The organism is Streptomyces sp. NPDC037290 (assembly GCF_055603245.1).
Map to the genome: position 1 here is coordinate 1 of NZ_JBVJVZ010000024.1, position 56,999 is coordinate 56,999.

Sequence of the window (56,999 nt, forward strand, 5' to 3'; positions counted from 1 at the left end):
GCCTTCGAGGTACGCGCCGTCCTCGCCGCGACCCTCTCCCCCACCTGGGGCATCTACAGCGGCTACGAACTGTGCGAGAACACCCCGCTCAGGGAAGGCAGCGAGGAGTACCTCGACTCGGAGAAGTACCAGCTCCGAGCCCGCGACTGGGAGACCGCCGAACGCGAGGGCCGCACCATCACCCCCCTCATCACCCGGCTCAACGAGCTCCGGCGGGAGCACCCCGCGCTGCAGCGCCTGCGCAACCTCCGCTTCCACCGGACCGACAACGAGTCGGTGATCGCCTACAGCAAGAGCACGGGACCGGACACGGTCATCGTGGTCGTCAATCTCGACCCCCACCACACCCAGGAGGCCACGGTCTCGTTGGACATGCCGCAGCTCGGCCTGGACTGGCACGCCGCCCTGTCCGTGCACGACGAACTGACGGGTGAGGCGTACCACTGGGGCAGGACCAACTTCGTGCGCCTGACGCCCGGCAGCGCGCCGGCGCACGTGCTCCACGTCAGGCGGGCGACGCCCCAGAACGGAGGGCCCTCAGCGTCATGACCGTCAACGAACCCGTACTGGACACTTTCGAGGACACTCCCGCGGGGGACCGGGATCCGGAGTGGTTCAAGCGCGCCGTCTTCTACGAGGTCCTGGTCCGCTCCTTTCAGGACAGCAACGGCGACGGCGTCGGCGACCTGAAGGGCCTGACCGCCAAGCTCGACTATCTGCAGTGGCTCGGCGTGGACTGTCTGTGGCTGCCGCCGTTCTTCAAGTCGCCGCTCAGGGACGGCGGTTACGACGTCTCCGACTACACCGCCGTCCTCCCGGAGTTCGGTGACCTCGCCGACTTCGTGGAGTTCGTCGACGCCGCCCACCAGCGCGGCATGCGCGTGATCATCGACTTCGTCATGAACCACACCAGCGACCAGCACCCGTGGTTCCAGGAGTCCCGCAAGAACCCCGACGGCCCGTACGGGGACTACTACATGTGGGCCGACGACGACAAGCAGTACGAGGACGCCCGGATCATCTTCGTCGACACCGAGGCCTCCAACTGGACCTTCGACCCCGTGCGCGGCCAGTACTTCTTCCACCGCTTCTTCTCGCACCAGCCGGACCTCAACTACGAGAACCCGGCCGTGCAGGAGGAGATCCTGGCGGCGCTGCGGTTCTGGCTCGACCTGGGTATCGACGGGTTCCGCCTGGACGCGGTGCCGTACCTGTACGCGGAGGAGGGCACCAACTGCGAGAACCTCCCGGCGACCCACGAGTTCCTGAAGCGGGTGCGCAAGGAGATCGACGCGATGTACCCGGACACCGTGCTGCTGGCCGAGGCCAACCAGTGGCCGGAGGACGTCGTCGACTACTTCGGCGACTACGGCTCCGGCGGCGACGAGTGCCACATGGCGTTCCACTTCCCGGTCATGCCGCGCATCTTCATGGCCGTACGGCGGGAATCCCGCTACCCGGTCTCGGAAATCCTGGCCAAGACCCCGGCCATTCCCTCCCACTGCCAGTGGGGCATCTTCCTGCGCAACCACGACGAGCTGACCCTCGAGATGGTCACCGACGAAGAGCGCGACTACATGTGGGCCGAGTACGCGAAGGACCCGCGGATGCGCGCCAACATCGGCATCCGCCGCCGCCTCGCGCCCCTGCTGGACAACGACCGCAACCAGATCGAGCTGTTCACCGCGCTGCTGCTGTCCCTGCCCGGCTCGCCGATCCTCTACTACGGCGACGAGATCGGCATGGGCGACAACATCTGGCTCGGCGACCGCGACGCCGTGCGCACCCCCATGCAGTGGACCCCCGACCGCAACGCCGGCTTCTCGACGTGTGATCCGGGGCGCCTGTTCCTGCCCACGATCATGGACCCGGTCTACGGCTACCAGGTCACCAACGTCGAGGCGTCGATGTCCTCGCCGTCGTCGTTGCTGCACTGGACCCGCCGCATGATCGAGATCCGCAAGCAGAATCCTGCCTTCGGACTGGGGTCCTACAACGAACTGCAGTCCTCCAACCCGGCCGTCCTCGCCTTCCTGCGCGAGTACGAGGACGACCTGGTGCTGTGCGTCCACAACTTCTCCCGCTTCGCACAGCCCACCGAACTCGACCTCAGGGCGTACGACGGGCGGCACCCGGTCGAGTTGATCGGCGGCGTGCGCTTCCCCGCCATCGGCGAGCTTCCCTACCTGCTGACCCTGCAGGGCCACGGCTTCTACTGGTTCCGGCTCACCCGAGTCGCATCCCGCATCGGCCGCCGTCGCTGACGACCGGCGCCGAGGAAAGGACGCGTCATGCCGAAGACCATCACCGCGGGACCCAGAAGCGCGGCCGGCCTGGAGGAGCCCCTGGTCTCGCTGGGCGGGCTGCTGCGCCAGTGGCTGCCCAGGCAACGCTGGTTCGCGGGCAAGGACCGGCCGGTCACCGATCTGTCGGTGCTGTCCGTGACCGAGCTGTTCCCGGGGTGTCTGCATCTGCTGGTGCACGCCTCGCACGCGCCCGTGCCCACCCCGGGCGGCACTCCCCCGCCCGGCGACTGCTACCAGCTGCTGCTCGGCCTGCGCGAGCACCTCGCCCCCCGGCTGGAACGGGCGTTCATCGGGCGGGCCGAGCAGGGCCCGTTCGCCGGGCTCGCGGTGTACGACGCGCTGCACGATCCGCGCTCGGCCCATCTGCTGCTGGAGCGGCTGCGGCAGCCCGGCGCGGCGGGCCCGCTGCGGTTCGAGGCGGACCCGCGGGCCGAGGTGCCCGGCGGTCTGCCGCCGCGCCTGCTGGAGGCCGAGCAGTCCAACTCGTCGATCGTGTACGGCGACGCGTACATCCTGAAGGTCTTCCGCCGGATCCAGCCGGGCGTCAACCCGGACCTGGAGGTGACGGCCGCGCTGGCCGCACAGGGCTGCACCCGGGTGCCCGCGCCGGTGGCCTGGTTCGGTACGACCGCTCCGCAGCCGGCCACGTTGGGCGTGCTGCAGCCGTTCCTGCCGGACGCGTCCGACGGCTGGACGCTGGCGCTGCGCGCGCTCGGCGCGGGCGACGAATTCACCGCCGAGGCTCATGAGCTGGGCCGGGCCATGGCCGAGGTGCACCTCGCGCTGGCCGAGGCGTTCGGTCCGGCCGGGCCGGGCGAGAACGGCCGTACGGCACGGGCGATGTGCGCGCGACTGGACGCGGCCGCGCACGCCGTACCGGGGCTGCGGCCCTTCGTGCCGGGGCTGCGGGCCGCCTTCGGAGCGCTCGCCACCTGCGACACGGGGCCGCCCGCCCAGCGCATCCACGGCGACATGCACCTCGGGCAGGTGCTGCGGGCCGGCCGTGACTGGTTCGTCATCGACTTCGAGGGCGAGCCGTCCCGGCCGCTCGCCGAGCGACGCGCCCCGCACTCCCCGGTACGGGATGTCGCGGGGATGCTGCGTTCCTTCGACTACGCGGCCCGGCAGCGCCGCCCCTGGCGACCCGAATGGGCGCGCCGCTGCCGGGAGGCGTTCTGCGCGGGCTACGCGGCCCGCGCGGGCTGGGATCCACGAAAGAAGCACGCGCTGCTGCGCGCGCACGAGACGGACAGGGCGGTGTACGAGGTGCTGTACGAGGCGAGACACCGGCCGGACTGGCTGCCGGTTCCGATGGCGGCGATCAAGCGGCTCGCCGTGTGGGGAGGCTGACGTCATGGCACTGCGTGACATCTCGCTCCCCGAAGCTTCCGGTCCCGGGACGGCCGCGGCCGTCCCTCCCCCCGACGTCGTCCGGGGGGACCCCCGTCTCGCCGCGCTCGACGCCACCGACCGGGCCCGGCTGCTCGGCGGCGCCCACCACGACCCGCACTCCCTGCTGGGCGCCCACCCGGCCCCGGGCGGCGTCCTGTTCCGAGCCCTGCGCCCGAACGCGCGCTCGGTGAGCGTGCTGGTCGACGGGACGCGCCACGCCCTGCGGTCGGAGGGCGGCGGTCTCTTCGCGGCCGTCCTGCCGTTCCCGGAGATCCCGTCGTACACGCTGCTGGTGGCGTACGACGACGTCGAGCAGGAGGTGCACGACCCGTACCGTTTCCTGCCGGCTCTGGGTGAGCTGGATCTGCACCTGATCCGGGAGGGCCGGCACGAGCAGCTGTGGCAGGCGCTCGGCGCCGAGCCGATGACCCACCAGGGCGTGGCGGGCACCCGCTTCACCGTGTGGGCGCCCAACGCCCAGGGGGTGCGGGTGGCCGGGGACTTCACGTACTGGGACGGCACGCAGTACCCGATGCGCTCGCTCGGCGCGTCCGGGGTGTGGGAGCTGTTCCTGCCCGGGATCGGCGAGGGCGACCGGTACAAGTTCGAGATCACCTCCCGGTACGGCCACCGCTTCCTGAAGGCCGACCCGATGGCGCGGCGCACGGAGGTGCCACCCGACACGGCGTCGGTCGTCGCGGTGTCACGGTACGAGTGGGGTGACGCGGAGTGGATGGCCCACCGGGGCGACACCCCTGTGCACCAGGCGCCGTTCTCGGTGTACGAGGTCCATCTGCCGTCCTGGCGACCCGGGTCGACGTACCGGCAGCTCGCGGACGAACTGCCCGCCTACGTCAAGGAGATGGGCTTCACGCACGTGGAGCTGATGCCGGTCGCCGGGCATCCGTTCAGCGGCTCCTGGGGCTACCAGGTCACGTCCTACTACGCGCCGACGCCCCGCCTCGGCTCTCCGGACGACTTCAAGTACCTGGTGGACGCGCTGCACCGGGCCGGCATCGGCGTGATCATGGACTGGGTGCCGGCGCACTTTCCCAAGGACGACTGGGCGCTGGCCCGGTTCGACGGGGATCCGCTCTACGAGCCCGGGAACGCGACGCGCGCCGAGCACCCGGACTGGGGGACGTACGAGTTCGACTACGGCCGGACCGAGGTGCGCAACTTCCTCGTCGCCAACGCCGTGTACTGGTGCCAGGAGTTCCACATCGACGGGCTGCGGGTGGACGCCGTCGCCTCGATGCTCTACCTGGACTACTCGCGGGACTCCGGGCAGTGGGAGCCGAACGTCTTCGGCGGGCGGGAGGACCTGGACGCGGTCGCCTTCCTGCAGGAGATGAACGCCACCGTCTACCGGCGCTGCCCGGGCGTGGTGACCATCGCCGAGGAGTCCACCGCGTGGGACGGGGTGACCCGGCCGACGGACAGCGGCGGGCTCGGCTTCGGGCTGAAGTGGAACATGGGCTGGATGCACGACTCGCTGCAGTACATCCAGAAGGAGCCGGTGCACCGCAAGTACCACCACAACGAGATGACCTTCTCGATGGTGTACGCGTACAGCGAGAACTACGTCCTGCCCATCTCCCACGACGAGGTCGTGCACGGCAAGCAGGCGCTGGTGTCGAAGATGCCGGGCGACTGGTGGCAGCGGCGCGCCAACCACCGCGCGTACCTCGGCTTCATGTGGGCCCACCCCGGCAAACAGCTGTTGTTCATGGGGCAGGAGTTCGCCCAGGGGGCGGAGTGGTCCGAGGCGCACGGCCCCGAGTGGTGGCTGCTCGGCGACGACTACCACTCGGCCGGCGACCACCGGGGCGTGCAGGATCTCGTGCGGGAGCTGAACACCGTGTACCGGACGACGCCGGCGCTGTGGCAGCGGGACACCGACCCGGGCGGCTTCCGGTGGGTGCTGTGCGACGCGGCGGACGACAACGTCTTCGCCTTCCTGCGGTTCGCCGCCGACGGTTCTCCGCTGCTGGCGGTGTCGCACCTCTCCCCGGTCATCCGCCAGGACTACCGGCTGTGGGTCCCGGACGGGATCCGCGCCTGGCAGGAGACGCTGAACACCGACGACGTCCGCTACGGCGGCAGCGGGGTCGGCACCGCGGGGCCGCTGAAGCCCGAGGACGGTTTCCTCAGGCTCACGCTCCCGCCGCTCGCCACGGTCTGGCTGGTACCGGAGTCCTGAAAGCCGCACGTGTCGGCGGCCCGGCGAGGGGCAGTCGGGGTCGTACAGACCCACGACTGCCCCTCGTGGCATGAAAACGGAAGGGTGGCACCACGTTGCGCACCGTCGGAGTGGAGGAGGAACTCCTTCTGGTCGACCCGGACACCGGCGACCCGAAGGCGCTGGCTGCGGCCGTCCTCGCCCATGTCGCCCATGACGATCCTGGGCAGCATGTCTTCGAGAAGGAGCTGTTCCGGCAGATGCTGGAGTTCGCCACGCATCCGCAGGCGGACATGGCGGCCCTCGCCGAGGAGATCGCGCGCTGCCGCAAGGAGGCGGCCCGGCACGCCGGCGAGCTGGACTGCACGGTCGCGGCGCTGGCCACCTCCCCGCTGCCGGTCAGTCCCTCGCTCAGCGTGAACGAGCGCTACGAGTGGCTGGCCGAGCGCTACGGGATACCCACGTGGGAACAGCTGGTGTGCGGCTGCCACGTGCATGTGTGCGTGGAGTCCGACGACGAGGGCATCGCGGTCCTCGACCGGATCCGTCCCTGGCTGCCGGTCCTCCGCGCGATCAGCGCCAACTCTCCCTTCTGGCAGGGACGGGACACCAGCTACGCCAGCTATCGCAGCCGGGTCTGGAACCGCTGGCCGTCGGCCGGGCCGACCGAGCCGTTCGAGTCGGCCGAGCGCTACCACGGGCGGGTGGCGGAGATGGTGGCCACCGGCGCCATCCTCGACGAGAGGATGGCCTACTTCGACGCGCGGCTGTCCGCCCGCTATCCGACCGTGGAGATCCGCGTGGCGGACGTGTGCCTCAGCGCGGACACCGCGGCGCTGATCGCCACGCTGAGCCGGGCGCTCGTGGAGCAGGCCGCACAGGACTGGCGGTCCGGCCGGCCGGCGCCCGGCCACAGCGTGAGCCTGCTCCGGCTCGCCGACTGGCAGGCCGCACGGTTCGGCCTGGAGGAGAACCTGCTCGACCCGGTGACCATGCGGCCCGGGGCCGCCCCGCAGGTCCTGCGGTCGTTGCTGGAGCACACCGGCGAGGCGCTCACCGCGTGCGGCGACGCGGAGCGCGCCGAGCAGGGCGTCGCGGAGCTGCTGCGGCGCGGCAACGGGGCGCGCGAGCAGCGCCGTCTGCTGGAGCGCACCGGCAGTCTGCGGGGCGTCGTCACCGAGTGCGTGCGGCACACCCAGGGCTGAGCGCGCCGCTCAGAAGACGAGCGACAGGGCGTATCCGAGGAAGCCCGCCGCGACCAGGACGACGAGGATGATGATCAGCGCCAGCGGCGCCTTGGCCCATCCTCTGCGCTGCGCTTCCGGTTCCCGGGGCCCGGCCTGGGGCAGGCTGCTCTCGGCCGGCGGCGTCTCGCCCGGGGGCACGCCGCCACCGGGCTCCAGCCCGGCGCTGCGCTCGGGTTCCGGATCGGGGTTCACATGACTCATGTCTGCCGAGTCCCCAGGACCCGCCCACATCATCAGTGGATCACGACTTCCCCGTTCCGGGTACCGAACGCGGTCGGCTGGGCTACATTCGAGCACCGCCGACACAGAGCCGATCGGCGGTGTGACCCTCCGTACACCCAGGAGCAGCGCATGCGCGACGTCGCCCTCGCTCCCGCCGTTGCCCCGCCGCTCACCGGCGGCCTCGCCGACAGTGTCTTCGACACCGCGGAGCGCAGCCCGGCCCTGCCGGTGCTCGCGCACCGGGTGGATCCCGCCGCCACCGTGTGGCAGGAGGTGACGGCGGTCGAGCTGCGGGACGAGGTGGTGGACCTGGCCAAGGGGCTGGTCGCCGCCGGGATCTCGCCGGGCCACCGGGTGGCCCTGATGTCCCGCACCCGTTACGAGTGGACCGTGTTCAGCCACGCGCTGTGGGCCGTGGGCGCCGAGGTGGTGCCGATCCATCCGTCCTCCTCGCGTGACCAGGTGGAGTGGATCCTGCGGGACGCCGGCTGTGTGGCGGTGGTCGTGGAGGACGAGCAGGGCGTGATGACCGTGGGCACGGTGTGTGCCGGGCTGCCGCGGCTGCGCCACGTCTGGCAACTGGACGCGGGCGCGCTGCCCGACCTCGTCGAGCGGGGCACGGTGGTGCCGTACACCACCGTGGAGTCGCTGCGCCGGATCGTGCTGCCGGACGCCACAGCGGCGGTCGTCTACACCTCCGGCACCTTGGGCCGTCCGCAGGGCTGCGCGCTGAGCCACCGCGGTCTCGCCTACCCCTGCGACACCCTGCTGGCCGGCTGGGCACACACCGCGGCCCCGCCGGGTGAACAGCCGTCCGTGCTGGCCTTCCTGCCGTTCTCGCACGTCTACGGCATCATGATCATGCTGATGTGCGTGCGCGGCGGGGTACTGATGGCGCACGAGCCGGAGCTGAGCGAGACGGCGCTGGCGTCGGCGCTGAGCACGTTCCGGCCGACGTACCTGTACGGCGTGCCGTCGGTGTTCGAGAAGCTCTACAAGAATTTCCTGCGGGACGCGCAGCTGGCGGGCCGGGGTGCCCTGTTCGAGCGGGCCGCGCAGACGGCCCGGGACTTCGCCGCGGCCGAGGAGCGCCACCGGCTGGGCCGGGGGCCGGGTCCCGGTTTCGAACTCAGGCTGCAGCACGCCCTGTACGAGCGGACGGTGTACCGCAGGCTGCGCGCGGCGCTCGGCGGCCGGGTGGTGCGCGGCACCTCCGGCGGTTCCTCGCTCAGTCGTGAACTCACCTTGTTCTACGCGGGTATCGGGGTTTTCGTCCACGACGGGTACGGCCTCACCGAGTCCTCCGGCGGGATCACCATGCAGCCGCTGGGCCGGGAGAAGTCCGGGACCGTGGGCCGGCCGCTGCCGGGCACCGAGGTCCAGGTGGCGGACGACGGGGAGATCCTGGTGCGCGGTCCGTCGGTGTTCCAGGGCTATGTCGGCGACGAGGCGGCGACGCGGACCACACTGCGCGGCGGCTGGCTGGCCACCGGGGACATCGGGCAGCTGGACTCCGAGGGCTATCTGACCATCACCGGGCGCAAGAAGGACGTCATCGTCACCAGCGGCGGCAAGAGCGTCGCCCCGGCCCCGCTGGAACAGCGGCTGCGCATGCACCCGCTCGTCCACCAGGCGGTCGTGATCGGCGACGACCGGCCCTGCGTCGGCGCCCTGATCACCCTGGACCCGGAGTTCCTCGCGCACTGGCGGGCCGCGCTGGCGCTCCAGGGCGGCGGTCCGGGCCGGGAGACCCGCGAGGAGAACGCGCTGCGGGAGGAGATCGCGCGGGCCGTCGCCTCGGCGAACGCCGCCGTGTCCCGCGCGGAGTCCATCAGGGTCTACCGTGTCCTGCAAGAACCGTTCGCCCCGGACAACGGACTGCTCACGCCGTCCATGAAACTGCGCCGGGACGCGATCGTGCGGCACTGCGCCGCCGAGATCGAGGCGATGTACCAGGCCCGGTCCCGGGCGGCGCGCGCGTCGCAGGGGCCGGCCGACTGGGACGAGGCGGACGACGTCTTCCGCTGAGGGGGTTGCATCGCAGGGACGCGGGCAGGAGCGGACGGATAGCCCGCGCGGGGGCGGGAACCCGCAAGCACGGAACGAGACCAGCACCTACGACCGTCCTGGTCAAAGGGCCCGCAGGGGCCCCTGTCCGGCCGGGACCGGGGAATGCGAGATGGCGACGGAGCCGCGTTGGGACGACACACCGTCCTCGGAGGACAGGTACGACCGCACCTTCTCCTTCGCGGGCGAGCTGCGCAACGTCACGGAGGCGCGGCTGGCCGCTGAGGACTTCCTCTGTGCGCTCGCCACGCAGGCGCCGCCGACCGCGCACGAGTACTGGGACGACATCCTGCTGGTGGTGACGGAACTGGCCGCCAACGTGATCCAGTACGCACCCGGGCCGTTCGGTCTGCGGATGCGCCGCACCTTCGACGGTGTGCACGTGACGATGCGCGACACGAGCACGACCAAGCCGGAACCCCGGCCCTTCCACCCGCGCACGGGTGGCGGCGGCATCGGCTGGCACCTGGTGCACACGCTGTGCACACAGGTCAGCGTCGTCGTCCACGACGAGGGCAAGGACATCCACGTCTTCCTGCCCTGGTGACGTGTATCTGTGCGACAACCGGTTACTCCACGTCCAGTGGGGGCATGCTGGTGCCCACGCGTTCGTCTGCCTGCCGCCCCCAGCTGGCGGAACGGCCGGGGCCACGGTGGGATCGAAGGTGCCGCGCACCGATCCAGGGCAAGCGAACGGCGTCGAGTCGGACCGCCTGGAGCCGCAGAAAGGGATGAACACCGTGACACGACCCAGGATCCTGGTGGTTGGCGCAGGCTTCGCCGGAGTCGAGTGCGTCCGCCGCCTGGAACGGAAGCTCGCCCCCGCCGAGGCCGACGTCACCCTGGTGACGCCGTTCTCCTACCAGTTGTATCTGCCGTTGCTGCCCCAGGTCGCCTCCGGGGTGCTCACGCCGCAGTCGATCGCCCTCAGCCTGCGCCGCAGCAGGAAGTACCGCACCCGGATCCTCCCGGGCGGTGCGATCGGGGTGGACCCGAAGGCGAAGGTGTGTGTCGTCCGCACCATCACCGACAAGATCGTCAACGAGCCGTACGACTACATCGTGCTGGCGCCCGGCAGCGTGACCCGTACCTTCGACATCCCGGGGCTGACCGAGCACGCCTTCGGGATGAAGACGCTCGCCGAGGCCGCCTACATACGCGACCACGTCATCACGCAGCTCGACCTCGCGGACGCCAGCGACGACCCGGCCGAACGGGCCGCGCGGCTGCAGTTCGTGGTGGTCGGCGGCGGGTACGCCGGCACCGAGACGGCGGCCTGTCTGCAACGGCTGACGCACGCCGCCGTCACGCGCTACCCGCGCCTGGACCCCGGCCTGATCCGGTGGCATCTGATCGACATCGCGCCCAAGCTGATGCCGGAGCTGGGCGACAAGCTCGGCCGCAGCGCGCAGGAGATCCTCAAGCGGCGCGGCATCGACGTGTCGCTCGGCGTGTCGATCGACAAGGCCGGGGCGGAGGAGGTCACCTTCACCGACGGCCGGGTGGTGCCGACGCACACACTGATCTGGACGGCCGGTGTGGTCGCCAGTCCGCTGATGGCCACCCTCGGCGCGGAGACGGTCCGCGGCCGGCTGGCGGTCACCCCCGAGATGTGCCTGCCGGGCCACGACGGGGTGTTCGCGCTCGGCGACTCGGCCGCCGTACCGGACCTGGCGAAGGGCGACGGCGCGGTCTGCCCGCCCACCGCGCAGCATGCCATGCGCCAGGGCAGGAAGGTCGCCGACAACGTCATCGCGACGCTGCGCAACCAGCCCATGCAGCCCTATGTGCACAAGGACCTGGGCCTCGTCGTCGACCTCGGCGGCAAGGACGCGGTGTCCAAGCCGCTCGGCATCGAACTGCGCGGTCTCCTGGCCCAGGCGGTGGCCCGTGGCTACCACTGGTCGGCGCTGCGGACGAACGTCGCCAAGACCCGCGTGATGACCAACTGGCTGCTGAACGCGGTCGCGGGCAACGATTTCGTCCGCACCGGCTTCCAGGCCCGCAAGCCCGCGCGTCTGAAGGACTTCGAGTTCACCGACGCCTATCTGACACCGGAACAGGTGCGGTCCCGGGTGGAGGGCAGGGCCGTGGAGGGCCCGTGATCCCGTGAGGTGACCGACGCTCCGGTGGCCCGGGCAGCGGCCACCGGAGCGCGAGCGGCTCGGGCCGCCGTGCGATGCTGGACCGTAGATCGATTACGGGCACGGGAGAGAGCGCGGCGGCGTGAGTACAGCGGGACGGTCGGGGCGGGTACGGATGTGGGACCGGCTCGCGGCGTCCGACCCCGGGCTGCTCAGGCTCACCGCGGGGCTGCGCACGGTCACCGCGATCGCGCTCACCCTCGCCGTCCTGGCCGCCCTGCGGGTGCCGGTGCCCCAGCTGGTCGCCGGTGCCATGGCGGCGATGGTGTCGACCTTCGCGATCCGGGAGAAGCAGCGCGCCCAGCAGGCGGTCACGCTCGCGCTGGGACTGCCGGTGGCGCTGGCCTCGGTGTCGCTGGGCGCGGTACTGCACCAACGGGTCGTCGTCGGGGACCTGTTCTTCGTCGTCCTCATCTTCTGCGCGGTCTACGGCCGCCGGTTCGGCGACCGTGGCACCGCGCTGGGCCTGATCGGCTTTCAGGTCTACTTCCTGTCCCTGTTCGTACGGGCGAGCGCCGCCGCGCTGCCCGCGCTGTACGGGGTCATCTGTGTGGCGTTCGCCTGCAGCGCCGCCGCGCGGTTCGTGCTGCTGCCGCAGACCCCGGCGGGCACCCTGGACCGGCTGCGGCGGGCGTTCCGCGCCCGGCTCGCGCAGCTGATCGCCGTCCAGGCCGAGTTGCCGGCCGCCGGCCCCGACGACGTCGAGAAGATCCTGGAGGACCTGCGCACCGCCACCGCCCGGCTGCACGAGACCGCGCTGATGATCCAGGGGCGCCTGGAGGACGGCATCTCCGACCCGGCGGTGGCCCGGCTGCTGCAGCGCCGGATCGCCGACGCCGAGATCGCCGCCGAGCGGCTCGGCCTGCTGCTGCTCACCGCGCGCAGCGCCGAGCGGACCGACACCCTCACCCTGCACCTGCCCGGTGCTCCGCTGCCCTCCGTCGGTGAGCTGCCGGTGCGGGACGAGGCCACGGCGGCGCTGCGCCGGGACCTGCAGGCGCTGCGGCTGCTGATGCTGCGGCCGGTCGGCGAGGCCAGGGGCACCGCCCTCGCCCAGGTGCGCAACCGGCTGCTCGGCTACCGCGACGAGGAGAACCTGCCCGAGGCCGCTCCCCCCGTGCAGGACGTCTTCCGCGGGCTCGGCGAGGCCGCCCGGGCCGCGCTGGGCCTCAGGGTGGCGCTGGACGGACCGCAGGACGAGTCGGACGACAGCCCGGCCACGATCCGCTCGCGCGAGGAGCTGGACGCGGAGGACGCGGCGATCGAGGCGGGCGAGGAGCGCGAGGCGGAGGAGCCCGGGCCGACCGGTCTGGGGCGGCCCACGACCCGGGCCGCGGTCCAGGTGGCCGTCGGCTCCGCGCTGGCCATCGCCGGTGGTGAGCTGCTGTCCAGTCAGCGCTGGTACTGGGCGGTGCTGACCTGCTGGATCGTGTTCATCAACACCGCCTCGACCGGCGAGATCCTGGTGAAGGGCTACCGTCGGCTGCTGGGCACGGTGCTCGGCGTGGTGGCCGGGATCGGGCTCGCCGGTCTGGTGGGGCACCACACCTGGACGGCCTTCGCACTGGTGCTGGTGTTCATCTTCGCGATGTTCTACACCGCGCCGCTGTCCTACACGCTGATGTCGTTCTTCGTGACGGCGATGCTGGGGCTGCTCTACACGTTGCTGAACACCTACAGCATGGCGGTGCTGGTGCTGCGTGTGGAGGAGACGGCGCTCGGTGCGGCGTGCGGAGTGATCGCGGCGGCGGTGGTGCTGCCGGTCCACACCGACCGCCGTACCAACGAGCTCCTCGTCGCGGTCCTGAACCGGCTCGCCGAGGTCACGCGGGCGGCCGTCGACCAGTTGAGCGGCGGGGCGGGTGCCGGTCTGGTGGAGCAGGCCCGCGATCTGGACCAGGCGCTGGCGGATCTGCGCGCGGCCACCCAGCCGCTGACGCATCCGATCACCCCGCTGCGCTCACGCCGTGACACCGCGCGGTACGTGGTGGCGCTGCTGGAGACCTGCGCGTATCACGCGCGCTCGCTCGCGGCCACCGCCGAGCTGCTGCCGACGCACCCGTCGATCGCTGCGGATCCCCGGCTGCGCGGGGCGTGCGGGCGGATCGTCCACAACATCGAGGCGATCGCCGCGCACGTGGCCGACCCAGGCGCGGCGGTGGAGATCGAGTCCGGCCCCAGCATCGCCTCGATGCTGGAGCCGGGAACCCTGCGCACCCCGCGCTACGGCCGGGTCACCGACCGGGTGCTGCGCCATCTGCAGCGGCTGGACGAGGCGGTCTCGGGGCTGGCCCGGCCGCTGGGCCTCGCCACCGGGGCGGGCCGGCCCACGAAGTGACGCTCCGTCGTCCGCGCGCTCATACCGGGTCGCTCCCGCCGGCGCGCCGGCCGAGGGCCTCCTCACGGACGCGGGCGCAGCTGCGGCTGATCAGCCGGGAGACGTGCATCTGGGAGATGCCCAGCTGATCGGCGATGCGGCTCTGCGTCATGTCCTCGAAGAAGCGCATGTAGAGGATGGCCCGCTCCCGTTCGGGCAGCCTGCGCAGCCCTTCCCTGGCGGCCTCGCGGTCGACCACGACGTCGTACGAGGCGTCCGCCGCGCCGAGGGTGTCGGCGAGGCTGTAGCCGTCCTCACCGGTGGACAGTTCGGCGTCCAGGGACAGGGTGCTGAAGCTCTCCAGCGCCTCCATGCCCGCGTTGACGTCCTCCTCGCTGAGACCGGTGTGAGCGGCGATCTCGGCGACCGTGGGTTCGGGGCTGCCGGGGTTCTGGGTGAGTTCCCGGCGGGCCACCCGCACCCGGTTGCGCAGTTCCTGTACCCGGCGGGGCACCCTGAGGGCCCACATCCGGTCCCGGAAGTGCCGCTTGACCTCGCCGGTGATGGTCGGCACGGCGTAGCTCTCGAAGGCTCCCCGGGACGGGTCGAACCGGTCGATGGCCTTCACCAGGCCGAGCGCGGCCACCTGTCGCAGGTCCTCGACGGACTCGCCCCGGTCGCGGAAGCGTCCGGCGATCCGGTGGGCCATGGGCAGCCAGGCGGTGACGAGTTCGTCGCGTACGGCGTCCCGCTCGGGGCCCTCACCCAGTTCCGCCAGCCGGGCGAACAGCTCCGCGGTGTCGGGGGCGTCGTCGTGGGGACGCCGTGCGGGTGCCGCTGCGGTCGTGGTGGGCGTGCCGGGACGGCTTGTCGACATGTCGGTCAGCATGCGGAATCGCTCCTGAACGTGGTTTCAGGGCGCAGCCGGAACGAGGTTCCGGAGCCTGGCCCGAACGGTGGTGTCAGGGTCGCCGCGGGTCAGCCGCAGGGTCTTCCGAGGTGGGAGACCCAGGCAGTCGTACTGGTCCCGCTGGGCGCGCGCCTCCGGTCCGAAGCACGAGATTCCGCCTGCCCCCCGCTCCCGGGGGCAAACACCGCACGGGCGGAACTTCCCGCGCGGCTTCAGCGCAGCGGTACGACGGCCGTGATGCGCTTGCCCCCGCAGGGCAGCTCCGCGACCCGCACGTCCCGGGCCAGCCGGCACACGATGGGCCAGCCCCGGCCGCCGGGCCGGGCCCGGTCGTCGACGGGCGTGGCGGCCACCGGCAGCTCGTCGCTGCGGTCGCTCACCGAGACCCGTACGCCGCCGGAGTCGACGTCCACGTCGAAGCCGGTGATGCCGCCGCCGTGCAGAATGGCGTTGGTGGTGAGTTCGGAGGTGACCAGCAAGGCGTCCTCCATGGCCTCGGCACCGCAGGAGATGGCACAGGCCCGGCAGCGCTCGGCCACCACGCGCTGCACTGTTCTGCGGGCATCGGCCGGCCGGCACGGCAGGTGGCGGCACGGCTCCCGTAGCCTCGTGGAGGAGCTGGTCCGGTGCTTGTCGAGCATCCTTCCTCCTTGACCGGTGCCCGAATTGCATAACCCTCTCCCTTTTCGGCTGACCCTTGACGGCGTTGTCAAACACGGTCGGTGCGGTTGCCATCACCGGGGACCGGGCGGGTACCCGACCGCCATGACCGATGTCGTGGACGCGGACGAGTTGCTGCGGCGTATCCGGCGCGGCCGGGAGCGGGCCGCCGAGGAGGAGCGGGCGTGGCGGGAGCGCGCGCAAACCCTGGCGGCGACGGATCCGGACGGCGCCCGGGAGGCGGCGGTCCGGGCACAGGCCTTCGGGGCGGTGCTGCGGGTGCTGGAGGAGATCGTGTGCCCGGGCGGGCCGCCGAGGGAGACGGGAGGCGTGAAACAGGTCACGTGACCGGCTTTTGATTTCACGCACACCCGCCAAGTCGTTTATCGTTCATACATACGTGATGCCGGAGCGGACCGGAACCGTCCTTCCCCTCCCTCCCCGCGTCACCGCGTACGGCCCTGGCTGGCCTCCCCCGTCCAGCCAGGGCTTTTTACTGCCCGAAAGCCGGCGGCCGCGCGTGAGGACGGGGAGAAAATCCGGGTCCTCCGAGGTGCCGGGGGCGGCGGCAGCGGCTCAAATGGGATGGGGGAAGCACCCCGACCGCCTCCGGCGAGGAGCCCCGCGCCATGACCAAAGCGATAAAACTGCTGACCGCCCTGCCCCAGGCGCAGCGAGAGCGCCTGATGGAACTGGCCAAGGAGATCTCGTTCCCGGAGGACACCCGCATCTTCGAGGCGGGCGGCACCGCCGACCGGTTCTGGGTGATCCGTTCGGGCGCGGTCCATCTGGACACCCAGGTCACCTCCCGGCAGCGGGTCACGGTGGCCTCGCTCGGCGCGGGCGACCTGCTCGGCTGGTCCTGGCTGTTCCCGCCCTACCAGTGGGACTTCGGCGCGGTGGCCTTCAGCAACGTACGGGCCTACGAGTTCGACGGGCCCTCGGTGCTCGCGCTGTCCGTGGAGGATCCGCTGCTCGGGCTGTCGCTGGTGCGGACGGTGGCCGAGATCCTCGCCAGCCGCCTGGAGACGACCCGGGGCAAGCTGATGGACCAGTACGCCATCCAGCGGCGTACCGGCCTGTACTAGGGCCTGTCCGGCGGATCATGCCGCAGTCGCGGGGCCGCACTGATACGACGCCGTTGCCTGGAGCCGGCCTGATCCGCCGGACAGGCCCTGGCTCAGATCCGGTACCGGCGCAGCGCCGGGACGGCCGCCGTCAGGGTCAGCATCACCACGACGACCAGGGCACCGCCGCCCGCCACGGCGGCTCGTGGGCCGAAGGCCGAGCCGGCCGTGCCGTGCAGCACGTCGGCCAGGCGGGGTCCGCCCGCGACGACCACCGTGAACACGCCCTGCATCCGCCCGCGCATCTCGTCGGTCGCCGCCGACAGCAGGATCGCGCCGCGGAACACCATCGAGACCATGTCGGCGACACCGGCCGCGGCGAGGAAGGCCAGGGCCACCCACAGGTTGCCGCTCAGCCCGAACCCGGCGACGGCCACGCCCCAGCCGACGACCGCCCCGATGACCATCCAGCCGTGCCGGCGGGCCCGCGAGAACACCCCGGAGAACAGGCCGCCGAGCACCGCACCGACCGGGATGCCGGCGAACAGCACGCCGAGCGCGAGCCCTTCGCCGTAGGAGTGGTACGTCTGCGCGGCCAGCTGCGGGAACAGGGCACGGGGCATGCCGAGGACCATGGCGACGATGTCGGCGAGGAAGGACAGCAGCAGCACCTTGTGCCGGGAGATGTACCGGAACCCCTCGGCTATCTCGCGCACCCCGGCCCTGCGGGCGGCGGCCTCGCCGAGCGGGGGCAGCGCGGGCAGCCGGTGGACCGCCCACACGGTCACGCACAGCGCCAGCGCGTCGATCAGATACAGCTCGGGCAGCCCGATGACGGGTATGAGCACACCGGCGAGCAGCGGGCCCGCCACCAGTCCGGTCTGCATCACCGTGGACCCGAGCGCATTGGCGGCAGGCAACTCCTCGGCGGGGACCAGCCGGGCGATGGAGGCGTTGCGAGCCGGGGCGTTGAGGCCGAAGAAGGCCTGCTGGAACGCGAGCAGCACCATGAGCACGACGACGGACTCCAGCCCGGCGGCGGCCTGCGCCCAGAACAGCAGCGAGGTCACCGCGATGCCGGAGTTGGTGACCAGCAGCAGCTTGCGGCGGTCCACGGTGTCGGCGACCGCCCCGCCCCACAGCGCGAACGCCACCATGGGCACGAGACCGGCCAGGCTCGCGTAGCCGACCCATGCCGAGGAGTGCGTGATGTCGTAGATCTGCTTGGGCACGGCGACGGCGGTGAGCTGGCTGCCGACGGCGGTGACGATGGTCGACGACCACAGGCGCCGGTAGGCGGGGATGCGCAGGGGACGGGTGTCCATCGCCCAGCGCCGCCAGCCGCGCCGGGGCGGGTCCGCCACCTGCGTCGCGGAGTCGGGTTCGGTGGTGCTGCTCTCGCTCGTGTCCACGGGTGTCCTGTTGCCGGTAGAGGTTGCTGGCTACATCTTTTCGCTTCGAGAGCCTAACTATCTCGGCAACCCCTGCGCACGGGGATTTGTTTCAGGATCCCGTCATGAGCATGACCCCCAGCGCCAGCATGGTCACGGCGACCAGGCCGTCCAGGACCCGCCAGGCCGCCGGCCGGGCCAGGAAGCGCCCGAGCAGCCGGGCCCCGAAGCCGAGCGCGGCGAACCAGCACAGACTGGCGAGCGCCGCGCCGAGCCCGAAGGTCCAGCGCAGCGCGCCCCGGTCGGCGGCGAGGGAACCCAGCAGGAACACGGTGTCCAGGTAGACGTGCGGATTGAGCCAGGTCATCGCCAGACAGGTGAGCACCGCCCGGCGCCGGGAACCGGCCGCCTCCCCCTCCGCGGTCAGTCCGGCCACGCCCGGCCTGAGCACCCGGCGGGCGGCGAGGACGCCGTAGCAGAGCAGGAAGAGACCCCCGATGAGGCCGACCGTCCGGACCGCGCCCGGCCACGCGACCACGACCGCCCCGACGCCGCCGACGCCGAGCGCGATCAGCACCGCGTCGGACAGGGCGCAGATCCCCACCACGGCGAGGACCGCGTCCCGGCGCACCCCCTGGCGCAGGACGAAGGCGTTCTGGGCGCCGATGGCGACGATCAGGGAGAGGCCGGTGCCGAATCCGGCGACCGCGGCGGTCAGGGCGTGGTTCATGCCGTCGAACCTAGGAAGCCCCCGTGAGCAAGTCCAGCTAAAGATTCTTACGTATCCTTAGCTGCCGTGAGGACAGAGCTTCCGCTGGACCAGGTGCGGACCCTGCTCGCCGTGGTGGACGAGGGCACCTTCGACGCCGCCGCGGCGGCACTGCACGTGACCCCCTCGGCGGTCAGCCAGCGGGTCAAGGCACTGGAGCAGCGCACCGGCCGGGTGCTGCTCCAGCGCACCAAACCGGTGCGGCCCACGGAGTCGGGCGCGGTGCTGGTGCGGTACGCGCGGCAGCTCGCCCAGCTGGAGCGGGACGCCCGGGGCGAGCTGGGGTTGAGCGGTGCCGGGGAGCCGACGCGGGTCTCGGTGGCGGTGAACGCGGACTCGCTGGCGACCTGGTTCCTGCCGGCGCTGACCCGGGTGGCCGGACTCTGCTTCGAACTGCACCGCGAGGACGAGGGCCACACGGCGGCCCTGCTGCGCGAGGGCCTGGTGATGGCTGCGGTGACCACCGCCTCCGTTCCGGTACCGGGCTGCACCGTGCGGCCCCTCGGGCGGATGCGCTATCTCCCGGCTGCCGCACCGGAGTTGAGCCGGACCCGGTTCACCGGGCGGCCACTCGCGGACGCCCTGTCCGAGGCGCCCGTCGTGGTCTTCGACAGCAAGGACGACTTCCAGGACGCCTTCGCACGCCGGCTGGGCCGTGGTTCCGCGAGCCGGCTGAGGCACCATGTGCCCACCTCGGAGGGGTTCCTGGACGCGGTCGTCGCGGGGCTCGGCTGGGGCATGGTGCCGGAGGTCCAGGCAGCACGGCTGCTGGCCGAGGGGAAGCTGGCGCTGCTCGCCGCCGGCACATGGATGGACGTCACGCTGTACTGGCAGCAGTGGAAGCTGGACTCCCCCGCGCTGGCGGCCCTCGCCGAGGCGGTGACGGCGACGGCGGCCGAGGCGCTGCACCGCTGACCGGCGCGTCACGTTTCAGCCGTTTCGCACCGCCACAAGTTCCCCGCGCAGTACGGTGGTCGCGCGGTGGCGCACCAGCAGGCGGCCGCACGGTCGCCGCCGCTGAACCCCCTCGCCACCGGTGCTCGGCCGGGACCGGGCGTCCGTGCGCCGGAGTTCCCCGACTCCGCCCGATTCCCGGCCCGTTGACCGCGTACGGGTCCTCGCGGCCCTGCGCGCGCAGTGGCCGGACGCGCTCCGTGATCCGATCCGCCCGCCGGTTGCGCCGTTTCACACCGCTGCGACCGGTCACCCGGGTCCGACGTACGCATTCGACAGGCACGGACGACTTCGATCCGATCCAGGAGACTTCCATGGACAACTGGCGCGACCATGCCGCGTGCCGTCACGAGGACCCCGACCTGTTCTTCCCCATCGGCACCACCGGGCCGGCGCAGGTGCAGGCGCAGCGGGCCAAGGCGGTCTGCGCGCACTGCCCCGTCCGGGAGCAGTGCCTGGACTGGGCGCTGGGGACGGGGCAGGGCATCGGCATCTGGGGCGGGACGACCGAGCTGGAGCGCCGGTCACTGCACCGCCGCGCCCGCTCCCGTCCGCGCTCCGGCTGACCGGGTCCGCACGGGCCCTGACGCCCGGCCGGCCGGGGCACCCACGGGCTCCGCCCGCGGCGTCCTCAGCGGCCACCGCGGCGCAGGGTCCCCCATTCCCGCTCCTGCCGGGTCACCTCGGCCTTCGCCGCGTCGATCACCTCGTCGGCGATCCGGCACAACGGCTCGACGTCGGTCACCAGCGGCTCGTTGTCGGGGCCCCGGCCCGTCTCCCGGCCCCGCAGGACCCAGGGACGTACGCCGGGGCCCTTGTCGTGCGGCAGGTGCGCATAGTCGTAGAGCCGGCGCGCCACCCACAGCTCCACCGAGCGGTCCTCCCACCAGTCCTCGACGTCGAGCGGACTGGCGGACAGCCCGGGCATGGGGACGCCGGTGAGGTCGTCGGTGCTGGAGACGTCGGCGAGGTCGGGGCCGGGCCCCCGGGACCAGCGCACGTACAGGCCCTGCCGGCCGCCCACCAGGCGGGCCAGCTCGGCGAGCGTGGTCACGACCGGCAGCTCCTGGGGTGCGCTCATGGCATGACCTCCCTCGACGGTTCCGCGCGACCGGAGTACCCCTGGCGGGCGGGGGGAACCGGAGGCGATCAGGTGTCGTCGGCGGGCGGGCCGGACGCGGGCAGCCGCAGCGTGAAGACCGCGCCCTCGCCGGGCTCGCTCGCGGCCTCGGCCGTACCGCCGTGAGCGGCGACCAGGTGGCGCACGATCGGCAGCCCCAGGCCGCTGCCGCCGGTGCGCCGGCTGCGGGACTTCTCGGCGCGCCAGAACCGGTCGAAGACGTGCGGCAGGTCCTCGGGTGCGATGCCGGCGCCCGTGTCGGTCACGGTGAGGACGGCATCGCGGCCGTCACGGCGGACGGCGAGCGTGACCGTGCCGTCGGCCGGGGTGTGCCGCAGCGCGTTGGAGACCAGGTTGCCGAGGGCCTGCCGCATCCGCACCGGGTCGGCGTCCAGCCAGGCGCCGGTGCCGGCCTCGGTGCGCAGGGCGACCCCGGCGGCCCTGGCCGCGACCCGGTGGGCGGCGGCGACCTGGTGCAGCAGCTCACCGGCGCGCAGCGGCTCGCGGTGCAGCCGCAGGGTCCCGGCGTCGGCGGCGGCGAGGTCCTGCAGGTCGTCGATGATCCGCTGCAGGACGAGCGCCTCCTCGTGCAGCGAGTCCAGCAGGGGCGGGTCGGGCTCGACCAGTCCGTCGCGGACGACCTCCAGCCAGCCGCGGATGTTGGTGAGCGGGCTGCGCAGCTCGTGCGCGATGTCGCTGACCATCGCCTTGCGCTGGGCCTCCAGGCGTGCGCGGCGCTCGGTCAGGTCGTTGAAGGCCTCGGCGAGGATGCCGGTCTCGTCCCGGGTGGTCACCGGTACCCGCACGTGCAGCTCGGGCGGCTGCTGCGCGGCCTCGGTCAGTGCCCGCAGCGGTCGTACCAGCCGGATCGCGACGACGGCGGTCACGGCGACGGTGACGGCGAGGACCAAGCCGGCCGCGCCGATCACCTTGGCCTTGTTGGCGGGGGACATGTCGAAGCGGGAGGGGTTCTGGTCGCCGATGCCGAGGAACAGCTGGGCCACCGGAGCGACGTAGGGCTCCAGTTGGGTGCGCCGCGCGGTCAGGATGCAGTGCTGGGCGGCCCGCGCGGTGGCCTCCTTGCCCGCCTGGGTGTACTTGGCGATGAGGTAGCCACCGGCGAAGGGGTCCTTGCCGCTGGGGTCGAAGGTGAGGAACAGCCGTCCGCCGAGGTCCAGGCCGACCTGTTTCAGGCAGGGCCGGGCGAGGCCCGACAGCTCGTCCAGTGCCCTCTGCTCCGTCGGGGTGGGGGTGTTCAGCCGCCCGTCCTCACACACCGTCGCGCCGTAGCCGGCGGGGTCGGTGCCGTCCGGGGTGCTGACCACCGGCCGCCCGCTCCCGGTCCGTACGACGGTGGACCGCAGGCCGTAGCGCTCGTAGCACTGCTTGCGCCTGGCGGCCAGTGTGTCCAGCCGCACGCGTTCCGCCGCCGGGAGCCGGTAGGGACCGACCACGCGCGGGTCGATGCCGCTGAGCTGGGCGCCGGTCTCGCTGTAGGTGTCGGTGCGCAGCGGGTCGACGGTGGCGGCGGGCCGGGGTGGCAGCGGGGTGCCGTGGGGCGCGGAGTCCGCGAGGAGGGTGCGGTCGGCGGTGGTGAGGGCGATCCGGCGTCCGGTCCGGGCGGCCAGTTCCCGCACGGTGCGCCGGACGTCCGTCCAGTCGGCGTGGGTGGCGGCGTACCCGCTGAGCCGGGCCAGGATGCTGTTGTCGGCCGCGAGGTCCTGGCCCTGCTCCTCCTTCAGGGCGCTGGTGGTGGTGGTCACCGCGAGCCAGGCGGTCGCGGCCACCGAGCAGACAGCGATCAGGGCGGAGACGGACAACAGCCGGACGACCAGCCGTTTGCGCAACGGAATCCGGCGCTTCACGGCCGCCCGCCGGCCGACTGGGGCCACCCCACGCTTCACGGGCGGGTGCCTGTCAGCTTGTAGCCGACGCCGAACACGGTCAGCAGGCGTGTCGGGCGGCGCGGGTCGGGCTCGATCTTGCGGCGCAGGTTCATGATGTGCACGTCGACGGCCCGCTCGGTGGAGGCCCGGTCGAAGCCCCGGGTGCACTGCAGCAACTGCCGCCGGGTGAACACCCGTTCCGGTTCCCCGGCCATGGCCAGCAGGATCTGGAACTCGGCGGGCGTGCACTCCACCGGTACGCCGTCGCAGCGCACCTCGTGCCGCTCCGGGTCGACGCTGATCCCGGCGGCCCGTACGACGGGGTCGTCGTCCCGGGTGCCGACGCCGCGCCCGCTGCGTCTGAGGACCGTGCGGATGCGGGCCATCAGCTCGCGTGGACTGTACGGCTTGGTCATGTAGTCGTCGGCGCCCAGTTCGAGACCGAGCAGCAGGCCGTCCTCGGCGGAGCGGGCGGTGAGCATGACCACCGGGATGTCCGGGGCGTCGCCGCCGCGCAGCGTCCGGCACACGCCGAAACCGTCGACGACCGGCAGCATCAGGTCCAGGACGATCAGGTCGGGCCTCAGCCGCCGGGCGGCGTCCAGCGCGGCGGCGCCGTCGTGCACCACCGTGGCGGTGTGTCCCTCCGCCAGCAGGGAGCGGCGGATCAGTTCGGCCTGCTTCTCGTCGTCCTCGGCGACCAGCACATGTGCGCACACGGGTTCGGATCCTAGGCGGCTCGGCGGGCCGCCGCCGCTGCCGGTGGGCAGCGGCGGGGAGGCAGGGAGCGCGACGGCGGTTCCGCGACGGATCATGGTGTCGACCCTGCCCGACAGTTGTGGGGAACCGGTCAGGATTCAGGCGTGGTGCGGCTTGCCCTTGGTGTAGAGCCAGGTCTGGAAGAGAGGGCCGAGCCGCTTGCCCGACGTCCGCTCGGCCAGCCGCACGAACTGTGCCGTCGTCCCGTGGCCACCGCGGTGTCCGGCCGCCCAGGCGCGCAGGATCCGGAAGAAGTCCCGGTCGCCCACGGCCTTGCGCAGTTCGTGCAGGGTCATGGCGCCGCGGGCGTAGACGGGCGTGTCGAAGATGTTCCCGCCGCTGCCCGGGTCGCCGGGCGGGAAGGCCCACAGGTGGTCGCTCGCCGGGCGGGCGTAGAGGGCGTCGAACGCCTTCTGGGCGCTGTCGCCGCCGTGCTGCTCGTCGTACAGCCACTCGGCGTAGGTGGCGAAACCCTCGTTGAGCCAGATGTCCTTCCAGGCGGTCAGCGAGACGGAGTCGCCGAACCACTGGTGGGCGTTCTCGTGGACGAGGGTGCCGAGGTCGGGCGCGGAGTCGTACAGCGGCCGGGTCTGGGTCTCCAGGGCGTATCCGACGTCCGGCGCGTGGTCGACGATCGACCCGGCGGAGCGGAACGGGTACGGCCCGAACAGCTTGCTCTCCCAGGCCAGGACGGACGGCAGCTTCTTCAGCACCGGCGCGGCCGCGCTCGCCTCGCGCGGGTCGACGGCGTTGTACACGCGGATACCGTCGTGGGTGGTGTACTGCTCGACCTTGAACTTTCCGACGGTGGCGGTGACCAGGTAGGCGGCCATCGGCTGGGTCTCGCGCCAGTGGAAGGTCGTCCGCCCGTGCGCGGTGCGCCGGCCCAGCAGGACGCCGCCCGCCACCGCCGTGCGCTCCTGGGGGACGGTGATCGTGATGTCGTACGACGACTTGTCCTTCGGGTGGGCGTTCGCCGGGAACCAGGTCATCGCGCCCTGGGGTTCGCTCGCGACGAAGGCGCCGTCGTCGGTGGGGATCCAGCCGTCGGCGGAGCCGTCGGGGTCGGTGACCGGCTTCGGCGTGCCGTGGTAGGTGACGGTGACCCGGAAGTCCCGGCCCGCGCGCAGGGTGTGGCGCGGGCTGACGACGAGTTCCTGGCCGTCGCGCCGGAAGGCCGCCGTCGCGCCGCCGACGGTGACGCCGGTGACCTCCAGGCCGGTGAGGTCGAGGTCGAAGCGGCTGAGGTTCTGGGTGGCGCGGGCGGCGAGCACGGCCGTGCCGTCGAGGTGCCGGGAGGACGTGTCGTAACGGAGCGTCAGGTCGTAGTGCCGGACGTGGTAGCCGCCGTTGCCGCTGAGCGGGAAGTAGGGGTCGCCCACGCCCGGTGCACCGGCCGCGTCCGCCGCCGTGGGCCCGGCGGCGCCGATGAGTGCCGCGACGGCGACGGGGACGGTGGCGAGGACCGCCTCACGACGCAGGAGGGCGGTACGGCGCCGGGCGGGGTGTCTGCGGGGTGGCGTCACGGGCGCTCCTCGGGAGGTGGCTGGTGATCGGCTGGCCGACAGACTAGGGGCGGCAGGGCCCGGGACTCCCTCTCCTTCCGGTCAAGTCTCGTCGCGTCGCCACCCGGCGGACCGCGGGCCGCCGGGTTACGCTCGCGTCACCGTCCGCCGTCCCCGAGGGAGTGACGACCGTGAGCGTGCGCCTGCGCCGGATCTACGACGCGCCCGAGCCCGACGACGGTCTGCGCGTGCTGGTCGACCGGTTGTGGCCGCGCGGCCTCGCCAAGGACGAGGCGCACGTCGACGAGTGGCCCAAGAAGATCACGCCGTCGACCGAGCTGCGCCAGTGGTACCACGGCGGCGGCTCGTACGAGGAGTTCCGCAGCCGCTACGAGGCGGAACTCGACGCCCCCGAGGCCGCCGAGCTGGTCGACGGCCTGCGAAAGGCGGCCCGCAGCAAGCGCGTGACCCTGCTGACCGCGTCCAAGGCGCCGGAGCGGAGCCACGCGCAGGTGCTGCTGGAGCTGCTGAAGGGCTGAGCCTCAGCCCGTGTGCCGGGCCGCGTGCCGGCCGGCGGCCCGGCCGGAGAAGAGGCAGCCGCCGAGGAAGGTGCCCTCCAGCGCGTTGTAGCCGTGCACCCCGCCACCGCCGAAGCCGGCCACCTCGCCCGCCGCGTACAGCCCCTCGATCGGCGTGCCGTCTGCGGCCAGGGCGCGGGAGTCGAGGTCGGTCTGGATGCCGCCGAGGGTCTTGCGGGTCAGCACGTGCATGCGGACGCCGATGAGGGGGCCCGCGGCCGGGTCGAGGAGCCGGTGCGGGGAGGCGACCCGGCCGAGCCGGTCGCCGATGTAGCGGCGGGCGTTGTGGATGCCCTGGACCTGGGAGTCCTTGCTGTAGGGGTGGGTGATCTGCAGGTCGCGGGCCTCGATCTGGCGGCGTACCTCGGCCGCGTCCAGGAGCGGCTTGTCGGTGAGGGCGTTCATCCTGGCGACCAGCTGCTCCAGGTTGCCCGCGGTCACGAAGTCCGCGCCCTTGTCGAGGAAGGCCTGCACCGGAGCGGGGGCGCCCCTGCCGAGCAGCCGGTCGCGCAGCACGGCCCCCCGGTCCTTGGCGGTGATGTCGGGGTTCTGCTCGGAGCCGGAGAGCGCGAACTCCTTCTCGATGATCTTCCGGGTGAGGATGAACCAGGAGTGGTCGTAACCGGCGATGTCCTCGGTGGTGCGCAGGTACCTGAGGGTGCTGAGGGTGTCGTATCCCGGCAGGCAGGGGTCGGGCAGCCGGCGGCCGAGGGCGTCCAGCCAGACGGAGGACGGGCCGGGCAGGATGCGGATGCCGTGGCCGGGCCAGATCGGGTCCCAGTTCTGCAGGCCCTCGGTGTAGTGCCACATGCGGTCCCGGTTGACCAGCCGGACGCCGGCCTCGGCGCTGATGTCGAGCATGCGCCCGTCGACGTAGGCGGGGACGCCGGTGACCATCCGGGCCGGCGGGGTGCCGAGCCGGGCGGGCCAGTGGCGGCGGACGATGTCGTGGTCGGCGCCGATGCCGCCGGTGGTGACGACGACCGCCTGGGCGGTGAGTTCGAAGTCCGCGACGCGGTCGCGGTTGGAGGCGACGCCGCGCGGTGAGCGGTCCTCGGCGAGGACGGTGCCGCGCACCCCGCGTGCCGTGCCGTCCGTGAGGAGCAGCTCGTCGACCCGGTGGCGGTGGTGGAAGGTCAGCAGTCCGTCCCGGGCGGCCTGGCGGGCGTGTGTCACGAACGGCTCGACCACGCCGGTGCCGGTGCCCCAGGCGATGTGGAAGCGGGGTACGGAGTTGCCGTGCCCGCCCGCCCTGAGGTCGCCGCGCTCGGCCCAGCCGACGGTCGGCAGCAGCTCGATGCCGTGTCCCTTCAGCCAGGACCGCTTCTCGCCGGCCGCGAACTCGACGTAGGCGCGGGCCCAGCGCACCGCCCAGGAGTCCTCGTCGTCGAGCCGGTCGAACCCCGCGCTGCCCTGCCAGTCGTTCCAGGCGAGGTCGAAGGAGTCCTTGATGCCGAGGCGGCGCTGCTCCGGGGAGCCGACGAGGAAGAGCCCGCCGAAGGACCAGAACGCCTGGCCGCCGAGGTTGGCGGCGTTCTCCTGGTCCACGAGGGCCACCCGGCGGCCCCGGCTGGTGAGCTCGTGCGCCGCGACCAGGCCGGCGAGGCCCGCTCCGACGACGATGACGTCCGCGTCCATCGTGAGTGTGTCCTTCCTGAGGGTCCTCATACGGGTCGTGCCGGGGGTGTGCCGTCCGTGAGCAGGGCGGTGAGCAGCTGTTTGAGCCAGGCCCGGGCCGCCTCGACGTCCTTGTCCAGCAGCAGCTGGACGGTGACGCCGTCGTACGCGGCGACCACGGCGTGCGCGGCGCCGTTCACGTCACCGAGCACCGCGGGTAGCGTGGTGTGGCCGCGGGCCCGCAGGAGCCGGTCGGCGACGGCCTCCCGCAGCCGGGCGCGGTGGTCGAGGAGGATCCGCGCGACCTCCGCGTCGCGGGCGGCGTGCACCAGGAAGTCGGTCTTGACCAGCAGCCAGTCCACGTCGAGCAGCAGCACCTCGGTGACCCGGTCCACGGCGGCCGGCACGTCGAGTCCGGGCCCGTCCTGGGCGAGCGCCTCGGCGACCTGGGAGGCGATCAGGTCGGCCCGCTCCTGGTAGAGCGCGAAGAACAGCTCGTCCAGCGTGGCGAAGTTCGAGTAGAAGGCGCCGCGGCTGAAGCCGGCCGCTTCGCAGAGCTCCTCGATGGACACGCGCCCGAAGCCCTTCGCCGCGAACACCTCGAACCCGGCTTCGAGCAGCCTGGCCCGGGTGTGGACCCGGCGCCGGGTGACGCGCCTCGGGGTGTCCTCCACCGCAGCACCTCCTTTGGATACAGGACTGTATCCAATACACCGGTGTATCGAAAGCTGCGGAACAGTCGTTCCTTCGGCAGATCAAGGGAACATGTTTTCGATTACGGAGTACGCTGGATCCCATGTCCACGCATCTGCAGGGCTCACTCTTCGACCAGACCGACGAGCTGCGGCTCGGCCCCCTCGACGGGCTTCGCCGGACCGAGCTGGGCGCCGGCGCCTGGATCGACGTACTGCCGGGATGGCTGAGCGGGGCCGCCGTCCTGTTCGAGCAGCTCGTGGCGGACGTGCCGTGGCGCGCGGAGCGCTGGAAGATGTACGACAACATGGTGGCCGTACCGCGCCTGCTGGCCCACTACTCGGCCGAGGACCCGCTCCCCCACCCGGTGCTCGACGAGGCGCGCGCCGCGTTGACCCGGCACTACGCCGAGGAGCTGGGCGAGCCGTTCACCACCGCCGGGCTGTGCTACTACCGCGACGGCCGGGACAGCGTGGCCTGGCACGGGGACCGGGGCGGGCGGGCCGCCCGCGAGGACACCATGGTCGCGATCCTCTCCGTCGGCGCACCCCGGGACCTGCTGCTGCGCCCGGCCGGCAAAGGCGGCACCACGGTGCGGCGGCCGCTCGGGCACGGCGACCTGATCGTGATGGGCGGCTCCTGCCAGCGCACCTGGGAACACTGCGTACCGAAGACCGCCCGGGCCGTGGGGCCCCGCATAAGCATCCAGTTCCGGCCGCACGGCGTGCACTGACACGTCCGGCCACCCCCTTGCGCGGGGCGGTGGCCGATCTGGTTGGCTGTGCGCGACGATCAGCAGCGCAGGGCTTGGGGAGATCATGCGGGCAGAGGTACGCCAGGTCGCCGACGGCATCTATCTGGTGCACGGCAACAACGTCAACTGGGTCATCCTCAAGGACGGCGACGCCGTCACGCTGGTGGACACCGGGTACCCCGGAGACCGGCAGGGGTTGCTGGAGTCCCTTGCGCAGGTGGGCAGTTCACCGGAGGCGGTCGCCGCCGTACTGATCACCCACGCGCACAACGACCACCTGGGCTCGGCCGAGTACCTGCGCGCCACCCACGGCACCCCGGTGTACCTGCACCCCGCGGAAGTCCCGCACGCCCGCCGCGACTTCCTGCAGCAGGCCACCATCGGCGACGTCGTACGCAACGCCTGGCGGCCGGGTGTCCTGCCCTGGGCGGTGCACGTCATCCGCGCGGGCGGCACCGACCACAACCCCGTCACCGCGCCCGAGCCGTTCCCGGACGAGGGCCCGCTCGACCTGCCCGGCCGGCCCGTCCCCGTGCACACCCCCGGCCACACCGACGGCCACTGCGTCTACCACCTGCCGGAGGCGGGGATCGTCATCTCCGGGGACGCGCTGGTCAGCGGGCACGCGACCTCGCGGGTCAAGGGCCCGCAGATCCTGCACGACTTCTTCCACCACGAGCGTCCCCGGGTCGTGGCCTCCCTGGACCTGATCGGGGCACTCGACGGCGACATCCTGCTGCCGGGACACGGGCCGGTGCACCGCGGTCCGGTGCGCGCGGCGGCCGAGCTGGCCCGGGACCGGGCCTCCTAGAACCCGGCACCGGGCCTCCTGGAACGCCCGGGCGCGGCCTTAGGGTTCGTGCCATGGCCTTGCAGATCAGCGCCACGAACCCGGAGCACCCCGCGCTCCTGCTCGCCCTGCCCTGGGACGTGCCCCTGGAGGAGTGGCCCGAGGAGTACCTCGTACCGCTCCCCCGGGGCATCTCCCGGCACGTCGTGCGATACGCGCACGCCGGGGACGAGGTGATCGCCGTCAAGGAGCTGGCCGAGCGGCCCGCGCTGCGCGAGTACGGGCTGCTGCGCGACCTCGACCGGCTCGGCATCCCCGCCGTCGACCCCCTCGCGGTGGTCACCGGCCGCACCGACCGCTCGGGCGGCCCACTGGAACCGGTCCTGATCACCCGTCATCTGCGCGGCTCGATGCCCTACCGCTCGATGTTCGAGACGACCATGCGCCCGGCGACCATGCACCGCCTGATGGACGCGCTCGCCGTGCTGCTGGTCCGCCTCCACCTGGCCGGGTTCGCCTGGGGCGACTGCTCCCTGTCCAACACCCTCTTCCGGCGGGACGCGGGCGCCTACGCCGCCTACCTGGTCGACGCCGAGACCGGTGACCTGCACCCCCGGCTGAGCCCCGGGCAGCGGGAGTACGACCTCGATCTGGCCCGGGTGAACATCAGCGGGGAGCTGCTCGACCTGGAGGCGTCCGGGGCGCTGCACCCGTCCGTCGACCCGGTGGAGTTCGGGCACGAGATCTGCACCCGGTACCAGGGCCTGTGGCAGGAGCTGACCCGCACGTCCGTGTATCCGGCCGGCAAGTACCACTACATAGAACGCCGGATCCGCCGCCTGAACGACCTCGGCTTCGACGTGGCCGAGATGCAGATCGAGCACTCCGCGGGCGGCGACACGGTCACCTTCGTGCCCAAGGTCGTCGACGCCGGGCACCACCAGCGCCAGTTGCTGCGGCTGACCGGCCTGGACGCCGAGGAGAACCAGGCCCGGCGGCTGCTGAACGACCTGGAGAGCTGGATGGCCACCCAGGACGACCACGCGCCCGGCGACCCCCTCGCCGCCCGCCCCGAGGTGCTGGCCCACCGCTGGGTGCGCGAGGTCTTCCGGCCCACCGTGCGGGCCGTACCGCCCGGGCTGCGCGGCTCCATGGACCCGGCCGAGATCTACCACGAACTCCTCGAACACCGTTGGTACCTGTCCGAGCGCGCCCAGCACGACATGGGCCTCGACACCGCCGTCAGGGACTACATCGAGAACGTCCTGCCCGGGGCACGGGCCGCCCTGGAGTAGCTCAGCCGTGCGGGACGACGGCCACCGGGCAGTCGGCGTGGTGCAGCATCCCGTGTGCGACCGAGCCGATGCGGGCGCCCACCGCCGTACGGTGCGACCGGCGCCCGACGACCATCAGCTGGGCCCGGCCGGCCACCGACAGCAGCACCTGCCCCGCGCTGCCCATCTCCACGTGCTCGGCCACGGGGACGCCGGGGAACCGCTCCCGCCACGGCCGGAGCGCCTCGGTCAGGGCCTGCTGCTCGCAGGGCTCCAGACCGCCCGCGTCGTCGAGGAGCTTGAGCGAGCCGGGGCTGTAGGCGAAGACCGGCGGCAGGGTCCACGCCCGTACGGCCCGTACGGTCGCACCGCGAGCGGCCGCCGTCTCGAACGCGAAGCGCAGCGTTGCCGCGCTGTCCTCGGGATCGCCGTGCTGACCGACGACGACGTCCCGCCCGGCGGCCTCCGCCGTCGGCTGGTCCCCCGCGCGCACCAGGACCACCGGACGGGTCGCCTCGGCGATCACCTGGCGGCCCACCGAGCCCAGCAGGAAGCCGAGCACCGGTCCGTGCCCGCGCGAGCCCAGCACCAGCATCTCCGCCTCGGCCGCCGCGCCGGCCAGCGCGTGCACGGGCTCGGCCTCGACCACCTCCACGCTCACCTCCAGCGCCGGATGCCGCTGGGAGACGGCGCGCACGGCCTCCGCCACACCCTGCGACACCCAGCCGTGCTGGGTGTCCCGGTCGGCGGCGGCGAGCGCCTCGGCGTAGCGCCAGGCGTGCACCACGCGCAGGGGCAGGCCGCGGCGCACGGCCTCCCGCCCGGCCCAGTCCAGCGCGGCCAGGCTCTCCTCCGTACCGTCCACCCCTGCCGTGATCGGCCGCGTCATGCGTGCGCCTCCTCGTCCTCGCCGCTCCCTCGTGGTGCTGCTGCCCACTATCGGGCACCTTCGCGCACCGGCAGGGAGCGGCGTCCGGGTCGATCGGGCGGCCTGCGGTATCCCAGCGCGTACCCGGGCGATCGAACATACGATGGCTGGGAACCGGTGCGGTGGTCGCCACGACACCGGCCCGTGGAACCAACGCTCGGGGTGGGAGACGTATGGCACAGGCCGCCGACGCAGCGCGGACCGTCATCCTGACCGTGGACGACGACCCCGGGGTCTCCCGCGCCGTCGCCCGCGATCTGCGGCGGCGCTACGGCGAGTCGTACCGGATCGTGCGCGCGGAGTCCGGTCCGTCCGCCCTCGACGCCCTGCGCGAGCTGAAGCTGCGCGGTGACCTGGTCGCCGTGATCCTGGCCGACTACCGCATGCCGCAGATGAACGGCATCGAGTTCCTGGAGCAGGCACTCGACGTCTATCCGGGGGCGCGGCGGGTGCTGCTGACCGCGTACGCGGACACCAACGCGGCGATCGACGCGATCAACGTCGTCGACCTGGACCACTATCTGCTCAAGCCCTGGGACCCGCCGGAGGAGAAGCTCTACCCGGTCCTGGACGACCTGCTGCAGGCCTGGCGCTCCAGCGCCTACAAGCCGGTGCCCAGCACCAAGGTCGTCGGGCACCGCTGGTCGGCCCGGTCGTCGGACGTGCGCGAGTTCCTGGCCCGCAACCAGGTGCCGTACCGCTGGTACTCGGTGGAGGAGCCGGAGGGCCGGCGGCTGCTGGCGGCCGCGGGGCAGGACGGGCAGCGGCTGCCGCTGGTGATCACTCCGGACGGCGCCGCGCTGGTCGAGCCGGAGGCGCCGGAGCTGGCGGCACGGGTGGGCCTCGCCACGACCCCGACGGCCGACTTCTACGACCTCATCGTGATCGGCGGCGGGCCGGCCGGGCTCGGCGCGGCCGTGTACGGGGCGTCCGAGGGCCTTCGGACCGTGCTCGTGGAGCGGTCGGCGACCGGCGGGCAGGCCGGGCAGAGCTCCCGGATCGAGAACTACCTGGGATTCCCCGACGGCGTCTCCGGCGCCCAGCTCACCGACCGGGCGCGGCGCCAGGCGGCCAAGTTCGGCGCCGAGATCCTGAGCGCCCGTGAGGTGACGGGTCTGGAGGCCAACGGCGCCGCCCGGGTCGTACGGTTCGCGGACGGCTCGGCGATCGCCGCACACAGCGTGATCCTCGCGACCGGGGTGCAGTACCGGCAGCTGGAGGCCACCGGCTGCAACGATCTGACCGGCTGCGGGGTGTTCTACGGCTCGGCGCTGACCGAGGCGGCCTCCTGTCAGGGTCAGGACATCTACATCGTCGGCGGCGCCAACTCGGCCGGCCAGGCGGCGATGTACCTGTCCCGGGGCGCGAAGTCGGTGACGCTGCTGGTGCGCGGCCCCGACCTGTCGGCCTCGATGTCGCACTACCTGATCCAGCAGATCAACGAGGCGCCGAACATATCGGTGCGCCCGCACACGGTCGTGGACGCGGCGCACGGCTCGGACCACCTGGAACAGCTGACGCTGCGGCACACCGTGACCGGGGAGAGCGAACGGGTCGACGCGCAGTGGATGTTCGTGTTCATCGGCGCCGCCCCGCTGACCGACTGGCTGGGCGACGCGGTGCTGCGCGACGAGCGCGGGTTCATCCTGGCCGGGCCCGATCTGACCGCCGACGGGCGGCCGCCGGACGGCTGGGAGCTGGACCGGCCGCCGTACCACCTGGAGACCAGCGTCCCGGGTGTGTTCGTGGCGGGTGACGCGCGGGCCGAGTCCGCGAAGCGGGTCGCGTCCGCCGTGGGAGAGGGTGCCATGGCCGTGATGCTCGTCCACCGGTATCTGGAGCAGTCATGAGCGGTCGGATCATGCCGTGCAGCCCCCGGGAGATCAGCTCGCTCTTCCTCTTCGAGAAGCTGGCTCCGGAGCAGCTGGGGCGGTTGTGCAGCGAAGGACGGGTGGAGCTGTTCGAGCCGGGCCCGGTGTACACCGAGGGCGACCCCGCCACCTGCTTCTTCGTGATGATCGAGGGCACGGTGGTGCTCTCCCGACGGGTCGCCGGCGACGACGTGGAGGTCACCCGCACCTCGCAGCGCGGCGTGTACGCAGGCGCGATGCAGGCCTACCTCGGCGACCGGGTGCGGCAGGTCTACAACAACTCGATGCGGGTGACCGAGCCGACGCGGTTCTTCGTGCTGCCGGCGGACATCTTCGCGGACGTCATGACCGAGTGGTTCCCGATGGCCGTGCACCTGCTGGAGGGCCTGTTCTTCGGGTCGAAGAACACCCAGGCGGCGATCGGCCAGCGGGAACGGCTGCTGGCGCTCGGCTCGCTGTCGGCGGGGCTGACGCACGAGCTGAACAACCCGGCGGCAGCAGCGGTCCGGGCCACCGCGACCCTGCGCGAGCGGGTCGCGAAGATGCGGCGCAAGCTCGCGGTGATCGCCGAGGGGCCCTTCTCCCGTGACGCGCTGGCGGGCCTGGTCGAGATTCAGGAGCGTACCGCGGAGCGGGTGGCGAAGGCGCCCGTACTCAGCCCGCTGGAGGCCAGCGACCGGGAGGACACGCTCACCGACTGGCTGGAGGACCACGGCATCGACCACGGCTGGCAGCTGGCACCGACCTTCGTGCAGGCCGGGCTCGACGTCGACTGGCTGGAGCAGGTCGCGGCGGCGGTGGACGAGGAGATCCTGCCGGGCGCGGTCGGCTGGCTCAACTACACCATCGAGACCGAGCTGTTGATGAACGAGATCGAGGACTCCACCACCCGGATCTCGCACCTCGTCGACGCGGCCAAGCAGTACTCGCAGCTGGACCGGGCCCCGTACCGGGTGGTGGACGTGCACGAACTCCTCGACAGCACCCTGCTGATGCTGTCCGGCAAGAGGGGTCCCGGCATCAAGGTCGTCAAGGAGTACGACCGCACGGTCCCGCCGGTGCCCGCGTACCCGGCGGAGCTGAACCAGGTGTGGACGAACCTGATCGACAACGCGGTGTCGGCCATGAACGGCGCAGGCGGCGAGGGCACGCTGACCGTGCGGACCGGGCTCGACCACGAGCGGCTGCTGGTGGAGTTCCGGGACACCGGGCCGGGCATCCCGGCCGAGATCAAGGACCGGATCTTCGACCCGTTCTTCACCACGAAACCGGTCGGCGAGGGCACCGGACTCGGCCTGGACATCTCCTGGCGCATCGTCGTCAACAAGCACCACGGCACCCTGCGCGTGGACTCGGTGCCCGGCGACACCCGCTTCCAGGTGCTGCTGCCGCTGACCGCCGAGACACCGGCGGAGGAAGTGGAGGAATCGGTATGAGCACGGTGGACGGAGTCGACCCGGGCGTCCCGCCGAGCGGTCCGGGATGTGTGGAGTGCGAGGAGGCCCGGGGCTGGTGGTTCCATCTGCGCAGGTGCGCGCAGTGCGGGCACATCGGCTGCTGCGACGACTCCCCCGCGAAACACGCCACCGCGCATTATCACGCCACGGGCCATCCGGTGATCCAGAGCTTCGAACCGGGCGAGGAGTGGTTCTGGAACTACGCCAGTGGCGAGCTGTACACCTCGGGTCCCGAACTGGCCCCGCCCCACAGCCACCCCAGCGATCAGTCCGTGCCGGGCCCCGCCGGACGGGTGCCGGTGAACTGGGCGGAGACGCTGCGGGGTTGAGCGCCCGGCGAGGCCGCTGTCGGTCCCGCGTGCCAGGATGGGGGCGTGTCGCAGATCGTTTTCAGCGCGCCGCCGTTGATCGGGCGGGACGAGGAACTGGCCCGGCTCATGGGCGTGCTGGAGCGTGCCCGGGGCGGCGCGGCGCGGGGCGTGCTGGTCGCCGGGGACGCGGGCGTCGGCAAGACACGGCTCCTGGAGGAGGTCGCCGGGCGGGCGGCCCGGGCGGGCACGACCGTGGTCACCGGCCACTGCGTGGACCTCGGCGACGTCGGTCTGCCGTACCTGCCGTTCACCGAGATCCTCGGCGCGCTCGCCGCGGACGAGCGCCTCACGGCCGTGCTGGCCGGGCATCCGGCGGTGGACCGGCTGCTGGGCGCGGGCTCCGACCCGGCGGCCGGCCCGGACGGGCGGCTGCGGCTGTTCGAGGACGTCGCCGGGCTGCTGGCCGAACTGGCCGCCGCCACACCGCTGCTGCTGGTCGTGGAGGACCTGCACTGGGCCGACCAGTCCTCCCGGGACCTGCTGCGTTTCCTGCTCAGCCGGGGCGTGCTGCACCAGCCCGGCGGCGGCGCCCCCGACCGGCGCCTCGCGGTCCTCGCGTCGTACCGGGCGGACGATCTGCACCGCCGTCACCCCTTGCGCCCGCTGCTGGCCGAACTGGTCCGGCTGCCGGCCGTGGAGCGGCTGGAGCTGCGGCCGCTGGCCGATCCGGAGGTCGCGCGGCTGGTGCGGGCCCTGGAGGACCGCCCGCTGCCCGAGGCCGTCGTGCGCGGCATCGTGGACCGCGCGGAGGGAAACGCGTTCTACGCGCAGGAGTTGTTCGCGGCGGCCGGCACAGACGCCGGCGGGGTGCCCAGCGGGCTGGCGGACCTGCTGCTCATCCGGGTCGAGCAGCTGCCCGAGACGGCTCAGCAGGTACTGCGGACCGCCGCCGTGGCCGGCCGCCGGGTGGAGCACGACCTGCTGCGGGAGGCCGCCGGGCTCCCCGAGGACGAGCTGGAGGCGGCGTTGCGCGAGGCCGTCGGACGGCAACTGCTCGTCCCCGGGGACCGCGACACCTACGCCTTCCGGCACGCCCTGACCCGCGAGGCGGTCTACGCCGATCTGCTGCCGGGCGAGCGGTCCCGGCTGCACGGCGCGTACGCCCGACTGCTCACCGCCCGCGGCCGCGCCCCGGAGACGGCCGCCGAGCGCGCCCACCACAGCCGGGAGAGCCATGACCTGCCCGGGGCGCTCGCCGCCTGTCTGGAGGCGGCCGACCACGCCCGGCGGCTGGGGGCGCCGGCCGAGGAGCTGCGGCACCTGGAGACGGCGCTGGACCTGTGGCCGGCGGTGCCGTCCGAGGCACGGCCGAGCGCCGACGGGGTCGCCCCCGTCACGCTGACGCTGCGGGCCTCGGCAGCGGCCGCGCGGGCCGGGGACGCTCATCGGGCGGTCTCCCTCACCCGGGCCGCGCTCGCCGAGGTCGGCCAGGACGCCGACTCCGCGCTCGCCGCCCGGATCCGCTACACCCTCGCCGGCAACCTGCTCACCGTGGACCGGTTGCGGGCCGCCTTCCGGTACAGCAGCGAGGCGCTGGCGCTGATCCCCGCCGAGCCGCCCTCGCGGACCTGGGTGTGGGCGGCGGCCACCCATGTGATGGCGGCCCGTCAGCTGGGCGCGGACGAGACGGCGCTGAGCATCGCCCGGCGCGCCCTGCGCGTCGCGGAGGAGCTGGGCATGGCCGACGCCCAGGCCGATCTGCTGATCACGCTGGCCACTCTCGAAGGCGACGGCCGGCGTTCGGCGGAGGGCCGCGAGAAGCTGCGGCGGGCCCGGGAACTGGCGCGGTCGGCCGGGCACGGGCCGGTGGAGATGCGCGCGCTGTTCAACCTGGCCATCAGCCGGCTGGAGGCCGGCGATCCCGAGGCCTGTCTGCCCCTGCTCGCCGAGGGGCTGGAGCGGGCCCGCCGGACCGGACTGCTGTCCTCACCGTATCCCCTGGAGATGCGGTACCTGCGGCTGTTGGTCCTCCACACGCTCGGCCGGTGGGACGAGTGCCTGCGCGCGGCGGCCGAGGCAGCGGCCGCCCTGCCCGCCACGGGCGCCTTCGTGGCGGGCCCCGCACTGTACGTGGCGGTGGCCCGTGGCGACGTTGGGGCCGCCGAGCGGGCCGAGGCCCTGCTGCAGGGCCCGTTCACATGGATGGGCACGCTGGTCGCGGGCATCGCCCTGACCGACGCCGCCTCGCAGGGCTGCGACCCGGAAGGGGCCGTGCAGCGGATGCGGGCGGCGCTCACCGCACTGGCCGACGACTCGGGGCGACGGCCCGACGTCACCGTCCGGCTCGCCGCGCTCTGCCTCGCGGCGGTGGCCGACCGGACCGTGGAGCTGCGGCGTGCCGGGGACGCGCCGGCGGTGCGCCACTGGGCGGACACCGCCACCGAGCTGGTGGAACAGGCGCGGGCCTCCGCCGCGCGGGACGAGGAGGGCCGTCCCCAGGGCCCTGAGGGACAGGCCTGGCTGGCCCGCGCCGAGGCGGAGTGGGTGACGGCCGTGTCCGGCCCCGATCCGGTGGCCTGGGAGAAGGCGGTCGCCGCGTTCGCGTACGGCGATGTGTACGAGCGGGCGCGCTGCCAGGTGCGGTACGCACAGGCGCTGCTGGCCGCCGGGCGGAGCGCGGAGGCGGTGGAACAGGCGCGCGAGGCGGCGGCGACGGCGACCGCGCTGGGCGCGGTCCCGCTGCTGGAGCGGATCGACGCGCTGACCCGCCGGGGCCGCCTCACCACCGCCGGCGCGGGTGAGGCGGCGGGCGCCGCAGCGCTGACCGCCCGGGAGCAGGACGTGCTGCGGCTGCTCGCCCGGGGCCGCAGCAACCGGCAGATCGGCGAGGAGTTGTTCATCAGCGGCAAGACGGCGAGCGTGCACGTGTCCAACATCCTGGCCAAGCTGGGCGCCGCGAGCCGTACGGAGGCGGTGGCGGTCGCCCATCGGCGGGGCCTGATCACGCCGGAGCCGACCGGGTCGGGATGACCCGGCCGGAGTGCGGTCAGCGGCCGCAGTCGAGGCTGTGGAGGTCGACGGTGTCGGCCAGTGCCCGCATGCCCTTGTCATTGGGGTGCAGGTGGTCGCCGCCGTCGAGGGACGGCAGCAGCCGCGCGGAGTCGTAGGGACTGCGCAGGGTGCGGTCGAAGTCGGCGACCGCGTCGAAGTCCTTGCCGGTGCGGATGTACTGGTTCACTTCCCGGCGTACGGCCTCGGCGGCGGGGTCCCATTCGGGCCAGCCCTCGAACGGGCCGACCGTGGCGGCGACCACGCACCTGCCCGCCGCGTGCACCCGCCGGGCGATCTGCCGGTACCCGGCGATCAGGTCCTGCGCGGTGACACCGGTGTGCGCCTTGAGGTCGTTCACCCCCTCGAAGAGGAAGACGGTGCGGACCCCGGGCAGGGACAGCACATCCCGGTCCAGCCGGTTCAGGGCGCTTGGCCCGGCGCCGTCCGCGAGCACCTTGTTGCCCGAGATGCCCTCGTCTGCCACGCCCCGCACGGGGGCGCGGGTGGTGTTCAGGCGCCGGGCGAGGTAGTCGGGCCAGCGGTGGTTCTCGTCGCTGGTGGACGCCCAGCCGTCGGTGATGGAGTCGCCGAGTGCGACCACGGCCCCGGTGGCAGCGCGGGACGGCCGTACGGACACGGCGTCGAGGTACCACCAGGAGCCGGTGGTCCGCCCCCAGTGGGCGCCGCTCTCCTCGGCGGTGTGGTCGCCCGGGCCGGTGTACGACGTCTGCATCGCCATCCAGTGGCCGGTCGCCGGGCCGGCCGCGTCGCGGGTGTGCAGGCTGACGGCCAGGTCGCTGCCGGCCGGCCAGGTGCCGGGCAGCGGGTCGCTCCAGGCGGCGGCGCCCTCGGGCACGGTGACCTTCCGGGCGCCGCCGAAGGTGAGCCGCCGGTTGCTGCCGGGCCGCAGTGCGGCGCCCCGGCCGCGCAGACCGGCGTAGGCACTGTCCAGGGTCAGCGGCCGGTCGCCGAAGGCGTTGGTGACGCGGACGCGCAGGCCGGTGCCGCCGACGCTGGTGTGCACGATCAGCCGGTAGCCCTGGCCGGGCGTGCCCTCGCCCATGCGGTCGGCGCTCGCCGCCCAGGTGACGACCCCGGAGGCGCGTTCGGCGGACGCCGGCACGGCGGCCGCCCTGGCGGGCGCGGACTGGCAGGCGACGGCCGTGAGCAGGGCGGCGGCGACGCGGCAGACGCGTCCGATCCGGCCGGTCATCGGCCGAGGTCCCGCAGCGTGACGGACCCGCCGGGTCGCATACGGACCGTGCGGGACGTGCCTGCGTATCCCACGGAGGTCATGGTCCCGCCGACGCTGCGGATGCGCACCTCGGTGGGTTTGCCGACCTTCCCGTGGAGATCGACGACGAATCCGCCGCGGGCCCCGGCCCCGGTCACCGGCCCGGCGGCAGCCCAGGCGTCCGGCAGGGCCGGCAGCAGTTCCAGCCGGCCGGGACGGGAGTACAGCAGCATCTCGGTCACGGCCGCCGGGGTGCCGAAGTTGGCGTCGATCTGGAAGGTGCCGCGGCCCTGCTCGGCCTGGCGGATGTCGAAGAGGTTGGGGGCCGTGCCGTTGCCGCCGTCCTCGGAGGGGCGCAGGTTGTTCACGACGAGCTGGTAGGCCTTGCCGGCGTTCTTCAGCCGGGCCCGGGACAGCGCGCGCCAGGCGTTGGCCCACCCGAAGCCGTCCATGCCGCGGGCGGTGAGCAGGGCGGTGGCGCCGGTGACGATGTCGGCGGGGGTGGAGCCGTCGGGGCGGATGCGGTCGCCGGGAAAGAGCCCGACGAGCGGGGACAGGTGTCGGTGGGTGGTCTCGCCGAGGTTGTCCGGGGACATCCACTCCTCCAGCCAGCCGGTCTTCGGGCTCACCACGGGCAGGTACAGCCGCTCGCGCAGGGCGCCGACGGTCGCCGCGTGGTCGGCGTGCCTGCCGAGTTCCGCGGCCGCCGTGCGGAAGTTGCCGAACAGCGCCCACACCAGTTCCTGAGCATAGGTGATGCCCTTGGCGTCGAGCGGGCCGTGTTCCGGTGACCAGTCGCTGTCGGCGACGAGGACCTCCCGGCCGCTGTCCGGCAGGGTGGTGGAGGAGGGTGAACGAGCCGAAGTCGTCGCGGTCGTAGGGGAACTGACCGTCGGCGTCGAGGGTGTCGTTGCGGCCGCCGGTCCACATCGTGGCGTCGGTGACGAGCAGGAGTTCCCGGCCGGGGTCGTTGGTGGCCAGGGCACCGAGCCGCCCGTTGCCGACGGGCAGCTCCTGCGTGATCAGCGAGCGCTTGTCGGCGGGTGCCCGCCACCACAGGTGGTGGCGGGAGTCGGCCGCGGGGGCCGCTGCGGGGCGGCGGTGGCGGTGAAGGCGGGCAGGGAGGCGAGGGCTCCGGTGGCGGCGGCGAGGGCGAGAACATCGCGTCTGCCGGGGGGGCCGTAGTCCGTACCGCCGACGAAGGTGACGGTGTTGGCCCCGGCCTTCAGGGTCACCGGCACGCTCACCGTCTCGACGGTCCCCCAGTCACCGTCGACGGGAACCTGTGGCGGACGGCAGCACCGGAGTCGGCCGAGACGTTCACGGCGCGGGCGTCACCGCTGATGTACGCGACCTTGATCAGATAGGTGCCGGCCCGTTTCACGATGTCGTTGAAGCGGAGCGCACCGCCGCGGTAGAGGTTGCCGGCCTTCTTGCCGCCGGAGCACGCGGCGCAGTCGGCGACGGACGCGTTGCCGCTGAGCGTGTTGGCGGCGGACCCGGCCTCGTAGCCGGTCGCGGACAGGGCGGCCCGTGCGGGGTGACGGTGAACAGGCGGGAGCCGTGGGCGGGCAGGGCCTCGGTGATCCTGTTCCGGTGGGAGCCGAGGTCCTCGCGGTTCCACAGGTCGCGCACGGACCCGTTGCCGGTGAAGCCGAGGGAGGAGAAGTCCGCGGTGACGGCGGCCGGGCTGTCGGCGAGGTTGAACAGGGGCTGCTACGGAGGCAGTTGGGGCACTCCATGTGTTCCGGGCATACGGGACAAGGACGCGGGCCCGGACATCCGCGCCCGCACATGCGGATGCCCCGCGCGGGGCGGGGCATCCGGTGGTGCGGCCGTGCGTCAGTGACGGTCGGCCGGCGTGTTGGCGGCGGTGACGTTGACCGCGGCCCACGCCTTGTCCACCGTCTTGTACTCGGTGCTGTTCGCGCCGTACAGGTCCTTGGCCGCCTTCAGCGTCGCGACGCGCGCGTCGTGGAAGTCGGTCGTGGAGACCATGTAGCGGGTGAGCGCCCGGTAGAAGATGGCGGTGGCCTTGGTGCGGCCGATGCCCTTGACCGTGGAGTGGTCGTAGGTGGGCGAGTCGTAGTTGACGCCGTTGATCGTCTTCTTGCCGCTGCCCTCGGCGAGGAGGTAGTAGGCGTGCGAGGAGACACCGGAACCGGCGTGCACCTCGGCGCCGTACACGGCAGGCGACCAGTAGTCGATCGTGCCCTCGAGCTTGTCCAGCGAGGGGTGGTCGAGGCGGCGCAGGAACTTCTGCGCGAGGCCCAGCTTCTCGCCGATCAGGTAGTCCGGCGTGTCCTTGGCGTTCTTGGCGTAGAACTCGACGTTGGAGCCGAAGATGTCCGCGAGGGACTCGTTCAGCGCGCCGGGCTCGCCGAACTGGTTGCCCTGGTCGTCGACGTGGGTCGGCTCCAGCTTGGCGGTGGCGTCCACCACGCCGTGGGTCAGCTCGTGACCGGTGACGTCGAGGACCACGAGCGGCTTCTTGAACATGTCGCCGTCGCCGTCGCCGTAGAGCATGCAGTTGCAGGTCGGGTCCCAGAAGGCGTTGGCGACCTTCTTGCCCCAGTGGACCATGCCCTGGGCGGCCTTGCTGTTGTTGGCTATGCCCTTGCGCCCGAAGGTGGACTTGTAGAAGTCCAGCGTCTTGGTGATGCCGTACTGGGCGTCCGCCGCGGCGCTGGCACGGTTGGCGGTCGTGCCGTTGCCCCACACGTTGGTCGTGCTGGTGAACTTCGTGCCCGAGCTGAACTTCTCGGTGTACGAGCCCTTGGCGTCGCGCGTCTCGGTGCCGTACCGGCTCGGGTCCTTGAGCTGGTAGTGGCCGCGCGAGGTCGCCGTGGTGGTCAGGCCGACGCTGCCCACGAAGAGGGTCTTGCCGGTGCCCTGGGCGGCCGAGGGGTAGCGCGTGGCGCCGGCGACATCGGAACCGAGCAGGCCGGCCGCCGGGGAGGCGGAGCCGATGCCGGTGGCCGGGTCGGCCGTCTCACCGTGCTTGCGCAGGCTCTCGATCAGCTTCGGCGACAGGAACTCGTCGCTGTCGGGGGTGTTGCTGCGCACCTTGCCGGTGACGGCGTCGACCACGACGGTGCTCGTGCCCTGCTGGTCGGTGACGGTCACCTGGTAGGCGAGGGCGGAGGAGCCGTCGCGCGCGTCGACGACGAGCTGGGCGCTGCCCGCGTCGCCCTTGGCGGCCTGGGCGGCCTTGGCGGCGGCCTGGTCCGCGGTCAGCTTGGCCTTGGTGGTGGCCGGCTTGACGTTGTGGTCGGCGGCGCGGGTCACGCCGGTGTAGGCCAGCTGGTGGTCGAGGTGGACGATGAGGTCACCGCCGAGCACGGGCATGCCGTCGTGCGTGCGGACGAACCGGACGTGCCGGGCGCCCTCGGGGTCGAGCATCACGTCCTGGGCGTGCAGTTCGTCGCCCTGGGAGACGCCGGTGGCCGAGGCGTGGGCGAAGGCCGCGGTGCGCGCCGCCTCCACCACCGCCGTGGCGTTCGTGGCGGTGGAGGCGGCGGACCGCTCCGCACCCGTGGAGGGGCCCGCGAAGGCCGTGCCGGCCAGGCCCGTGGCAGCCGTCGTCACCGCGATGGCGACGGCGACGCTGCGTATGTGCGGTCTACGCACTGATCAGGGTTCCTTCGTTCGAAGGCAGCCGGGATCACCAACCGCCTTGCGACGTGGCTCGATTGGACGCCACGAGGGCTGGTCGGGCCCTGAGGCGCAACCCTTGCGGATCAGTCATGTGCACGTAAAGGCGGAATGATCGATTTCGCGACCTTCTATGGCAATCCTTTACAAATGCGCGCCACAGAGTGATCAGGAGCTGACCAACTGTGTGTCGGCTGGGGAGACGCCGTCCTCATCGCCTAGGTTCCAGGGCCTGAATGTGACCGATATCGCATCAAGCGCCGTATCGGTTCGGATCGCTGAAAGTGGGTTGCGGATGCTCTCGGCAACGGTGGGGCGGGGTGCGGTTCTCGGAGCGGTCGCGTTGGCGCTGCTGGCGGTCCCGGCGCGGGCCGCGACCGCGGAGACGGACGCGCCGGCGGCGGGGCTCCCGGCTCCCGACACCGTGGGCCTCGCCGCGGCGCTGCGGTCCGCGGTGGACCAGGGCGCTCCGGGCGCCATGGCCCGGATCGACGACAGCGGCCGGACGTACACGGCGGCGCACGGAGTCGCCGACCGGGCCACCCGGCGGGCCCTCACCACCGACGACCGGTTCCGCGTCGGCAGCGTCACCAAGACCTTCTCGGCCGTCGTCCTGCTGCAGCTCGCCGACGAGGGCCGGCTGGCGCTCGACGCGCCGGTCAACCGCTACCTGCCGGGGCTGCTGCCCGACGACCGGATCACGGTCCGTCACGCGCTGAGCCACCGCAGTGGCCTCCACGACTACACCGACGAGCTGTTCGCCGACAGCGTGTCCGGCTTCGAGGCGGTGCGGAACAAGGTCTTCAGCTACCGCCGGCTGGTCGACCTGTCGCTGCAGAAGCCGCTCACCAACGAGCCCGGCGCCGCGTACTCCTACTCCAACACCAATTTCGTGGTGGCGGGCATGCTCATCGAGCAGCTCACCGGGCACTCCGTGCGGACGGAGTACGAGAAGCGCATCTTCGAGCCGCTGAAGCTGCGGGACACGTTCTACGTCCATCCCTCGACCGCCATTCCGGGCCGGTACGCCCGTGGCTACCTCACCCCGGACCGGACGGGTGAGCCGTTGGTCGACGCCACGGACCAGACGGTGTCGTGGGCGCAGAGCGCGGGGGCGATCATCTCCAGCGCGCGGGACCTCGACGTCTTCTACGGTGCGCTGCTCGGCGGCAGGCTGCTGTCCGCCGCGCGGCTCGACGAGATGGAGCGGTTCACGCCGGTCGACGGGACGACGGCGTACGGGCTCGGGCTGCGGCGGCGAGACCTGTCCTGCGGGGTCTCGGTGTACGGGCACACGGGAGTCGTGCAGGGGTACTACACGTATGCCTTCGCCTCAAAGGACGGTACGCGGACCCTGACCGCCGTCGCCAACACGTCCAACAACGGCAAGGTGTCGCAGGCGTTGGCCAAGACCCTGGAAGCGGGGTTCTGCGGGCGCGGAGCCGCTCAGGGGTAGGAGGCCGCAGCGGGAACCGCGGCACACCTTCCGGGCGTTGTCCCCTGCGTGACGAGCGAGCTGGTGGCCGGGGGCAATCTGGCACTGCCCGTGGGGGCGGTGCGGCTGCGGGTGGCGGGGGACTTCGACGTGTCCGCTCTCGTCACCGGCGTGGACGGGAGAGTCGGGTCCGACGCCGACTTCGTCTTCTACAACCAGCCCCGGGCTCCGGGTGTCCGGCTGCGCGGTGACGTCCTGACCGTCGATCCGGGTCGGCTGCGCGGCGGCGCGTGCCGGGTCACGGTGGTGGTGAGCGCGGCCGAGCCCGGTACGCCGCTCCGCCGGCTGCCGGCTCCCCGGCTCGAGGTCACGGACGGCTCGGGGCGCTCGGTGGCCCGGTTCGCACCGCCGCGTCCTGGCCCGGAGACCGTGCTGCTGCTCGCCGAGCTGTATGCGCGGCCGGGCACGGGATGGAAGCTGCGCGCGATCGGGCAGGGGTACGCGGACGGGCTGGCCGGGCTCGCCCGGGACTTCGGGGTACAGGTCACGGACGACGGCGGGCAGACCGCGCCCACCCCACCGGACGGCCGCGCCCCCGCCACCCGGCCCGCCACACCGGCTTCCCGCGTCCACTTCACCGGGCCCGCCACACCGGCCTCTCGCGTCCGCATCACCCGGGCCGCCGCACCGGACGCCCGCGTCCGCACGACCCGGCCCGCCGAACCGGACGCCCGCACGCACACCACCCGGCCCACCGGGCCCGGCGCCCCCAGGCTGTCCGGTCGGCTCGCGGGCGGCTCCGCGGCGACCGGCCGCCACTCGAGCGGCCCCGCGGACGACTTCCTCCGGCTGGTCAACTCGGCTCGCGCGCAGGCGGGTTCCCCGGCCGTCGCCCTCGACCCGCGCCTCGCCTCCGCCGCGCGGTCCCACGCCCAGGCCATGGCGCAGGCCGGCCGGCTCGACGGCGAGGGGCGGGACGGCGTCTCGGTGCACCAGCGCATCACGGCCACCGGATACACGTACGTCACCGTCGGCGAGCACCTCGTCTCCGGGCCCCGCACCCCGGCCGAGTTCGTGGACTACTGCCTGGAGTCGGCACGTTCCCGGCACACCCTGCTCGACCCGGCCTTCCGGCACGCCGCCCTGGCCCACGCCGACGGCGGCGACCGGTACTGGACGGCGCTGTGGGCCGCTCCCCTCACACCGGACGCGCTGTCGCGCACGGCCGCCGAGGTCGTCGCGCTCACCAACGCCGAGCGCGGCCGGGCCGGCCTGCCCCCGCTGGCGACGGACCCGCTGCTCACGGCCGCCGCCCAGGCGCACTGTGCGGACATGGTGGCCCGCGACTTCTACGACCACACCTCGCCCGACGGCTCCCAGCCCTGGGACCGGGCCCGCGCGGCCGGGTCCCGCAGGCGCACGATCGGCGAGAACATCGCCTGCGGCCAGCGCTCCCCCGCCGAGGTCGTGGACGGCTGGATGCACAGCCCCGGCCACCGCGCCAACATCCTCGAGCGGGACTTCGGCCACATCGGCGTCGGCTTCACGGGCGGCGGCCGGGCGGGCACCTACTGGGCGCAGCTTTTCGGTGGCTGAGGCGGCACGGTCCGTGATCTTGGCGGAATGACATCGTCCGGGACACCATGCCCCGCATGAAGGGTGACCTCTTTTCCAGTGAGCACGTGGTGCAGCCGGCCGTGGAGCCGGGCATGTCCGTCGAGAACGCCAAGTGCGTCAAGTACACCGTCCAGGGCGAGATGTACGCCCGGCAGGGCGCGATGATCGCCTATCGCGGGGACCTGAAGTTCGAGCGCAAGGGGCAGGGCGTCGGCGGCATGCTGAAGCGTGCGGTCACCGGCGAGGGACTGCCCCTCATGGCGGTACGCGGGCAGGGGGAGGCCTGGTTCGCGCACGAGGCGCAGAACTGTTTCATCGTCGAGGTCGAGGCCGGCGACCAGTTCACGGTCAACGGCCGTAACGTGCTGTGTTTCGACCCCTCGCTGGCGTACGAGATCAAGACGGTCAAGGGATCGGGCATCGCCGGCGGCGGCCTGTTCAACAGCGTGTTCAGCGGGCAGGGCCGGCTGGGGCTGGTCTGCGAGGGCAACCCGCTGGTCATCCCGGTCTCCGCACAGGCCCCGGTGTACGTGGACACGGATGCGGTGGTCGGCTGGACCGCGCATCTGCAGACCTCGCTGCACCGCTCCCAGTCCATCGGCTCCATGCTGCGCGGCGGTTCGGGCGAAGCCGTGCAGCTGATGCTCCAGGGCGAGGGCTTCGTCGTGGTGCGCCCGAGCGAGCTGACCCCGCAGAAGACCCAGCAGCACTGAACCTTCACAGGGTGACCCGCATCGCACGGGCAACCCCCCGCGCCGTGCCTGCGTCTTGATCGGCAACAGACCGACACGCCCCGGTCTTTCGACCGGGGCTCGTTTCCGACTCGCTATACACGCCATGTATACGCAGCGTGTATAGAAAGGTACGCATGTACGGCAAGGCTTTCGCCCCGGAGTACCAGGGCGCACTGACCACCCTCTCCGTGAACTCCTCGCTGGTCGATGTGCTGGCGGAGGGCACCGAGAAACTACGCGAGGCCCAGCGGTCCGGGCGTCCCGCCGAGGCGGCGCGCTGCGGGCTCGCCGTCGCCGAGGCGCACCGGCGCCTCGGTCACGTGGAGGACGCGGACCAGGCCTGGAAGGCGAGTTACCGCGCGGCCCGGGAGGCCGGCGACACCGCCGCGATGGCGTGGGCGCTGTGGAGCGGCGGCACCCTCGCCCGACAGCGCGGGGCGTTCCCGCTGGCCTGGCGGCTGCTGGGCCTCGCGGCGGAACTCGGCGAGCGGGGCGGCGACATCGTCTGCCGCGGATACTCGCTGGCCGGTCTCGCGGAGACCGGCCGGATCCAGGGCGACTACGAGGCGGTCGGGCGGCTGCACGAGCAGCTGCTGGCCGAGGCCCGCAGGCGCGGGGAGGCCCGGCACACGGTGTGGGCGCTGGAGGGCATCGCGCAGATGCACCGCAACACCGGCGACCACGACCGGGCGTACGCGCTGTTCGAGGAGGCGGCGGAGATAGCCGAGCGGGCGGAGGACCGGCGGGGGCACGCCTGGGCGCTGCGCGGGCTCGCCGACATCCTGTCCGTGCGCGACAAGGACACCGAGCGCGCACTGGAGCTCCTGTCACAGGCGGAGGCCGGCTGCCGGGCGATGAACCTCTCCAGCGCGCTCGCCTACAACCACAAGATGCGCGGCAACGTCCTGTACCGGGCGGAACGTTACGCCGAGGCCCGGGACCTGTACGAGCTGGCCCTGGAGGAGTTCCGGGCGATGAGCGAGCCGCGCGGCGAGGCACTGGCCCGGCTGGGGCTGGCCAAGTCGCTGGCGCAGCTGGGCCGCGACCGGGCGGAGACGACGGCCGAACTCGCCGACCTGGCGCGGACGTTGGAGCGGAGCGGACTGAAGCACGCCCGGGAGATGGTGGCCCGGGCCCAGGAGGAGTTCGGTCTCGACGCGGAGGTCGCCCGGTGACCGCCGTACAGGCCCCGCCGTCCGCGCCCGAAGTCCTCGTCCGCTGCCGGGAGCTGGTGCAGCCGGCGCTGCGGGAGGCGGTGGGGCGGCTGCATCCCTGGGTGGCCGAGATGGCCGCGTACTCCTTCGGCTGGTGCGAGGTCGGCGGGGCGCCGGCCGCCGCGCCGGGCGGCAAGGGCGTACGGCAGGCGCTCGCGGTGCTCGGTGCCGAGGCGGCGGGCGGCGACGGGCGGGCCGGTGTCCCGGGCGCGGTCGCGGTGGAACTGGTGCACGCCTTCTCGCTGCTGCACGACGACATCATGGACGGTGACGCGACCCGGCGCCGCCGCCCCGCCGTGTGGAAGGCGTACGGCACGGGCCCGGCGGTACTCGCCGGGGACGCCCTGTTCGCGTTGGCGGTCGAGACCCTCGCCGCCGCGCCGCAGGGGGCGGGCACCGTACGGCTGCTCTCCGCGGCCCTCGCCGACCTGGTGCGCGGGCAGGCCGACGACCTGCTGTTCGCCTCCCGGCCCTGCACCGGTCCGGAGCGGGTCACGCCCGAGGAGTACCGGGCCATGGCCGAGGGCAAGACCGGCGCACTGCTGGGCTGCGCGGCCGCGCTGGGCGCGATGCTCGGCGGGGCGCCGCGGACCACGGTGGGCGCGCTCGACCGTGCCGGGCGGCATCTCGGCATCGCCTTCCAGCTCGTCGACGACGTGCTGGGCATCTGGGGCGATCCGGCCGTCACGGGGAAACCCGTGGGCGGCGACCTGCGGGAACGCAAGAAGACGTATCCGGTGCTGGCCGCGCTCGGCTCCCCTGCGGCCGTCGGGCTCCCCGAACTGCTGGACGCGCCGGATCGGGCCGAGGAGGCCGCCGCGCTGATCGAGGCGGCGGGCGGCCGTACGGCGGCACTGGCCGAGGCCCGCGCGCACACGGACGCCGCCCGGGCCCTGCTGACGGAAACGGCTGCCGAGGCCGCCGGGGACCTGTTCCGGCTGCTGGACCATCTCGCCGACCGCACATGGTGACCACCCTCGCACCGGGGTGAAACCGTGTTGACCGCCACCCTCTCCACGGGTCAGGGTGCGAAAGGCGCGGCCCGCAGCCCGCGCCGGAGGGGTGAGGCACCTTGATCGGCATCACGGAGATCGAAGCCGTGGCGGAGCGGATCGCCGGGCATGTCGTGCGGACGCCGACCGTACCGAGCCCGGGTCTGACCGCGCTGCTCGGCGTCCCGGTCACCGCCAAGCTGGAGCTGCTGCAGCGCACCGGCTCGTTCAAGGCACGCGGTGCGACGGCGAAGCTTCTGTCGCTGAGCGGGGCCGAGCGGGCGGCGGGCGTGGTCGCGGTCAGCGGCGGCAACCACGGGATCGCCCTCGCGGTGATGGCCGCGGCCCTCGATGCGAAGGCGACCGTGGTGATGCCCCGCACCGCGCCCGCGCGTTCCATCCGGATCGCCCAGGAGGCGGGGGCGTCGGTGCGGCTGACCGACGGCATGGACCGTGCCTTCGAGCTGGTGACGCGGCTGCGGGACGAGGGGCTGACGCTGGTCCACCCGTTCGACGACCCGGTGGTGATCGCCGGGCAGGGCACGGTGGGGCTGGAGCTGGCCGAGGACGTCGGGGACGCCGGCGGCCTGACGGACGTCGTGGTCAGCATCGGCGGCGGTGGGCTGATCGCCGGGATCGCGGCCGCGCTCGCGGCCGAACGCCCCGGGGTGCGGGTGTGGGGTGTGGAGACCGAGGGCGCCGAGGCCATGTCCGCCGCGCTGAAGGCGGGCGGACCGGTGCCGGTGCCCTTGTCGTCCCTGGTCACCACGCTCAGCGCACCCGCCGTGTCGCAGCTGACGTACGACCATGTGTCCGCGCTGGTCGAGGAGGTGCTGGTGGTCCCGGACCGGGACGCCGTACAGGGCTCGCTGGACCTCGCCGAGCACGCCAAGGTGTGGGCCGAGCCGGCGGCGGGCTGTCTGCTGCCGGCGGCCCGCGAGGTGGTGGCACGGGTCGGCGACGGCGCCCGGATCGGCCTCGTGGTGTGCGGCGGCAATACGACGCCGCGGGAACTCATCGGCTGGGCCGAGCGGTTCGGGCTGTGGTGAGACCGGGCCGCGCCCGGGAATTTACCCTCGGTTACCCGCAGGTCGAACGACCGCCGCGCGCGGCCATCCCAAACTCGCAAGCCCTTTCGAAGAGTTGAATAAAAGGCAGGAACGCGGCCCGTCCACCGTTTCCTTGAACGCACCCCCGCACGTCCCCCGTACCTCTGTGAGACACGCAACAGGGGTTCCAGCGAGGGATGACCATGGTCAAGGCGCACGTCTCCGCACACGAGTTGGTCGCCGGACGCTACCGGCTCCTCGAGGTCTTCGCCCGGGAGACGAACCGCCTGTGGTGGTACGCCGAGGACGTGGCGGCGGAGCAGCCCCGGCTGGTGGCCCGGACCACCCTGCCGGAGTCCGCCGACGACGACACCGCGCGCCGGGTCACGGCCCGCGTCATCCGGACCTCGGAGACCATGCGACTGCTGTGTCCCGGCCAGGTCGCCTCGGTCGTCGACGCCGTGGTGGAGGCCGGGGCCCTGTGGACGGTCACCGAGTGGATCGAGGGCACACCGTTGTCCGAACTCCTGGACCGCGAGGGCGCGTTCAACGCCGTGCGGGCGGCACGGACCGGCCTGGAACTGCTCGATGTGCTCCAAGCCGCGCACGACGAGGGCGTCACCCACGGCGAGCTGAGCCCCGGCCAGGTCTTCGTACGGGACAGCGGCCCCGTCGTCGTCACCGGGTTCGGCCTGGCGGGCGCGACCCTGGTGCCCCGGCTCACGGCACCCTCGTACGCCTCGCCGGAGCAGGCCCGCGACGAGCGCATCGGGCCGGCCGCCGACCTGTGGGCGCTGGGCGCGCTCCTGTACACGATGGTGGAGGGCCGGCCGCCGTTCCGGGACCGCGGCCGTCCCGACGCCACCCTGAAGGCCGTGGACCGGCTGCCGCTGCGCACCCCGCTGCGCGCGGGCCCGCTCACCCAGGCCGTGCAGGGGCTGCTGCGGAAGAACTCGCGGGAACGGCTGACCCGGCCGGTGGTCCGCGAGGCCCTGATCCGCACCCTGGACGAGGACGCCGACGCCGACCGGCAGCCCGCTCCCCTGCCCCGGCTGCGCGGCGCGTACCGGGGCGTGCGCCTCGTCGGGCGGGAGCACGGCAGGCTGATGATGGCGGCCGGTACCGCGCTGGCGGTGCTCACCGTCACCGCCGCCGTCCTTGCCGCGACGCACCGGCTCGCGGGCACCGGCACCGCGCAGGCACCGCTCCGCCCCTCCGCCTCGGCCACTCCCGCCGACACGCACACCGGCGGCGGCAGCACCACGCCCTCCGCGCGCCCCACCCCGAGCAGCCCGCCCGCCCTGCCGGCCGGCTACCACCGCTACGCCGCGCCCGAGGGCTTCTCCGTGGCCCTGCCCGACGGCTGGAAACGGCTGACCACCTCCCGGGTCACCGGGGCCTACCGCATCACCTTCGGCCGGGGCGGCACCTCCCCCACCCTGGCCGTCACACACAGCGAGCACGTGGGTCCCGACCCGGTCGCCGTCTGGCGGGACGACGTCGAACCGGACCTGCAGCGGCTCCCGGGCTACCAGCGCGTCGGCACCGTCCGTGCCACCACCTACCAGGGCCACAAGGGCGCCGATCTGGAGTGGCTGGCCCAGGCCGGGGACGCACGGGTGCACACCTTCGGGCGCGGCTTCCTCACGGGCGACGGCGACGGATTCTCCCTGCGCTTCACCACCCCGGCCGCGACCTGGGACGACGCCGCCAACCGGCTGGCGCTGAAGACGTTCCTGCAGACGTTCCGTACACCGGCGGGCTGACCGGCACCCGCGGTTCGTTTTCGAGCCGCCAGCCCGGGGACTCGCCCCTTATGGTGCAAATCGGATACACGATGATGACCGAGCAGGCCGGTCCCCGGGATCTGGTGGACCATGTGGTGCGGGCCGAGGAGACCGGGTTCGACTTCTCGGTGATCTCCGACCACTACTTTCCGTGGCTGCGCTCGCAGGGCCACTCCTCGTACGCGTGGAGCGTGCTGGGCGCCGCCGCCCAGGCCACCTCGCGGATTCCCCTGATGACCTACGTGACCTGCCCCATTCTCCGGTACCACCCGGCGATCGTGGCGCAGAAGGCGGCCACGGTGCAGCTGTTGTCCGAGGGCAGGTTCCGGCTCGGGCTGGGGGCCGGCGAGAACCTCAACGAGCACGTGGTGGGCGGCGGCTGGCCCCCGGTCGACGTGCGCCACGAGATGCTCGAAGAGGCCGTGGGGATCATCCGCGCGCTGTTCGAGGGCGGCCATGTCACCCACCACGGACCGCACTACGACGTGGAGTCGGCCCGGCTGTGGGACCTGCCGGACCAGCCGCCGCCCCTCGGCATCGCCGTCTCCGGCGAACAGTCCTGCAAGCTCGCCGGGCACCTCGCCGACCTGGTCATCGCGACCGAACCGAAGCCGGGGCTGCTGGAGGCCTTCGACCGGCACGGCGGCACCGGCAAGCCCCGGGTCGGCCAGCTGCCGGTCTGCTACGACCCCGACCCGGACACGGCGGTCAAGCGCGCCCACTCACAGTTCCGCTGGTTCGGGCTCGGCTGGAAGGTGAACGCCGAACTGCCGCACCCCGACGCCTTCGAGGCCGCGACGCAGTTCGTGGACGAGGACGACGTCGCCGCCTCGATCCCGTGCGGCGACGACCCCGACGCCTTCGTGGAGGCCGTACGGCCGTACGCCGAGGCCGGGTTCGGGGAGATCGCGCTCGTGCAGATCGGCGGCGACACCCAGCCCGAGTTCCTGGACTGGTCGGGGAAGACCCTGCTGCCCGCGCTGCGGGAGGCCTTCGGCTGACCGCCGGGCGTGGCCGATGCGTCGATATGGGCTTTCCTGTCCGCGTCCGCTCCCGGGTGCGGCCTTGAGCACCTTGCAGGAGAGCCATCCGTGACCCTGGTCATCGACCCGTCCGAGACGCCCGCACCGGCCGCGCCGCGGCTGTCCGACCTGGTGGCGCGTGACGCCCGCGAGTTCGGGGTGTACGCGCGCACCGGAGGCTGGGCCTTCGCGCTGATGGTGGCCCGCAGTGTGCGCCCGGGCGGACAGCCGGCCGGCGGGACGCCGAAGGTGCCGGCGAAGGAGTTCGCGCGGCTGGCGGGCTGCTCGCCGGAGCGGGTCATGCGCTACTACAAGGCCTGGGACCGGGCCGCCGACGACGGGCTCGTCCCGCACTTCGAGGCCCTCGAGCCGGGCCAGGAGGTCGACCTGCCGGACGCGGACGTCTGGCTGAGCTACTACGTCTCCCGCAACAGCGCCACCTCCGAGCGCGGCACCGCGATCGCCGAAGCCGCCGAGGCCGAGGGCATCCGCCCCACCAAGGCGCTGGAGGTCGCCGAGAACCCGACCGCGCTGCGCGCCGCGATCCTCGCCGACCCCGCCACCGCCCGCGCGGCCCGCTCGGCCCTGCTGGACCGGCTGAGGGAGGACCCCGAGCTGCAGGCGGAACTGGCGCGTGACGTCGTACGCACCGACGACCTGAAGAAGGCCGTCGCGACCGAGAGCCGGGCCGCCGACCGGATCGGCTACGTCCGACAGATCGCCGACTCCGGGCAGATCAGGACCCCGGCCGGGCAGACCGTCGAGGCCCCTGCCGAGCTGCGCGAGGAGGCCGAGCGGCACTGGAGGAAGGCGAGGACACGGGCGAGTGGGCCGGCGAGGCCTACGGCACCATGAAGTCGCTGGTCGCCGAGGCGGTGGAGGCCGACCCCGAACTGCGCGTCCAGGAGCGCCGGACGAAGTTCTACAGCAGCCTGCAGAAGGCGGCCAGGGCGTTCGAGGAGCTGACCTTCGACGACGCGCAGGACTTCTACGAGGACGACATGGTCCGGCGTCTCGAGGAGCTCCAGCAGGCCATCGGCGGCTGCCTGGCCGCGCTGCGCGGCGCCGGCGCGAATCCGGGGATTCAGTCGCACGAGTGAGCATCCGGGGCGGCACGGGGGTACTAGAGGGCTCTACGCCGATTGTTGCCGGAGGCCCTCGCATGAACGCGTTCGTGCACAAGACCCTGGTGGTACAGCTGCGCACGGAAGGCACCGGCCGGTGTCCCGTGCTGGCCCATCTCAGTTACGACGCCGACGACCCGTTCGCCGTCACCGCCGTCTTCGGCCACGACGGCCGGGTGCTGGCCTGCTGGCGGCTGGACCGGGAGATGCTCTCCGACGGTCTGCTGCGGCCGGTCGGCACCGGCGACGTGCGGCTGCGGCCGGCCGCGACCGGTGCTTGGCACGAGCTGTGCATGGAGTTCCTCGGGGACGTCCGGCCGGACGGGAGCCGGCACCGCGCGGTGGTGTTCGCCTGGGCGCCCGCGGTCGCCGCGTTCCTGCGGGAGACCCACCGGATCGTCCCGCCGGGGCGGGAACGCGTCCCGGTCGACGAGCTGGTGGCCGAGATCCTCTCGGCGGGCTGAGGGGCCCGCATCCGTGCCCGGGGCCCGGCCGCCGGTCCTATGCCCGGCCCTGGCCGGGGGTGCCGTCGCTCGGTCCCGGGCGGGCGGAGCCGTCGGACGAGCGGGTCGAGTGGCGGTGCCGGGCCCACAGCGGCAGGCCGTACCAGCAGACCAGGTACCAGAGGACGACGGCCGCCACCAGGTACGGCACATAGCCGCCGTGGGTGGCCACCCGCAGGATCAGCAGCAGCGAGGACGCCATCGTCACCAGGAGCATGACCAGGCCGACGAACGTCATCCGCGACGCCAGCCGTACCGCCTGCGGCTTCACGCGGCGGCCGGCGACCAGACGGTGCAGGGACACCGGTCCGATGAGGGCGCCGGTCGCGCAGGCGCCGAGGACGACGGTCACGATGTAGATGATCTGGTCGGTATGGGGCAGCGTGGCGTACTTCGGCTGGAAGACGACGGTCAGCAGGAAGCCGAACAGGATCTGCACGCCCGTCTGGGCGACGCGGACCTCCTGGATGAGTTCGACCCACATCCGGTCGGCCCGCTCCTCCTCGGACTCGTTCCGCCCCCTGCGCCGTCCTTCCTGCGTCATGCGGTGCGTGTAACCACCCCGCCGTTCGTTCAAACGGCGTGTGCGCCGACGACTACCAACGGTGTTCGACCTGGTCCTTGATCCGCCGCTCGTACAGCTCACGGATCGCGGTGAAGGTGTCCTCGGGCAGCGGCGGCAGCTTGGCGGCGGCCGCGTTCGCGCGGGCCTGCTCCGGGTTGCGGGCGCCGGGGATCACCGTGGTGACACCGTCCTGCTCGATGATCCAGCGCAGCGCCAGCTGGGCGGGGGTGTATCCCTCGGGGGCGAGCGCGGCGAACTCGGCGGCGGCCTCGACACCGGTCTCGTAGTCGACGCCGGAGAAGGTCTCGCCCTGGTCGAAGGCCTCGCCGTGCCGGTTGTAGGTGCGGTGGTCGTTGGCGGCGAACACGGTGTCCTTGGTGTACTTGCCGGACAGCAGGCCGGAGGCGAGCGGCACGCGCGCGATGATGCCGACGCCGGCCTCGCGGGCCGCGGGCAGCACCTCGCGGAGGGGCTTCATGCGGAACGGATTGAGGATGATCTGCACGCTCGCCACGTTCGGCCGGGCGATCGCGGTCAGCGCCTCGGCGCAGGTCTCCACGCTGACGCCGTAGGCCGCGATGCGCTCCTCCTCGACGAGGGTGTCCAGGGCGTCGAACACCGCGCCCAAGGAGTAGACGGGCGTCGGCGGGCAGTGCAGCTGGACCAGATCGAGACGGTCGACGCCGAGGTTGCGGCGCGAGCGGTCGTTCCAGGCGCGGAAGTTGTCCAGGACGTAGTTCTCGGGGATCTGCTCGACCCGCCGGCCCATCTTGGTCGCGACCAGCACATGCAGGTCGGGCCGGCCGCGCAGGAAGGAGGCGATGGTCTCCTCGCTGCGTCCGTCGCCGTACACGTCGGCCGTGTCGAAGAAGGTGACGCCGGCCTCGGCCGCCGCCTCCAGGACGGACAGGGCCTCCTTGTCGTCCACGTCCCCCCAGTCGGCGCCCAGCTGCCATGTGCCGAGCCCGACCACCGATGCCCACTGACCCGACCTGTGGATTGCGCGTTCGTCCATGACGCCAGTCTGTCACCCGGCACCGGGCCACGCGGAAGCAGCCGCTCCGGTGGGCCACCCGTGCGTTGTCACCCACACGGGTGGATGGGCCGGCGGAATGCCGGCGGACGGGAAGGGGGCCCTTAGCGTGACCACGTGATCGATCGTTCGATGGACAACTCATCCTCCCCCGGCGGCGGTTGGAGCCCCCTCAGCCGACGCGGACTGCTGCGGGGTGCCGCGGCGCTGGCCGCCGTACCGGTGCTGCTCGCCGCCGACCCGGCGGTGGCCGCGGCCGAACTCCCCGGGTTTCCGGGGCAGGTGGCGCTGTACCGCTCGGCATACCGCAACTGGGTGGGCGAGATCACCGCCGACGGCCTGTGGGCCTGCGCGCCGGCCGGTCCTGAGCAGGTGCGGGACGTCGTCAACTGGGCCTGGCGCAGTGGTTGGCGGGTCCGCGCGCGGGGTCGTTCACACGGCTGGTCGCCCCTGACGATCACCGGGGGGACGACGTCGGACGCCCGCGTCCTGCTGGTGGACACGGCCGCGCGGCTGACGGGGCTGGCGCTGGAGTCCGGCTCTGCGGTCCGGGCCGGCACCGGCGTCACCCTGGAGGCCCTGCTCACCTTCCTGGAAGGGCACGGTCTCGGCCTCACCGCGACACCCGCGCCGGGAGACCTGACCCTGGGCGGCGCCCTGGCGATCGACGCGCACGGCACCGCCGTACCGGCCGCCGGTGAACAACCGCTGCCGGGCGGCACCTACGGCTCGCTCAGCAACCGGGTCCTGGAGCTGACGGCGGTGGTGTGGGACGCGGACAGCGGGGCGTACGCGCTGCGGACGTTCCGCCGCG

46 protein-coding genes and 5 pseudogenes (1 of these 51 running past the window's edge) are annotated in these 56,999 nt (G+C 72.8%); 32 read left to right on the forward strand and 19 right to left on the reverse strand.

The window, feature by feature from the left end:
* From ACZ7HQ_RS38785 to ACZ7HQ_RS38805, 5 genes and pseudogenes are all read left to right on the forward strand, one after another.
* A pseudogene (locus ACZ7HQ_RS38785) lies at positions 1–549 on the forward strand (alpha-1,4-glucan--maltose-1-phosphate maltosyltransferase); the annotation flags it as partial.
* Entirely contained in the window at positions 546–2,264 is a 1,719-nt protein-coding gene (treS, locus tag ACZ7HQ_RS38790) for a maltose alpha-D-glucosyltransferase (protein ID WP_471000312.1), read from the forward strand. The pseudogene ACZ7HQ_RS38785 and the gene treS, both read left to right, overlap by 4 nt.
* 27 nt (positions 2,265–2,291) lie before the next feature.
* The gene (locus ACZ7HQ_RS38795; RefSeq protein WP_471000315.1) at positions 2,292–3,656 is read left to right on the forward strand and encodes a maltokinase N-terminal cap-like domain-containing protein; all 1,365 of its coding nucleotides are present in this window, start codon (positions 2,292–2,294) and stop codon (positions 3,654–3,656) included.
* 4 nt (positions 3,657–3,660) lie between these two features.
* Positions 3,661–5,901 carry a 1,4-alpha-glucan branching enzyme gene (gene glgB / locus ACZ7HQ_RS38800; protein ID WP_471000319.1) on the forward strand — a complete coding sequence of 747 codons (2,241 nt, stop codon included), beginning with the start codon at positions 3,661–3,663 and terminating at the stop codon, positions 5,899–5,901.
* Positions 5,902–5,996: 95 nt separating this feature from the next.
* On the forward strand, positions 5,997–7,085 hold the full coding sequence (locus tag ACZ7HQ_RS38805) for a glutamate--cysteine ligase 2 (RefSeq protein ID WP_471000322.1): 1,089 nt from the start codon (positions 5,997–5,999) through the stop codon (positions 7,083–7,085).
* A 9-nt stretch (positions 7,086–7,094) separates the two neighbouring features.
* Here the strand turns inward: ACZ7HQ_RS38805 and ACZ7HQ_RS38810 are convergent, their stop codons facing one another.
* On the reverse strand, positions 7,095–7,328 hold the full coding sequence (locus tag ACZ7HQ_RS38810; RefSeq protein ID WP_471000324.1) for a DUF6480 family protein: 234 nt from the start codon (positions 7,326–7,328) through the stop codon (positions 7,095–7,097).
* A 150-nt stretch (positions 7,329–7,478) separates the two neighbouring features.
* Between ACZ7HQ_RS38810 and ACZ7HQ_RS38815 the strand changes: the two genes are divergently transcribed.
* The 4 genes from ACZ7HQ_RS38815 to ACZ7HQ_RS38830 all read left to right on the forward strand — a co-directional run bounded on the left by ACZ7HQ_RS38815 (position 7,479) and on the right by ACZ7HQ_RS38830 (position 13,898).
* The gene (locus ACZ7HQ_RS38815) at positions 7,479–9,377 is read left to right on the forward strand and encodes an AMP-dependent synthetase/ligase (RefSeq protein WP_471000327.1); all 1,899 of its coding nucleotides are present in this window, start codon (positions 7,479–7,481) and stop codon (positions 9,375–9,377) included.
* Between the two features lie 151 nt (positions 9,378–9,528).
* Positions 9,529–9,963, forward strand: coding sequence for an ATP-binding protein (locus tag ACZ7HQ_RS38820; protein WP_471000330.1), 435 nt, complete (start codon positions 9,529–9,531; stop codon positions 9,961–9,963).
* 184 nt (positions 9,964–10,147) lie between these two features.
* Positions 10,148–11,521, forward strand: coding sequence for an NAD(P)/FAD-dependent oxidoreductase (locus ACZ7HQ_RS38825; protein WP_471000332.1), 1,374 nt, complete (start codon positions 10,148–10,150; stop codon positions 11,519–11,521).
* Positions 11,522–11,675: 154 nt separating this feature from the next.
* Positions 11,676–13,898 (forward strand): FUSC family protein, encoded by a 2,223-nt coding sequence (locus tag ACZ7HQ_RS38830; protein ID WP_471000442.1) that lies wholly within the window; start codon positions 11,676–11,678, stop codon positions 13,896–13,898.
* A 19-nt stretch (positions 13,899–13,917) separates the two neighbouring features.
* Here ACZ7HQ_RS38830 and ACZ7HQ_RS38835 read toward each other — a convergent pair whose 3' ends face one another.
* Positions 13,918–14,766, reverse strand: a complete 849-nt coding sequence (locus ACZ7HQ_RS38835) for a SigB/SigF/SigG family RNA polymerase sigma factor (protein ID WP_471000334.1) — start codon at positions 14,764–14,766, stop codon at positions 13,918–13,920.
* Between the two features lie 233 nt (positions 14,767–14,999).
* Positions 15,000–15,428 (reverse strand): ATP-binding protein, encoded by a 429-nt coding sequence (locus ACZ7HQ_RS38840; protein WP_471000338.1) that lies wholly within the window; start codon positions 15,426–15,428, stop codon positions 15,000–15,002.
* Positions 15,429–15,552: 124 nt separating this feature from the next.
* Here ACZ7HQ_RS38840 and ACZ7HQ_RS38845 point away from each other — a divergent pair, with 124 nt between their 5' ends.
* The gene (locus ACZ7HQ_RS38845; protein WP_471000341.1) at positions 15,553–15,795 is read left to right on the forward strand and encodes a hypothetical protein; all 243 of its coding nucleotides are present in this window, start codon (positions 15,553–15,555) and stop codon (positions 15,793–15,795) included.
* Between the two features lie 281 nt (positions 15,796–16,076).
* Positions 16,077–16,535: a cyclic nucleotide-binding domain-containing protein gene (locus ACZ7HQ_RS38850; RefSeq protein ID WP_471000344.1), complete on the forward strand. Its 459-nt coding sequence runs from the start codon at positions 16,077–16,079 to the stop codon at positions 16,533–16,535.
* 92 nt (positions 16,536–16,627) lie between these two features.
* On the opposite strand, the gene ACZ7HQ_RS38855 is transcribed toward ACZ7HQ_RS38850, so the two are convergent.
* A complete protein-coding gene (locus ACZ7HQ_RS38855; protein ID WP_471000347.1) occupies positions 16,628–17,926 on the reverse strand; it encodes an MFS transporter in 1,299 nt (432 codons plus the stop codon).
* 91 nt (positions 17,927–18,017) lie between these two features.
* Positions 18,018–18,635, reverse strand: a complete 618-nt coding sequence (locus ACZ7HQ_RS38860) for a LysE/ArgO family amino acid transporter (RefSeq protein WP_471000350.1) — start codon at positions 18,633–18,635, stop codon at positions 18,018–18,020.
* Between the two features lie 66 nt (positions 18,636–18,701).
* Here ACZ7HQ_RS38860 and ACZ7HQ_RS38865 point away from each other — a divergent pair, with 66 nt between their 5' ends.
* Positions 18,702–19,589 (forward strand): LysR family transcriptional regulator ArgP, encoded by an 888-nt coding sequence (locus ACZ7HQ_RS38865; RefSeq protein ID WP_471000353.1) that lies wholly within the window; start codon positions 18,702–18,704, stop codon positions 19,587–19,589.
* 353 nt (positions 19,590–19,942) lie between these two features.
* Positions 19,943–20,194 (forward strand): WhiB family transcriptional regulator, encoded by a 252-nt coding sequence (locus ACZ7HQ_RS38870; protein WP_471000356.1) that lies wholly within the window; start codon positions 19,943–19,945, stop codon positions 20,192–20,194.
* A 65-nt stretch (positions 20,195–20,259) separates the two neighbouring features.
* Here the strand turns inward: ACZ7HQ_RS38870 and ACZ7HQ_RS38875 are convergent, their stop codons facing one another.
* The 4 genes from ACZ7HQ_RS38875 to ACZ7HQ_RS38890 form a co-directional block, all read right to left on the reverse strand.
* A complete protein-coding gene (locus tag ACZ7HQ_RS38875) occupies positions 20,260–20,709 on the reverse strand; it encodes a DUF6098 family protein (RefSeq protein WP_471000359.1) in 450 nt (149 codons plus the stop codon).
* A 68-nt stretch (positions 20,710–20,777) separates the two neighbouring features.
* Positions 20,778–22,613, reverse strand: a complete 1,836-nt coding sequence (locus ACZ7HQ_RS38880) for a sensor histidine kinase (RefSeq protein WP_471000445.1) — start codon at positions 22,611–22,613, stop codon at positions 20,778–20,780.
* Between the two features lie 35 nt (positions 22,614–22,648).
* The gene (locus ACZ7HQ_RS38885) at positions 22,649–23,353 is read right to left on the reverse strand and encodes a response regulator transcription factor (RefSeq protein ID WP_471000448.1); all 705 of its coding nucleotides are present in this window, start codon (positions 23,351–23,353) and stop codon (positions 22,649–22,651) included.
* Positions 23,354–23,491: 138 nt separating this feature from the next.
* Positions 23,492–24,919 (reverse strand): M1 family metallopeptidase, encoded by a 1,428-nt coding sequence (locus ACZ7HQ_RS38890; protein WP_471000362.1) that lies wholly within the window; start codon positions 24,917–24,919, stop codon positions 23,492–23,494.
* A 170-nt stretch (positions 24,920–25,089) separates the two neighbouring features.
* Between ACZ7HQ_RS38890 and ACZ7HQ_RS38895 the strand changes: the two genes are divergently transcribed.
* Positions 25,090–25,437, forward strand: a complete 348-nt coding sequence (locus ACZ7HQ_RS38895; RefSeq protein WP_471000365.1) for a DUF488 domain-containing protein — start codon at positions 25,090–25,092, stop codon at positions 25,435–25,437.
* A 3-nt stretch (positions 25,438–25,440) separates the two neighbouring features.
* On the opposite strand, the gene ACZ7HQ_RS38900 is transcribed toward ACZ7HQ_RS38895, so the two are convergent.
* Together ACZ7HQ_RS38900 and ACZ7HQ_RS38905 are read right to left on the reverse strand one after the other, a co-directional pair.
* Positions 25,441–27,114 (reverse strand): FAD-binding dehydrogenase, encoded by a 1,674-nt coding sequence (locus ACZ7HQ_RS38900; protein ID WP_471000368.1) that lies wholly within the window; start codon positions 27,112–27,114, stop codon positions 25,441–25,443.
* 26 nt (positions 27,115–27,140) lie between these two features.
* Positions 27,141–27,767, reverse strand: a complete 627-nt coding sequence (locus ACZ7HQ_RS38905; RefSeq protein WP_471000371.1) for a TetR/AcrR family transcriptional regulator — start codon at positions 27,765–27,767, stop codon at positions 27,141–27,143.
* A 122-nt stretch (positions 27,768–27,889) separates the two neighbouring features.
* On the opposite strand from ACZ7HQ_RS38905, the gene ACZ7HQ_RS38910 reads away from it, so the two are divergent.
* From ACZ7HQ_RS38910 to ACZ7HQ_RS38920, 3 genes are all read left to right on the forward strand, one after another.
* Complete coding sequence (locus ACZ7HQ_RS38910; protein WP_471000375.1) at positions 27,890–28,519, forward strand: alpha-ketoglutarate-dependent dioxygenase AlkB; 630 nt, start codon at positions 27,890–27,892, stop codon at positions 28,517–28,519.
* 85 nt (positions 28,520–28,604) lie between these two features.
* Positions 28,605–29,351 (forward strand): MBL fold metallo-hydrolase, encoded by a 747-nt coding sequence (locus ACZ7HQ_RS38915; protein WP_471000378.1) that lies wholly within the window; start codon positions 28,605–28,607, stop codon positions 29,349–29,351.
* Between the two features lie 53 nt (positions 29,352–29,404).
* Positions 29,405–30,625: a DUF4032 domain-containing protein gene (locus ACZ7HQ_RS38920; RefSeq protein WP_471000380.1), complete on the forward strand. Its 1,221-nt coding sequence runs from the start codon at positions 29,405–29,407 to the stop codon at positions 30,623–30,625.
* A gap of 1 nt (position 30,626) precedes the next feature.
* Here the strand turns inward: ACZ7HQ_RS38920 and ACZ7HQ_RS38925 are convergent, their stop codons facing one another.
* Positions 30,627–31,493 (reverse strand): universal stress protein, encoded by an 867-nt coding sequence (locus ACZ7HQ_RS38925; protein WP_471000383.1) that lies wholly within the window; start codon positions 31,491–31,493, stop codon positions 30,627–30,629.
* Between the two features lie 212 nt (positions 31,494–31,705).
* On the opposite strand from ACZ7HQ_RS38925, the gene ACZ7HQ_RS38930 reads away from it, so the two are divergent.
* The 4 genes from ACZ7HQ_RS38930 to ACZ7HQ_RS38945 are packed head-to-tail and all read left to right on the forward strand — an operon-like array spanning position 31,706 to position 38,201.
* On the forward strand, positions 31,706–33,382 hold the full coding sequence (locus ACZ7HQ_RS38930) for an NAD(P)/FAD-dependent oxidoreductase (RefSeq protein ID WP_471000386.1): 1,677 nt from the start codon (positions 31,706–31,708) through the stop codon (positions 33,380–33,382).
* Positions 33,379–34,839 carry an ATP-binding protein gene (locus tag ACZ7HQ_RS38935; RefSeq protein WP_471000389.1) on the forward strand — a complete coding sequence of 487 codons (1,461 nt, stop codon included), beginning with the start codon at positions 33,379–33,381 and terminating at the stop codon, positions 34,837–34,839. The genes ACZ7HQ_RS38930 and ACZ7HQ_RS38935 overlap by 4 nt, the downstream gene beginning before the upstream one ends.
* Positions 34,836–35,189: a UBP-type zinc finger domain-containing protein gene (locus ACZ7HQ_RS38940; protein ID WP_471000392.1), complete on the forward strand. Its 354-nt coding sequence runs from the start codon at positions 34,836–34,838 to the stop codon at positions 35,187–35,189. The genes ACZ7HQ_RS38935 and ACZ7HQ_RS38940 overlap by 4 nt, the downstream gene beginning before the upstream one ends.
* A 45-nt stretch (positions 35,190–35,234) precedes the next feature.
* Complete coding sequence (locus tag ACZ7HQ_RS38945) at positions 35,235–38,201, forward strand: ATP-binding protein (protein WP_471000395.1); 2,967 nt, start codon at positions 35,235–35,237, stop codon at positions 38,199–38,201.
* A 16-nt stretch (positions 38,202–38,217) separates the two neighbouring features.
* Here ACZ7HQ_RS38945 and ACZ7HQ_RS38950 read toward each other — a convergent pair whose 3' ends face one another.
* From ACZ7HQ_RS38950 to ACZ7HQ_RS38970, 5 genes and pseudogenes are all read right to left on the reverse strand, one after another.
* Positions 38,218–39,435: an SGNH/GDSL hydrolase family protein gene (locus ACZ7HQ_RS38950; RefSeq protein WP_471000398.1), complete on the reverse strand. Its 1,218-nt coding sequence runs from the start codon at positions 39,433–39,435 to the stop codon at positions 38,218–38,220.
* Positions 39,432–40,301: pseudogene (locus tag ACZ7HQ_RS38955) on the reverse strand (glycosyl hydrolase family 95 catalytic domain-containing protein); the annotation flags it as partial. The gene ACZ7HQ_RS38950 and the pseudogene ACZ7HQ_RS38955, both read right to left, overlap by 4 nt.
* Before the next feature lie 118 nt (positions 40,302–40,419).
* A pseudogene (locus ACZ7HQ_RS38960) lies at positions 40,420–40,722 on the reverse strand (hypothetical protein); the annotation flags it as partial.
* A pseudogene (locus ACZ7HQ_RS38965) lies at positions 40,632–41,166 on the reverse strand (carbohydrate-binding protein); the annotation flags it as partial. The pseudogenes ACZ7HQ_RS38965 and ACZ7HQ_RS38960, both read right to left, overlap by 91 nt.
* 132 nt (positions 41,167–41,298) lie before the next feature.
* A complete protein-coding gene (locus tag ACZ7HQ_RS38970; protein WP_471000401.1) occupies positions 41,299–43,086 on the reverse strand; it encodes a M4 family metallopeptidase in 1,788 nt (595 codons plus the stop codon).
* Positions 43,087–43,405: 319 nt separating this feature from the next.
* On the opposite strand from ACZ7HQ_RS38970, the gene ACZ7HQ_RS38975 reads away from it, so the two are divergent.
* The 10 genes and pseudogenes from ACZ7HQ_RS38975 to ACZ7HQ_RS39020 all read left to right on the forward strand — a co-directional run bounded on the left by ACZ7HQ_RS38975 (position 43,406) and on the right by ACZ7HQ_RS39020 (position 54,548).
* Entirely contained in the window at positions 43,406–44,566 is a 1,161-nt protein-coding gene (locus ACZ7HQ_RS38975) for a serine hydrolase domain-containing protein (RefSeq protein ID WP_471000404.1), read from the forward strand.
* A gap of 48 nt (positions 44,567–44,614) precedes the next feature.
* Positions 44,615–46,141, forward strand: coding sequence for a CAP domain-containing protein (locus ACZ7HQ_RS38980; protein WP_471000407.1), 1,527 nt, complete (start codon positions 44,615–44,617; stop codon positions 46,139–46,141).
* Between the two features lie 56 nt (positions 46,142–46,197).
* Positions 46,198–46,875 carry an AIM24 family protein gene (locus tag ACZ7HQ_RS38985; protein WP_471000410.1) on the forward strand — a complete coding sequence of 226 codons (678 nt, stop codon included), beginning with the start codon at positions 46,198–46,200 and terminating at the stop codon, positions 46,873–46,875.
* 155 nt (positions 46,876–47,030) lie between these two features.
* Positions 47,031–48,071 carry a tetratricopeptide repeat protein gene (locus ACZ7HQ_RS38990; RefSeq protein WP_471000412.1) on the forward strand — a complete coding sequence of 347 codons (1,041 nt, stop codon included), beginning with the start codon at positions 47,031–47,033 and terminating at the stop codon, positions 48,069–48,071.
* A complete protein-coding gene (locus ACZ7HQ_RS38995) occupies positions 48,068–49,081 on the forward strand; it encodes a polyprenyl synthetase family protein (protein WP_471000415.1) in 1,014 nt (337 codons plus the stop codon). The genes ACZ7HQ_RS38990 and ACZ7HQ_RS38995 overlap by 4 nt, the downstream gene beginning before the upstream one ends.
* 101 nt (positions 49,082–49,182) lie before the next feature.
* Positions 49,183–50,151 (forward strand): pyridoxal-phosphate dependent enzyme, encoded by a 969-nt coding sequence (locus tag ACZ7HQ_RS39000; protein ID WP_471000417.1) that lies wholly within the window; start codon positions 49,183–49,185, stop codon positions 50,149–50,151.
* A 197-nt stretch (positions 50,152–50,348) separates the two neighbouring features.
* Positions 50,349–51,917 carry a serine/threonine protein kinase gene (locus tag ACZ7HQ_RS39005; protein WP_471000419.1) on the forward strand — a complete coding sequence of 523 codons (1,569 nt, stop codon included), beginning with the start codon at positions 50,349–50,351 and terminating at the stop codon, positions 51,915–51,917.
* 50 nt (positions 51,918–51,967) lie between these two features.
* Complete coding sequence (locus tag ACZ7HQ_RS39010) at positions 51,968–52,939, forward strand: LLM class F420-dependent oxidoreductase (protein ID WP_471000422.1); 972 nt, start codon at positions 51,968–51,970, stop codon at positions 52,937–52,939.
* Between the two features lie 90 nt (positions 52,940–53,029).
* Positions 53,030–54,060 (forward strand): annotated as a pseudogene (locus ACZ7HQ_RS39015) (hypothetical protein).
* Between the two features lie 62 nt (positions 54,061–54,122).
* A complete protein-coding gene (locus tag ACZ7HQ_RS39020) occupies positions 54,123–54,548 on the forward strand; it encodes an SsgA family sporulation/cell division regulator (protein WP_471000425.1) in 426 nt (141 codons plus the stop codon).
* A 37-nt stretch (positions 54,549–54,585) separates the two neighbouring features.
* On the opposite strand, the gene ACZ7HQ_RS39025 is transcribed toward ACZ7HQ_RS39020, so the two are convergent.
* The gene (locus ACZ7HQ_RS39025) at positions 54,586–55,131 is read right to left on the reverse strand and encodes a DUF6328 family protein (protein WP_471000428.1); all 546 of its coding nucleotides are present in this window, start codon (positions 55,129–55,131) and stop codon (positions 54,586–54,588) included.
* Between the two features lie 52 nt (positions 55,132–55,183).
* Positions 55,184–56,167: an aldo/keto reductase gene (locus ACZ7HQ_RS39030; protein ID WP_471000431.1), complete on the reverse strand. Its 984-nt coding sequence runs from the start codon at positions 56,165–56,167 to the stop codon at positions 55,184–55,186.
* 150 nt (positions 56,168–56,317) lie between these two features.
* Here ACZ7HQ_RS39030 and ACZ7HQ_RS39035 point away from each other — a divergent pair, with 150 nt between their 5' ends.
* Positions 56,318–56,999 carry the start of a cholesterol oxidase substrate-binding domain-containing protein gene (locus ACZ7HQ_RS39035; RefSeq protein ID WP_471000450.1) on the forward strand. Its footprint extends 1,037 nt past the window's final position, so the window shows 682 of its 1,719 coding nt (coding positions 1–682); the start codon lies at positions 56,318–56,320; its stop codon lies beyond the right edge, outside the window.

Bases quoted from the DNA above. Each gene is read 5' to 3' on its own strand.
- ACZ7HQ_RS38845 (WP_471000341.1), top strand. From the start codon at position 15,553: ATGACCGATGTCGTGGACGCGGACGAGTTGCTGCGGCGTATCCGGCGC.
- glgB (WP_471000319.1), top strand. From the start codon at position 3,661: ATGGCACTGCGTGACATCTCGCTCCCCGAAGCTTCCGGTCCCGGGACG.
- ACZ7HQ_RS38875 (WP_471000359.1), bottom strand. From the start codon at position 20,709: ATGAGCGCACCCCAGGAGCTGCCGGTCGTGACCACGCTCGCCGAGCTG.
- ACZ7HQ_RS39020 (WP_471000425.1), top strand. From the start codon at position 54,123: ATGAACGCGTTCGTGCACAAGACCCTGGTGGTACAGCTGCGCACGGAA.
- ACZ7HQ_RS39025 (WP_471000428.1), bottom strand. From the start codon at position 55,131: ATGACGCAGGAAGGACGGCGCAGGGGGCGGAACGAGTCCGAGGAGGAG.
- ACZ7HQ_RS38920 (WP_471000380.1), top strand. From the start codon at position 29,405: ATGGCCTTGCAGATCAGCGCCACGAACCCGGAGCACCCCGCGCTCCTG.
- ACZ7HQ_RS38835 (WP_471000334.1), bottom strand. From the start codon at position 14,766: ATGCTGACCGACATGTCGACAAGCCGTCCCGGCACGCCCACCACGACC.
- ACZ7HQ_RS38820 (WP_471000330.1), top strand. From the start codon at position 9,529: ATGGCGACGGAGCCGCGTTGGGACGACACACCGTCCTCGGAGGACAGG.
- ACZ7HQ_RS39030 (WP_471000431.1), bottom strand. From the start codon at position 56,167: ATGGACGAACGCGCAATCCACAGGTCGGGTCAGTGGGCATCGGTGGTC.
- ACZ7HQ_RS38825 (WP_471000332.1), top strand. From the start codon at position 10,148: ATGAACACCGTGACACGACCCAGGATCCTGGTGGTTGGCGCAGGCTTC.
- treS (WP_471000312.1), top strand. From the start codon at position 546: ATGACCGTCAACGAACCCGTACTGGACACTTTCGAGGACACTCCCGCG.
- ACZ7HQ_RS38850 (WP_471000344.1), top strand. From the start codon at position 16,077: ATGACCAAAGCGATAAAACTGCTGACCGCCCTGCCCCAGGCGCAGCGA.
- ACZ7HQ_RS38910 (WP_471000375.1), top strand. From the start codon at position 27,890: ATGTCCACGCATCTGCAGGGCTCACTCTTCGACCAGACCGACGAGCTG.
- ACZ7HQ_RS39010 (WP_471000422.1), top strand. From the start codon at position 51,968: ATGGTGCAAATCGGATACACGATGATGACCGAGCAGGCCGGTCCCCGG.
- ACZ7HQ_RS38990 (WP_471000412.1), top strand. From the start codon at position 47,031: ATGTACGGCAAGGCTTTCGCCCCGGAGTACCAGGGCGCACTGACCACC.
- ACZ7HQ_RS38795 (WP_471000315.1), top strand. From the start codon at position 2,292: ATGCCGAAGACCATCACCGCGGGACCCAGAAGCGCGGCCGGCCTGGAG.
- ACZ7HQ_RS38810 (WP_471000324.1), bottom strand. From the start codon at position 7,328: ATGAGTCATGTGAACCCCGATCCGGAACCCGAGCGCAGCGCCGGGCTG.
- ACZ7HQ_RS38815 (WP_471000327.1), top strand. From the start codon at position 7,479: ATGCGCGACGTCGCCCTCGCTCCCGCCGTTGCCCCGCCGCTCACCGGC.
- ACZ7HQ_RS38860 (WP_471000350.1), bottom strand. From the start codon at position 18,635: ATGAACCACGCCCTGACCGCCGCGGTCGCCGGATTCGGCACCGGCCTC.
- ACZ7HQ_RS38830 (WP_471000442.1), top strand. From the start codon at position 11,676: ATGTGGGACCGGCTCGCGGCGTCCGACCCCGGGCTGCTCAGGCTCACC.
- ACZ7HQ_RS38975 (WP_471000404.1), top strand. From the start codon at position 43,406: ATGCTCTCGGCAACGGTGGGGCGGGGTGCGGTTCTCGGAGCGGTCGCG.
- ACZ7HQ_RS38915 (WP_471000378.1), top strand. From the start codon at position 28,605: ATGCGGGCAGAGGTACGCCAGGTCGCCGACGGCATCTATCTGGTGCAC.
- ACZ7HQ_RS38940 (WP_471000392.1), top strand. From the start codon at position 34,836: ATGAGCACGGTGGACGGAGTCGACCCGGGCGTCCCGCCGAGCGGTCCG.
- ACZ7HQ_RS38840 (WP_471000338.1), bottom strand. From the start codon at position 15,428: ATGCTCGACAAGCACCGGACCAGCTCCTCCACGAGGCTACGGGAGCCG.
- ACZ7HQ_RS38935 (WP_471000389.1), top strand. From the start codon at position 33,379: ATGAGCGGTCGGATCATGCCGTGCAGCCCCCGGGAGATCAGCTCGCTC.
- ACZ7HQ_RS38870 (WP_471000356.1), top strand. From the start codon at position 19,943: ATGGACAACTGGCGCGACCATGCCGCGTGCCGTCACGAGGACCCCGAC.
- ACZ7HQ_RS38985 (WP_471000410.1), top strand. From the start codon at position 46,198: ATGAAGGGTGACCTCTTTTCCAGTGAGCACGTGGTGCAGCCGGCCGTG.
- ACZ7HQ_RS38950 (WP_471000398.1), bottom strand. From the start codon at position 39,435: ATGACCGGCCGGATCGGACGCGTCTGCCGCGTCGCCGCCGCCCTGCTC.
- ACZ7HQ_RS38900 (WP_471000368.1), bottom strand. From the start codon at position 27,114: ATGGACGCGGACGTCATCGTCGTCGGAGCGGGCCTCGCCGGCCTGGTC.
- ACZ7HQ_RS39005 (WP_471000419.1), top strand. From the start codon at position 50,349: ATGACCATGGTCAAGGCGCACGTCTCCGCACACGAGTTGGTCGCCGGA.
- ACZ7HQ_RS38925 (WP_471000383.1), bottom strand. From the start codon at position 31,493: ATGACGCGGCCGATCACGGCAGGGGTGGACGGTACGGAGGAGAGCCTG.
- ACZ7HQ_RS38930 (WP_471000386.1), top strand. From the start codon at position 31,706: ATGGCACAGGCCGCCGACGCAGCGCGGACCGTCATCCTGACCGTGGAC.